Origin of the sequence: Actinoplanes missouriensis 431, assembly GCF_000284295.1 — a bacterium.
Lineage (GTDB): Bacteria > Actinomycetota > Actinomycetes > Mycobacteriales > Micromonosporaceae > Actinoplanes > Actinoplanes missouriensis.
Genome location: NC_017093.1, coordinates 7,569,071 through 7,624,673 on the forward strand (window position 1 = coordinate 7,569,071; position 55,603 = coordinate 7,624,673).

The 55,603-nt window shown below is 71.2% G+C and carries 56 protein-coding genes (2 of these 56 cut by a window edge); 19 read left to right on the forward strand and 37 right to left on the reverse strand.

Going from position 1 to position 55,603, the window contains the following annotated elements; genetic code table 11:
• Window positions 1-1,393: the 5' portion of a YhgE/Pip family protein gene (locus AMIS_RS34445; protein WP_014447091.1), read on the reverse strand. The gene continues 740 nt to the left of window position 1, outside the view; 1,393 of the gene's 2,133 nt are visible here — the first part of the coding sequence; it begins with the start codon at window positions 1,391-1,393; its stop codon lies beyond the left edge, outside the window.
• A complete protein-coding gene (locus tag AMIS_RS34450) occupies window positions 1,390-2,085 on the reverse strand; it encodes an ABC transporter ATP-binding protein (RefSeq protein ID WP_014447092.1) in 696 nt (231 codons plus the stop codon). The genes AMIS_RS34445 and AMIS_RS34450 overlap by 4 nt, the downstream gene beginning before the upstream one ends.
• Window positions 2,086-2,197: 112 nt before the next feature.
• On the opposite strand from AMIS_RS34450, the gene AMIS_RS34455 reads away from it, so the two are divergent.
• The 3 genes from AMIS_RS34455 (at window position 2,198) to AMIS_RS41050 (ending at window position 5,443) form a co-directional block, all read left to right on the forward strand.
• Window positions 2,198-3,184 (forward strand): LLM class F420-dependent oxidoreductase, encoded by a 987-nt coding sequence (locus AMIS_RS34455; RefSeq protein WP_231859154.1) that lies wholly within the window; start codon window positions 2,198-2,200, stop codon window positions 3,182-3,184.
• A gap of 378 nt (window positions 3,185-3,562) precedes the next feature.
• The gene (locus tag AMIS_RS34460) at window positions 3,563-4,294 is read left to right on the forward strand and encodes a GAF and ANTAR domain-containing protein (protein WP_197537987.1); all 732 of its coding nucleotides are present in this window, start codon (window positions 3,563-3,565) and stop codon (window positions 4,292-4,294) included.
• 33 nt (window positions 4,295-4,327) lie between these two features.
• A complete protein-coding gene (locus AMIS_RS41050) occupies window positions 4,328-5,443 on the forward strand; it encodes a GAF domain-containing protein (protein WP_051042264.1) in 1,116 nt (371 codons plus the stop codon).
• Here the strand turns inward: AMIS_RS41050 and AMIS_RS34470 are convergent.
• The 3 genes from AMIS_RS34470 to AMIS_RS34480 form a co-directional block, all read right to left on the reverse strand.
• Window positions 5,401-6,489 (reverse strand): GAF domain-containing protein, encoded by a 1,089-nt coding sequence (locus AMIS_RS34470; RefSeq protein WP_014447096.1) that lies wholly within the window; start codon window positions 6,487-6,489, stop codon window positions 5,401-5,403. The genes AMIS_RS41050 and AMIS_RS34470 overlap by 43 nt on opposite strands.
• Before the next feature lie 89 nt (window positions 6,490-6,578).
• Entirely contained in the window at window positions 6,579-8,558 is a 1,980-nt protein-coding gene (locus AMIS_RS34475; protein WP_014447097.1) for a hybrid sensor histidine kinase/response regulator, read from the reverse strand.
• A gap of 249 nt (window positions 8,559-8,807) precedes the next feature.
• Complete coding sequence (locus AMIS_RS34480) at window positions 8,808-9,443, reverse strand: PadR family transcriptional regulator (RefSeq protein ID WP_014447098.1); 636 nt, start codon at window positions 9,441-9,443, stop codon at window positions 8,808-8,810.
• 141 nt (window positions 9,444-9,584) lie between these two features.
• On the opposite strand from AMIS_RS34480, the gene AMIS_RS34485 reads away from it, so the two are divergent.
• Complete coding sequence (locus AMIS_RS34485) at window positions 9,585-10,424, forward strand: GNAT family N-acetyltransferase (protein ID WP_014447099.1); 840 nt, start codon at window positions 9,585-9,587, stop codon at window positions 10,422-10,424.
• A 54-nt stretch (window positions 10,425-10,478) separates the two neighbouring features.
• Here the strand turns inward: AMIS_RS34485 and ispG are convergent, their stop codons facing one another.
• Genes ispG through dxr form a run of 3 tightly spaced genes read right to left on the reverse strand, consistent with a single transcriptional unit; the run spans window position 10,479 to window position 14,127 of the window.
• Complete coding sequence (gene ispG, locus AMIS_RS34490) at window positions 10,479-11,651, reverse strand: flavodoxin-dependent (E)-4-hydroxy-3-methylbut-2-enyl-diphosphate synthase (RefSeq protein ID WP_014447100.1); 1,173 nt, start codon at window positions 11,649-11,651, stop codon at window positions 10,479-10,481.
• An 8-nt stretch (window positions 11,652-11,659) separates the two neighbouring features.
• Window positions 11,660-12,919, reverse strand: coding sequence for a M50 family metallopeptidase (locus tag AMIS_RS34495; protein ID WP_014447101.1), 1,260 nt, complete (start codon window positions 12,917-12,919; stop codon window positions 11,660-11,662).
• Complete coding sequence (gene dxr, locus AMIS_RS34500) at window positions 12,919-14,127, reverse strand: 1-deoxy-D-xylulose-5-phosphate reductoisomerase (RefSeq protein WP_014447102.1); 1,209 nt, start codon at window positions 14,125-14,127, stop codon at window positions 12,919-12,921. Before dxr ends, AMIS_RS34495 begins: the two co-directional genes overlap by 1 nt.
• A 74-nt stretch (window positions 14,128-14,201) precedes the next feature.
• Between dxr and AMIS_RS34505 the strand changes: the two genes are divergently transcribed.
• Both AMIS_RS34505 and AMIS_RS34510 read left to right on the forward strand, forming a co-directional pair.
• Window positions 14,202-15,017: a YhjD/YihY/BrkB family envelope integrity protein gene (locus tag AMIS_RS34505; protein ID WP_014447103.1), complete on the forward strand. Its 816-nt coding sequence runs from the start codon at window positions 14,202-14,204 to the stop codon at window positions 15,015-15,017.
• A gap of 11 nt (window positions 15,018-15,028) precedes the next feature.
• Window positions 15,029-16,597, forward strand: coding sequence for a phytoene desaturase family protein (locus AMIS_RS34510; RefSeq protein ID WP_041831579.1), 1,569 nt, complete (start codon window positions 15,029-15,031; stop codon window positions 16,595-16,597).
• Here the strand turns inward: AMIS_RS34510 and AMIS_RS34515 are convergent.
• A complete protein-coding gene (locus AMIS_RS34515) occupies window positions 16,594-18,144 on the reverse strand; it encodes a Rieske 2Fe-2S domain-containing protein (protein ID WP_014447105.1) in 1,551 nt (516 codons plus the stop codon). The two genes, AMIS_RS34510 and AMIS_RS34515, sit on opposite strands and share 4 nt — an antisense overlap.
• Before the next feature lie 131 nt (window positions 18,145-18,275).
• On the opposite strand from AMIS_RS34515, the gene AMIS_RS34520 reads away from it, so the two are divergent.
• Window positions 18,276-18,515 carry a DUF2631 domain-containing protein gene (locus tag AMIS_RS34520; RefSeq protein ID WP_014447106.1) on the forward strand — a complete coding sequence of 80 codons (240 nt, stop codon included), beginning with the start codon at window positions 18,276-18,278 and terminating at the stop codon, window positions 18,513-18,515.
• Between the two features lie 51 nt (window positions 18,516-18,566).
• Here AMIS_RS34520 and AMIS_RS34525 read toward each other — a convergent pair whose 3' ends face one another.
• The 8 genes from AMIS_RS34525 to AMIS_RS41055 form a co-directional block, all read right to left on the reverse strand.
• On the reverse strand, window positions 18,567-19,856 hold the full coding sequence (locus tag AMIS_RS34525) for a DivIVA domain-containing protein (protein WP_014447107.1): 1,290 nt from the start codon (window positions 19,854-19,856) through the stop codon (window positions 18,567-18,569).
• 37 nt (window positions 19,857-19,893) lie between these two features.
• Complete coding sequence (gene rlmN / locus AMIS_RS34530) at window positions 19,894-21,072, reverse strand: 23S rRNA (adenine(2503)-C(2))-methyltransferase RlmN (RefSeq protein ID WP_014447108.1); 1,179 nt, start codon at window positions 21,070-21,072, stop codon at window positions 19,894-19,896.
• Between the two features lie 63 nt (window positions 21,073-21,135).
• Entirely contained in the window at window positions 21,136-22,254 is a 1,119-nt protein-coding gene (locus tag AMIS_RS34535) for a phosphatidate cytidylyltransferase (protein WP_014447109.1), read from the reverse strand.
• A 179-nt stretch (window positions 22,255-22,433) separates the two neighbouring features.
• The gene (gene frr, locus AMIS_RS34540; protein WP_014447110.1) at window positions 22,434-22,991 is read right to left on the reverse strand and encodes a ribosome recycling factor; all 558 of its coding nucleotides are present in this window, start codon (window positions 22,989-22,991) and stop codon (window positions 22,434-22,436) included.
• A gap of 61 nt (window positions 22,992-23,052) precedes the next feature.
• A complete protein-coding gene (pyrH, locus tag AMIS_RS34545) occupies window positions 23,053-23,805 on the reverse strand; it encodes a UMP kinase (protein ID WP_172666708.1) in 753 nt (250 codons plus the stop codon).
• Window positions 23,806-23,911: 106 nt separating this feature from the next.
• Window positions 23,912-24,742 (reverse strand): translation elongation factor Ts, encoded by an 831-nt coding sequence (tsf, locus tag AMIS_RS34550; RefSeq protein WP_014447112.1) that lies wholly within the window; start codon window positions 24,740-24,742, stop codon window positions 23,912-23,914.
• An 89-nt stretch (window positions 24,743-24,831) separates the two neighbouring features.
• Window positions 24,832-25,737, reverse strand: coding sequence for a 30S ribosomal protein S2 (gene rpsB, locus AMIS_RS34555; protein ID WP_014447113.1), 906 nt, complete (start codon window positions 25,735-25,737; stop codon window positions 24,832-24,834).
• Window positions 25,738-26,043: 306 nt separating this feature from the next.
• The gene (locus tag AMIS_RS41055; RefSeq protein ID WP_157435174.1) at window positions 26,044-26,715 is read right to left on the reverse strand and encodes a hypothetical protein; all 672 of its coding nucleotides are present in this window, start codon (window positions 26,713-26,715) and stop codon (window positions 26,044-26,046) included.
• Window positions 26,716-26,861: 146 nt separating this feature from the next.
• On the opposite strand from AMIS_RS41055, the gene AMIS_RS34565 reads away from it, so the two are divergent.
• The 3 genes from AMIS_RS34565 (at window position 26,862) to AMIS_RS34575 (ending at window position 30,137) form a co-directional block, all read left to right on the forward strand.
• A complete protein-coding gene (locus tag AMIS_RS34565) occupies window positions 26,862-27,221 on the forward strand; it encodes a YraN family protein (protein WP_014447115.1) in 360 nt (119 codons plus the stop codon).
• Window positions 27,221-28,792 carry a YifB family Mg chelatase-like AAA ATPase gene (locus AMIS_RS34570; protein WP_014447116.1) on the forward strand — a complete coding sequence of 524 codons (1,572 nt, stop codon included), beginning with the start codon at window positions 27,221-27,223 and terminating at the stop codon, window positions 28,790-28,792. Before AMIS_RS34565 ends, AMIS_RS34570 begins: the two co-directional genes overlap by 1 nt.
• Before the next feature lie 127 nt (window positions 28,793-28,919).
• Entirely contained in the window at window positions 28,920-30,137 is a 1,218-nt protein-coding gene (locus tag AMIS_RS34575; protein ID WP_157435175.1) for a DNA-processing protein DprA, read from the forward strand.
• Between the two features lie 150 nt (window positions 30,138-30,287).
• On the opposite strand, the gene AMIS_RS34580 is transcribed toward AMIS_RS34575, so the two are convergent.
• Window positions 30,288-30,473: an AlpA family phage regulatory protein gene (locus AMIS_RS34580; protein ID WP_051042615.1), complete on the reverse strand. Its 186-nt coding sequence runs from the start codon at window positions 30,471-30,473 to the stop codon at window positions 30,288-30,290.
• Between the two features lie 572 nt (window positions 30,474-31,045).
• On the opposite strand from AMIS_RS34580, the gene AMIS_RS34585 reads away from it, so the two are divergent.
• From AMIS_RS34585 to AMIS_RS34595, 3 genes are all read left to right on the forward strand, one after another.
• The gene (locus tag AMIS_RS34585; protein WP_014447119.1) at window positions 31,046-31,294 is read left to right on the forward strand and encodes a hypothetical protein; all 249 of its coding nucleotides are present in this window, start codon (window positions 31,046-31,048) and stop codon (window positions 31,292-31,294) included.
• A gap of 120 nt (window positions 31,295-31,414) precedes the next feature.
• On the forward strand, window positions 31,415-32,350 hold the full coding sequence (locus AMIS_RS34590) for a tyrosine recombinase XerC (RefSeq protein ID WP_014447120.1): 936 nt from the start codon (window positions 31,415-31,417) through the stop codon (window positions 32,348-32,350).
• A gap of 17 nt (window positions 32,351-32,367) precedes the next feature.
• Complete coding sequence (locus tag AMIS_RS34595) at window positions 32,368-33,555, forward strand: aminotransferase class V-fold PLP-dependent enzyme (RefSeq protein ID WP_041830254.1); 1,188 nt, start codon at window positions 32,368-32,370, stop codon at window positions 33,553-33,555.
• 210 nt (window positions 33,556-33,765) lie between these two features.
• On the opposite strand, the gene AMIS_RS34600 is transcribed toward AMIS_RS34595, so the two are convergent.
• The 13 genes from AMIS_RS34600 to proS all read right to left on the reverse strand — a co-directional run bounded on the left by AMIS_RS34600 (window position 33,766) and on the right by proS (window position 42,747).
• On the reverse strand, window positions 33,766-34,422 hold the full coding sequence (locus tag AMIS_RS34600; RefSeq protein WP_014447122.1) for a murein hydrolase activator EnvC family protein: 657 nt from the start codon (window positions 34,420-34,422) through the stop codon (window positions 33,766-33,768).
• A gap of 72 nt (window positions 34,423-34,494) precedes the next feature.
• A complete protein-coding gene (locus AMIS_RS34605; protein WP_014447123.1) occupies window positions 34,495-34,818 on the reverse strand; it encodes a DUF2469 domain-containing protein in 324 nt (107 codons plus the stop codon).
• Between the two features lie 22 nt (window positions 34,819-34,840).
• Complete coding sequence (locus AMIS_RS34610; protein ID WP_014447124.1) at window positions 34,841-35,686, reverse strand: ribonuclease HII; 846 nt, start codon at window positions 35,684-35,686, stop codon at window positions 34,841-34,843.
• Window positions 35,686-36,198 carry an NUDIX hydrolase gene (locus AMIS_RS34615; protein WP_014447125.1) on the reverse strand — a complete coding sequence of 171 codons (513 nt, stop codon included), beginning with the start codon at window positions 36,196-36,198 and terminating at the stop codon, window positions 35,686-35,688. Before AMIS_RS34615 ends, AMIS_RS34610 begins: the two co-directional genes overlap by 1 nt.
• 42 nt (window positions 36,199-36,240) lie before the next feature.
• Window positions 36,241-36,903, reverse strand: coding sequence for a signal peptidase I (gene lepB, locus AMIS_RS34620; RefSeq protein ID WP_014447126.1), 663 nt, complete (start codon window positions 36,901-36,903; stop codon window positions 36,241-36,243).
• Window positions 36,900-37,793 carry a signal peptidase I gene (gene lepB, locus AMIS_RS34625; RefSeq protein WP_014447127.1) on the reverse strand — a complete coding sequence of 298 codons (894 nt, stop codon included), beginning with the start codon at window positions 37,791-37,793 and terminating at the stop codon, window positions 36,900-36,902. Before lepB (AMIS_RS34625) ends, lepB (AMIS_RS34620) begins: the two co-directional genes overlap by 4 nt.
• 167 nt (window positions 37,794-37,960) lie before the next feature.
• Window positions 37,961-38,317: a 50S ribosomal protein L19 gene (rplS, locus tag AMIS_RS34630; RefSeq protein ID WP_014447128.1), complete on the reverse strand. Its 357-nt coding sequence runs from the start codon at window positions 38,315-38,317 to the stop codon at window positions 37,961-37,963.
• A 119-nt stretch (window positions 38,318-38,436) separates the two neighbouring features.
• Window positions 38,437-39,201 (reverse strand): tRNA (guanosine(37)-N1)-methyltransferase TrmD, encoded by a 765-nt coding sequence (gene trmD, locus AMIS_RS34635; protein WP_014447129.1) that lies wholly within the window; start codon window positions 39,199-39,201, stop codon window positions 38,437-38,439.
• Window positions 39,198-39,764, reverse strand: a complete 567-nt coding sequence (gene rimM, locus AMIS_RS34640; protein WP_172666709.1) for a ribosome maturation factor RimM — start codon at window positions 39,762-39,764, stop codon at window positions 39,198-39,200. The genes trmD and rimM overlap by 4 nt, the downstream gene beginning before the upstream one ends.
• 6 nt (window positions 39,765-39,770) lie before the next feature.
• Window positions 39,771-40,028 (reverse strand): RNA-binding protein, encoded by a 258-nt coding sequence (locus AMIS_RS34645; protein WP_014447131.1) that lies wholly within the window; start codon window positions 40,026-40,028, stop codon window positions 39,771-39,773.
• Entirely contained in the window at window positions 40,006-40,518 is a 513-nt protein-coding gene (gene rpsP, locus AMIS_RS34650) for a 30S ribosomal protein S16 (protein ID WP_014447132.1), read from the reverse strand. Before rpsP ends, AMIS_RS34645 begins: the two co-directional genes overlap by 23 nt.
• A gap of 172 nt (window positions 40,519-40,690) precedes the next feature.
• The gene (locus AMIS_RS34655) at window positions 40,691-41,338 is read right to left on the reverse strand and encodes a DUF402 domain-containing protein (protein ID WP_014447133.1); all 648 of its coding nucleotides are present in this window, start codon (window positions 41,336-41,338) and stop codon (window positions 40,691-40,693) included.
• 2 nt (window positions 41,339-41,340) lie between these two features.
• Complete coding sequence (gene proS, locus AMIS_RS34660; RefSeq protein ID WP_014447134.1) at window positions 41,341-42,747, reverse strand: proline--tRNA ligase; 1,407 nt, start codon at window positions 42,745-42,747, stop codon at window positions 41,341-41,343.
• A gap of 81 nt (window positions 42,748-42,828) precedes the next feature.
• On the opposite strand from proS, the gene AMIS_RS34665 reads away from it, so the two are divergent.
• The 4 genes from AMIS_RS34665 (at window position 42,829) to AMIS_RS34680 (ending at window position 46,713) form a co-directional block, all read left to right on the forward strand.
• Window positions 42,829-43,320: a SigE family RNA polymerase sigma factor gene (locus AMIS_RS34665; protein ID WP_014447135.1), complete on the forward strand. Its 492-nt coding sequence runs from the start codon at window positions 42,829-42,831 to the stop codon at window positions 43,318-43,320.
• Entirely contained in the window at window positions 43,310-44,704 is a 1,395-nt protein-coding gene (locus AMIS_RS34670; protein ID WP_014447136.1) for an outer membrane protein assembly factor BamB family protein, read from the forward strand. The genes AMIS_RS34665 and AMIS_RS34670 overlap by 11 nt, the downstream gene beginning before the upstream one ends.
• Window positions 44,705-44,777: 73 nt before the next feature.
• The gene (locus AMIS_RS34675; RefSeq protein ID WP_014447137.1) at window positions 44,778-45,308 is read left to right on the forward strand and encodes a SigE family RNA polymerase sigma factor; all 531 of its coding nucleotides are present in this window, start codon (window positions 44,778-44,780) and stop codon (window positions 45,306-45,308) included.
• A complete protein-coding gene (locus tag AMIS_RS34680; RefSeq protein ID WP_041830255.1) occupies window positions 45,298-46,713 on the forward strand; it encodes an outer membrane protein assembly factor BamB family protein in 1,416 nt (471 codons plus the stop codon). The genes AMIS_RS34675 and AMIS_RS34680 overlap by 11 nt, the downstream gene beginning before the upstream one ends.
• Here the strand turns inward: AMIS_RS34680 and AMIS_RS34685 are convergent, their stop codons facing one another.
• The 4 genes from AMIS_RS34685 to AMIS_RS34700 all read right to left on the reverse strand — a co-directional run bounded on the left by AMIS_RS34685 (window position 46,714) and on the right by AMIS_RS34700 (window position 50,346).
• Window positions 46,714-47,790, reverse strand: coding sequence for an amidohydrolase family protein (locus tag AMIS_RS34685; RefSeq protein ID WP_014447139.1), 1,077 nt, complete (start codon window positions 47,788-47,790; stop codon window positions 46,714-46,716).
• A 25-nt stretch (window positions 47,791-47,815) separates the two neighbouring features.
• Window positions 47,816-48,418, reverse strand: a complete 603-nt coding sequence (locus AMIS_RS34690; RefSeq protein WP_041831584.1) for a Uma2 family endonuclease — start codon at window positions 48,416-48,418, stop codon at window positions 47,816-47,818.
• A gap of 81 nt (window positions 48,419-48,499) precedes the next feature.
• The gene (gene ffh, locus AMIS_RS34695; protein WP_014447141.1) at window positions 48,500-50,053 is read right to left on the reverse strand and encodes a signal recognition particle protein; all 1,554 of its coding nucleotides are present in this window, start codon (window positions 50,051-50,053) and stop codon (window positions 48,500-48,502) included.
• A 62-nt stretch (window positions 50,054-50,115) separates the two neighbouring features.
• Window positions 50,116-50,346 carry a hypothetical protein gene (locus AMIS_RS34700; protein WP_041831585.1) on the reverse strand — a complete coding sequence of 77 codons (231 nt, stop codon included), beginning with the start codon at window positions 50,344-50,346 and terminating at the stop codon, window positions 50,116-50,118.
• A 238-nt stretch (window positions 50,347-50,584) separates the two neighbouring features.
• Between AMIS_RS34700 and AMIS_RS34705 the strand changes: the two genes are divergently transcribed.
• Both AMIS_RS34705 and AMIS_RS34710 read left to right on the forward strand, forming a co-directional pair.
• Window positions 50,585-52,312 carry a stealth family protein gene (locus tag AMIS_RS34705; RefSeq protein ID WP_157435176.1) on the forward strand — a complete coding sequence of 576 codons (1,728 nt, stop codon included), beginning with the start codon at window positions 50,585-50,587 and terminating at the stop codon, window positions 52,310-52,312.
• Between the two features lie 21 nt (window positions 52,313-52,333).
• The gene (locus AMIS_RS34710; RefSeq protein WP_014447144.1) at window positions 52,334-53,596 is read left to right on the forward strand and encodes a nucleotide sugar dehydrogenase; all 1,263 of its coding nucleotides are present in this window, start codon (window positions 52,334-52,336) and stop codon (window positions 53,594-53,596) included.
• Window positions 53,597-54,507: 911 nt separating this feature from the next.
• Here the strand turns inward: AMIS_RS34710 and AMIS_RS34715 are convergent.
• Both AMIS_RS34715 and AMIS_RS34720 read right to left on the reverse strand, forming a co-directional pair.
• Window positions 54,508-54,936: a GtrA family protein gene (locus tag AMIS_RS34715; protein WP_014447145.1), complete on the reverse strand. Its 429-nt coding sequence runs from the start codon at window positions 54,934-54,936 to the stop codon at window positions 54,508-54,510.
• On the reverse strand, window positions 54,923-55,603 hold the 3' portion of the coding sequence (locus AMIS_RS34720; RefSeq protein ID WP_014447146.1) for a glycosyltransferase family 2 protein. The gene runs 297 nt beyond the window's last position; only the last 681 of its 978 coding nucleotides appear in the window; its start codon lies off the right edge, out of view; the stop codon is at window positions 54,923-54,925. Before AMIS_RS34720 ends, AMIS_RS34715 begins: the two co-directional genes overlap by 14 nt.

The window sequence follows — 55,603 nt, forward strand, 5'->3', positions numbered from 1 at the left end:
CGGTCAGCTGAGTGAGCCCTGACGCGACCTGATGCCCGCCGTCGGAGAGCGTCGCGAGCCCGTCGTCGATCTGCCGGGCGCCGCTGGACAACTTGAAGATCCCGCCGCGCAGGTCGGTGGCGCCGTCGTACAGCGTGCCGGTGGCGGTGTCCAGCTTCTTCGCGCCGGTGGCGAGCTCGTCCAGCCCGTTCGCGAGCGCGTCGACCCGGGTGCGCGCCTTCCGCACGTCGCCGGCCAGGTGCGGCGCGGCGTCGGCGACCGCGCGGGCGTCCGCCGCGACGCGGGTGAGGCGGGCGCGCAGCGCGTCGAGGTCGGCCGCGTCGATCCGGGCCTGGATCCGCTCGGCGTCGGTCACCAGGGTGTCGGCGAGTTCCCGCGCGTCGCCGACACCGGGGGTCTCGTCCGGCAGCGAGTCCAGATATCCGCGCAGCTTCCGGGCGTCCGCCACGGCCCGGTCGGCCGCGTCGTCGATCGCGCCGACGTTCTTCGCCAGCGCGGAGGCCCCGGCGGCGACGTCGTCGGCCGCCTCTTCGATGGTCCGCGCGTTCTCCCGCAGCACCGGCTCGATCCGGTCCGCCGCGCCGTCCACCACGTCCGCCAGCTGCCGGGTGCCGCGGGCCGCCTCGGCGGTGCCGGACGCGATCCGGCTCGTCCCCGACTCCAGCTGTTTCAGGCCGTCCGCGAGCCGGTCGGCGCCGGAACCGGCCCGGTCGATGCCGTTCGCGAGCTTCCCGGTCGCGGCCTCGGCGTCGTCGATGCCACCGGCCACCCGGCCGGCGCCGCCCTCCAGCTTGCCGGATCCGTCGCGCACCTTCCCGGCCGCGTCGGCGGCCTGCGACGTCTGTTTCTTCAGGTCGGTGAAGCCGATCAGCATCTGGTCGAAGTAGCGCGCCGAGGCGCTCGACGCCGCGGCCGCCCGCACCTCGTCGAAGGCGGTCCGCGCGAAGACTCCCGAGAGGTAGTTCGTGGCGTCGTCGCTCACCGCGCTCAGCTGAGCGGTCCGCGGCGTGCTGTCCGCGTCCGGCGCGGTCGCCAGGTCCTTCGAGAAGCCGGCCGGGATCAGCAGCTCGATCTGGTACTTCCCGTCCCGCAGCCCGCGTTCGGCGGCGGCCGCGTCCACCACGTGCCAGTCGAAGACCTCCCGGTCGATCAGCTCGTCGGCGAGGTCCTGCCCGGCCCGGACGGTCGTGCCGTCGGCCGCCTCGGCCGGCGAGTCCTGCACGACGAGCGCCGCCGGGATGTGGTCGAGCCGCCCGTAGGGATCCCAGAACGCGTAGAGATAGAGCGCGCCGTAGAGCAGCGGGATCACCGCGAGCACCACCACGGCCGCGGTGGTCAGCCGGCTGCGCAGGAAGCGCCGCAGCTCGTATCCGGCCAGCCTCAGAGTGTTCATGCCGTGACCTCCGCGTCCACCGGCTCGGCCTCCGCGGGCTCGGCCTCCACGTCCACCGGCTCGGCCTCCGCGTTCACCGGCTCGGTCGTGCGGACCACCGTCGCCCGGCCCGGCTCCCCGGTCTGCGGGTCGTCCAGCGTCACCACCTGGTCCACCAGCACGGGATCGGCCTCGCGCCCGGTCACCAGCACCGCCACCCCGCTCGCCGCGATCTCACCGACCAGCCCTCGGAGCGCTTCGCGTTCCGCCGCGTCCAGGCCGGCGTCCACCCCGTCCAGCGCGATCACCGACGGCCGGTTCAGACCCGCGAGAGTCAAACCCAGGACCTGCTTCTGGTACGGGGTCAGATCCCGCCCCCGCAGCGCCGGATCCAGCCCGTGCAGCGGCACGTCGCCGGCGCGCGGCAGGCCCAGCAGGGTGAGCCTCTCGACTATGTGCTCCGCCACCGTGAAGACGGGTTCGGGCTCCTCCACGCCGGGCACATGACCCAGCGCCGCCGTACCGCTGATCTCGACCGTGCCGGCGGAGAGCCGCAGCCGCCTCGCCAGGGCGAGCAGCGCGGAGGTGCGTCCGCTGCCCGGGGGGCCGATGATCGCGACCGTCTCACCTGCCTCGACCCGCAGGTCGAGTCCCTGGACGAGCCAGCGGCGGCGATGCCGGACGCCGGCGCCGGTGGCGGTGAGCACCGTCATGGCGGCCCCCTTTTTAAACTGACTGGTCAGTTCAAAAACATACCCACCCCGGTACGCGTCGCCATCCTCCGGTGGTGGACATCACGCCACATCGACCGGCAGGATCATGGGCATGTCGATGCGATGGGGCATGACCGTGCCGTTCGGCGGAGTTCCGCTCGCCGATCACGCTGCCGTGTACACGGCTCTGGCCGACGCCGGATTCACCGACGTCTGGTCGGCCGAGGTGAACGGCACCGACGCGTTCACACCACTCACGCTCGCCGCGGCGTGGGAGCCCCGGCTGCGTCTGGGCACCGCGATCGCCCCGGTCTTCACCCGCGGCCCCGGGCTGCTCGCGATGACCGCCGCGGCGCTCGCCGAGACCGCCCCGGGCCGTTTCCAGCTCGGCATCGGCGCCTCGTCCCCGGTGGTCGTCGGCGACTGGAACGCGGTGGACTTCAGCCGGCCGTTCGCCCGCAGCCGCGACGTGCTCCGCTTCCTGCGGTCCGCGCTGGCCGGCGAGGTCGTCGACGAGGAGTTCGCGACGTTCACCGTCCGGCGCTTCCGCCTGGAACGCCCGCCGGCCACCCCGCCCGCGCTGATGCTCGCCGCGCTGCGCCCGCAGATGCTCCGGCTCGCCGCCGCCGAGGCCGACGGCGTGATCCTGAACTGGCTCGCCGCCACCGACGTGGCGACCGCGCTCGCCGAGACCAAGGAGGCCGGCCCGGGCTTCGACGTCGCCGCCCGGATCTTCGTGATCCCGACCGAGGACGCCGGCTACGCCCGCACGGTCGGCCGTCGCATGATCACCGCTTACCTGACCGTCCCGGCGTACGCGGCGTTCCACCGCTGGCTCGGCCGCTCCGAGGTCCTGGAGCCGATGTGGCGGGCCTGGGAGTCCGGCGACCGCAAGGGCGCGCTCGCCGCCATCCCGGACTCGCTCGTCGACGAGCTGATCGTGCACGGTTCGCCCGACGAGTGCCGCAGCCGGGTGGAGGCGTACGCCCGCGCCGGCGTGACGGTCCCGGTGATGGCCCTGATGCCCACTCCCGAGCTGGAACGCGGTGGTGCCGCGGCCCTCGCCGAGCTGATCACCGCCCTGGGACGCCCGGCCTGACCGGGCGGCACGGCACCGCGCCCTTACGTCAGCCCGGCGCCGGCCGGCGGCAGCGGGGCCAGACGACCTTCCCGCTGCGCGCCAGGAGTGTCAATTCGCCCCGCTGGTCGGCTCGCGCCGCACCGCCGGAGGCACTCACGACCCCGGCCGGGCGTGCCGCGCTCCGCGCTCCGCTCACGCGGGACACGAAACGCCGTGGAGCCGGGCCCGCCCGCACCGGCGTAAGCTAGGAGGAGATCTGCCGCGACCGGCGGGCTGGCCCGATGGGATGCCGGTGAATCACGACGCCGGATCCGAAGCCGGGCCACCACTCGCGGGGCAGGGCCGGAGGTTTCGTCATGGCGACATCCTGGTGTCTACGTGTGTCCGGAGTCGGCCGTGATCGATGTGGATGACCCCGGACATCGACTGCGCATAGAACAGTTGCTGGCGGCCCACGGCCCGGATATCGACGGCCTGTGCCGCGCGTGCCTGTCGAGCCTTCCCGGCATCGGCGGCGTGGGAGTCACAGTGATGACTCCCCAGACCCAGCAGGTGCGCTATGCCAGTGACGCGGTGAGCGCCCGGGTGGAGCAACTGCAATTCCTTCTCGGCGAAGGACCGTGCCGCGATGCCTACGCCACGGCGAGTCCGGTTCTGGCCGGTGATCTCCACGCGACCCTGTGGCGCGAGCAGTGGCCCGCATTCGCCCCGGCGGCCGTGCTGGCCGGCGCTCAGGCGGTCTTCGCCTTGCCGCTGCAGGTGGGCGAGACCGGGATGGGCGTCATGGATCTGTACCGCGACACGCCGGGCGATCTGGCCGATCGGACTCTGGCTGACGCGCTCGTGCTCGCCGGGGCCGTCGTCGAACTCATCCTGGTCGAGACAGCGGCGCAGGCCGGCAGCGACGACTCCCTGACCGCCGGCGGCAGCGATCATCTGCTGCAGCGAGCGGTCGTGCATCAGGCAACCGGCATGATCAGTGTGCAGGCCGGAGTGCCGGTGGAGGACGCACTGGCTCGACTGCGTGCGCACGCGTTCGCCGCTGGACTCGACCTCGATGCGATCGCTGCCGACGTGGTGGCCCGGCGTCTGAGGTTCGACAACCTGGCCGACGATGAAGACAGGTGACTTTCAGTGAGCGCAGCTCAGGACCCGGCAACCATGGATCTCCTTGTCGAACTGTCCGACACCCTGGTCGCCGATCTCGATGTCGACAAGCTGCTGCAGACGGTGACGAACAGGTGCATCGAGCTGCTTGACGCGCAGGCGGCCGGCGTGATGGTGGCCGACGGCCGTGGCACGCTGCGGCTGCTGGCAGCCGCACCGGAGTACACCACCTGGGTCGACCTCTTCGAGGCTCCCGCAGCCCCGACCGGCTGGTGTTTCGCCACCGGGCTGACGGTGGCCGACGCTGATCTGGACATCCCGGATCCGCGGTGGGCGGCGTTCGCCCGGCAGGCGCGGGAGGGCGGATTCCGGTCGGTCGTCGCCCTCCCGATGCGGGTTCGCGGCGATGTCATCGGGGTGTTCGGCCTGTTCCGGCACCGGCCCGGATGGCTGACCGCCGAGGAGATGCGCCTCGCGCAGGCGCTGGCGAACGTCTCCACCATCGGGCTGCTGATGCAGCGCGACCAGGGTTACCGCACGACCCTGGCGAACCAGGCACAGCGGGTGCTGAGCGGACGCGTCGCCGTGGAGCAGGCTCGGGGCATCCTGGCCGAGCTGCTCGGCGTCGATGTCGACACCGCCCGGGAGGAACTGCGCCGCCACGCGTCCCGGACCGGCCTCAGCCTGGGCGCCGTGGCGGACGAGGTGGTCGCCACCATCCCTCTCAGCCGGGAGTGGCGCGCCGGCACGCCGGTCCTGCTGGCCCATCGCATCACGATGGAAACCCTGGCGGCGCTCCGGACGCTCGTCCGGCAGCGGATGACCGGCGTCGGCCTGTCCGGCTCCGCCGCGGACACGTTCCTGCTCGCCGTCCACGAGGCCGCCACGAACGCCGAAGAACACGCCGACGGTGGCCGGTTGTGGCTGTGGCGTCACGACGGAAGCCTGTGGTGCGAGATCAGCGACGACGGTCCCGGGCTGCCCGTGGACTACCGGATCCGCGCCCACGCTTCCGCCGGCGACATCCGGCACACCGGTCTCTGGCTGATCCGCCGCATCTGCCCCGACGTCGAGATCACGAGCACGTCACAGGGAACCCGGGTGCTGTTGCGCCAGCCGATACCCGATCACTCCGACGGGCCGTTCTCCGCCGCTGAGGCCGGCGAGTAACCGAAAAGCGCCGATGTATCAGTGACCTGCATCAGTAAGCGCACGGCGCTGGAGGCGGCGACGACCCGGACCACACGATCGGCGGCGACGGCTCGCTCCCGCAGATGGAGCAGGCTCCGCAGGCCTGCGAGGTCGCAGAATCGAAGCCCGGTGAGATCCAGGTTCAGCACCCGCGCCGGCTGATCGAGAACGGCCGTCAACCGCTCGGTCACGTCAATCTCCAACGGGACGGCCAGCTCGCCGTCCAGGACGACCAGCACCGCATCGCCGGTGGCCGGAACCGTCGTCACCGTTATCGCCACGCCGTGACTCGGCACCACTTCGGCGAGCACCTGCCTCGCGGTCGCGGACAAGGACGTTCCTCTGGCCGCGGCCCGCTCCGTCAGCATGCGACGGGCCTCCGCGGCATCACTGTCGTCGTGGGCCATCAACACGCCGAGCGCCCGCTGGATCGTGACCCTGATCTCCAACGCCAGCCCGAGCCCGAGCAGCAGCTGGCGCGTACCGGCGTCGGCGCCGGAATCGATGCCGCTCGCCGACAGCCGCTCCACGGCGAACACCGCGCGAACCCCGGTCATCAGATCGGTCAGTGCGGACGGCTCACGCCCGTAGAGATTCAGCACGCCCACCGGGACGCCACCGCCGGCGAACAACGGCACCGACACCGACGCCCGCAGCCCCAGCGCGGTGGCATGGCGGTAGAAGCCGGGCCACGCCATCGTCGCCGCGATGTCCGGCACCCCGACCGGCTCGCCCGTCCGCGCGGCCTGCACACACGGTCCCGATTCCTCGGCGTGCTGAGCGTCGTCGACCGCCCGGGCCAGATCACTGCTGGCCGCCACCGTGGTGTAACCCGCGCCCCGCCAGGCCGTGACGGACGCGTACACCACCCCGGCGATCAGATCGGCCGCCGACACCGCTATCCCGATCAGAAGCTCATCGACGGCAGCCTCGTCGTCCGGCGTATCGGCGAGCGCCACCACTGCCTCGGCCAGGGGACGCCACCGCCCGTCGTCCGACGCGTCTGGTGGCCTGGGGTCCGTCATCCGTCATCGCACCGCCTACTCCAACGGAGTTACCTGCCCACCGTAGCCGGACCCGCGGAGCCGGCCGTCATGACCCGGCGGGCGCGCCCTCAGTTGTCCAGCGCCTCGCGGAGGCGCTGCAACAGATCGGTCTGGGTGAACGGCTTCGTGATCAGGATGGTGCTGGCGTCCAGGGTGCTGCTCCCGGTGATGAAGGGCTGCGCGTAACCGGACATGTACACCACCGGTACGCCGGGCCGCAGGCGGCGGATCCGCTCGGCGAGCTCGTTGCCGTGCAGGAGTGGCATGACCACGTCGGTCAGCAGCAGGTCGAACTCCGACTCCGGGTCCTCCGCGATGTGCAGGGCCTCCGGTCCGCTGCCGGCCGGGATCACCCGGTACCCGTTGCGGGTCAGGATCCGCACGGTCACCGCCCGCAACGCCGCCTCGTCCTCCACCAGCAGGATCGTCTCCCCGCCGTGCTTGAGCTGCTGCGGCGGCGCGGCCGGCGCCGGCGCCGCCGGCTGCTCGTCGGTGACCGGGAGCAGCACGGTGAAGACGGTTCCGGCGCCCACCGTGGACCGCAGGTCGGCCGTGCCGCCGGCCTGGGTGACGATGCCGTAGACCGTCGCCAGCCCGAGGCCGGTCCCCTGCCCCGGCGGCTTCGTCGTGTAGAACGGCTCGAACACCCGCTCCAGCACCTCGGGCGGGATCCCGGTGCCGGTGTCAGCGACCCGCAGTTCGGCATAGCGTCCCGGCGCCACCGCCGGGCGCGCCTCGGTGTCGTCGCCCGCGGTGATCTCGACGTTTCCGGTGTGGAGGGTGAGCGTGCCGCCGCCGGGCATCGCGTCCCGGGCGTTGACCGCCAGGTTCACCAGGACCTGCTCGATCTGGCCGGGGTCGGCCAGCACCGGCCACAGCTCCGGCTCCAGCTCCGCCTGCAGCCGGATGTGCTCGCCCAGCGTGCGCAGGAGCAGCTGCTCGACCTCCCGGATCACCACGTTCAGGTCGAGCACCCGGGGCCGGACGACCTCCCGCCGGCCGAACGCCAGCAGCTGATGCGTCAACTCGGTGGCCCGCTGCCCGGCCCGGAGCACCTGCTGCAGATCACGGCCCGCCTGCGGCCAGGGGCCGCCGGGATCGGCGTCGGCGGCCTCCTGGATCTGCTCGGCCACGAAACCGGTGTAGTTGAGCATGACGGCGAGCAGGTTGTTGAAGTCGTGCGCCACTCCCCCGGCCAGCTGACCCAGGCTCTCCAGCCGCTGCGACTGCTGAAGCTGCGCCTCCAGCCGCTCGCGTTCGGCGGCCGCGACGAGCCGCTCCCCCTCGGCCTCCAGGCGCTGCCGCTCGGCCTGCGCCTCGATCCGCTCGGAGACGTCCCGGATCGCCGCCGAGACGATCACCCCGTCCTCGGTCTCGAACGCGGAGAGGCTGATCTCGGCCGGGAACTCGGAGCCGTCCTTGCGGCACGCGGCGAGCGGCCGGCCGGAGCCCATCGGGCGGGGCTGCGGGTCGGCGAAGTAGCGCTGCCGTTTCTCCGGATGCCCCGGCCGGCCCGCGGGCGGCACCAGCACCTCGATCGACTTGCCGAGCAGCTCGCTGCGCTGATAGCCGAAGAGCCGCTCGGCCTGCGCGTTCACCAGGCTGATCCGGCCGTCGGCGGCGACCCCCACGATCGCGTCCGGGGCGGCTTCGAGCAGACCCTGGAACTTGGCCTCGCGGCGCACCCGGTCGCTCACGTCCCGGACCGCCGCGACCACCATGTTCTGGGCGGGCAGCGCGGAGAGCGAGATCTCGGCGGGGAACTCGGAGCCGTCCTTGCGCCGGGCGGCGAGCGGCGCTCCCGCACCCATCGGGCGCGGACGCAGATCCTGCAGATAGTCCCGGCGGTGCGCGGGGTGATGGCGCCGGAACCGCTCCGGGATCAGCAGCTCGATCGGCTTGCCGATCAACTCGGACCGGTCGAAGCCGAAGAGGCGGACGGTCTGCGCGTTCACCACGGCGATGCACCCGTCACGATGAACGCCGATGATCGCATCAGGTGCCGCCTCGAGCAGGCCGATCGCCACGGCATCGGAAGGATTGCTCATCGCAGCACCTCATCCCCCAACCCAAGGCCTCCTCCAGACTAGGCGGACCCCGGCGCTCCCCGTCCGAAAATCGGCGTTGACGCAAGCATCAGACGGAACCGCTCTGAGGGTGACCACCCGCCGGTAGCGAAAGACGCGCAGCGGCCTTTCGTGGCAGGCAGGTCGCGGTGCCTTCTCGGGGACTGCTGTCCGCCCGTACCGAAAGGAAAAGCGCGCCCAGAGTCTCTGAGCGCGCCCGTCCCGGGGTTTTCACTCGCCGTCGGCGAGGATGGCGTACAGCTTGCGTTTGGTCTCGTTGAGCACCTCGAGCGCCTTCTGACGCTGCTCCGGGGTGCCGGAGAAACCGACCTGCTTGAGCGCTCCCATGATGCCGACCGCCGCGTCGCGGAAGTCCTGCACCTGGGACATGGTCTCGGCGCCGAACTGCGACCACGGCGGGTTCTGCGCGGCGGCCTCGGCCTCGGGGCGGCCGTCGGAGGTGAGCTGGTAGCTCTTGCGGCCGCCGTCGGCCGTCGCCTCGATCAGGCCCTCGTCCTCCAGCAGCTGGAGGGTCGGGTAGACCGAGCCGGGGCTGGGACGCCAGATGCCGTTGGTGCGGGCGTCCAGCTCCTGGATCATCTCGTAGCCGTGCATCGGCCGCTCCAGCAGGAGCGCCAGGATCGCGGGCCGCACGTTCTGCCGGCTGCCGCGTCCGCCGCGCCGGGGCCGGGGACCGCCGCCGAAATCGTGCGGCGGGAAGCCGGGACCACCCGGGCCCCCGCCGAACGGGAATCCGGGCGGGAAGCCGAAGCCGCGCCTGCGGCCCTCGGAGGCCCAGCCGCCGCGGCCGTGACCGCGACCGAATCCCATGCCGTGCCCGCGCTCACCCTCGTTGTCGTACCTCATGATCTTCTCCGTTCAGTCGGCGATAGCCTTTCGATATTTTGACGATATATCGCCGAAAGATCGGCTGCAAGCCTCGGCTCTTTTTCGGATCAGGGGGTTGCGGTAGGTGTCGGCCCCCGGGGATCTGGCAATGTGGTACCTGTGTTGACGGTGCCCATTCGGCAGCTCGGTGAGCCCGAGCGCGCGGCGGTCCAGCGGATCCTGGACGCCGATCCCTACGCGGGCGCCCAGATCGCCGAGCGCGTGGCCTCGCACGGGCTCAACTGGTGGCGTTCCGACGGGCGCATCTACGGGTACGAACCCGCCCGCCGCATCGAGTCCCTGATCTGGTCCGGCGCGCATCTGGTGCCGGTCGGCGCGACCCCGCCGGCGGTCGCCGCGTTCGCCGATCTGCTCGGCGGCGAGCCCCGGATCTGCTCGTCGATCATCGGTCGCTCGGAGGCCGTGCTGGACCTCTGGGACCGGCTCAGCGGCCACTGGGGGCCGGCCCGGGACGTGCGGCCCAACCAGCCGCTGCTGGTCACCGACCGGGACCCGGAGGTGCGTCCCGACCCGGCCGTGCGCCTGGTCCGGCCGAACGAGGTGGATCAGCTCTTCCCGGCCGCGGTCGCGATGTACACCGAGGAGGTCGGCGTCTCGCCGTTGCAGGACGACGGCGGGCGCGGGTACCGGCGGCGGATCGCCGAACTGGTGAAGGGGAAGCGGGCGTACGCACGGTTCGACGGCGATCAAGTGATCTTCAAGGCCGAACTGGCGATCATCACCCGGCGGACCGCGCAGGTGCAGGGCGTCTGGGTGCACCCGGACCATCGGGGGCGCGGGCTCGCGACCGCCGCGATGGCCGCCGTGGTGGCGGACTCGCTGCGGCGGGTGGCGCCGACCGTCAGCCTCTACGTCAACGACTACAACGTGGCAGCGCGGCAGGTCTACGCGCGCTGCGGGTTCGTGTCGGCGGGATCGTTCGCGACGGTGTTGTTCTGACGCCGGTGGGCTCTCAGCGAGCCCACCGACGCCCGCGGATTCCGTGATCGATTGTTAGTGCACCGTCACTGTCGGGCCGGGGAGCAGGTCGCGCAGCTCGTCGGGGAGCTCGGCGCCCATCTCGTCGGCGAGCCGCAGAGCCTCCTCGACCAGGGTCTCCACGATGATCGACTCCGGCACGGTCTTGATGACCTTGCCCTTTACGAAGATCTGGCCCTTGCCGTTGCCGGAGGCCACCCCGAGGTCGGCCTCGCGGGCCTCGCCCGGACCGTTCACCACGCAGCCCATCACGGCGACCCGCAGCGGGACCGGGAAGCCCTCCAGCGCGGCTGTGACCTGCTCGGCCAGGGTGTAGACGTCGACCTGGGCCCGGCCGCAGGACGGGCAGGAGACGATCTCGAGGCCGCGCTCGCGGAGACCGAGCGACTCCAGGATCTGCTGACCGACCTTGATCTCCTCGACCGGCGGGGCGGAGAGCGAGACCCGGATGGTGTCACCGATGCCCTCGGCGAGCAGCGCGCCGAACGCCACAGCGCTCTTGATCGTGCCCTGGAACGCCGGCCCGGCCTCGGTGACGCCGAGGTGCAGCGGGTAGTCGCACTGCTCGGCGAGCTGCCGGTACGCCCGGATCATGACGACCGGGTCGTTGTGCTTCACCGAGATCTTGATGTCCCGGAAGCCGTGCTCCTCGAAGAGCGAGCACTCCCAGAGCGCCGACTCGACAAGCGCCTCGGCGGTGGCCTTGCCGTATTTCTCCAGCAGGCGCTTGTCGAGCGAGCCCGCGTTCACCCCGATCCGGATCGGCACGCCGGCGCCGGAGGCCGCCTTCGCGATCTCCTTGACCTTGTCGTCGAACTGCCGGATGTTGCCCGGGTTGACCCGGACCGCGGCACAGCCGGCGTCGATCGCGGCGAACACGTACTTCGGCTGGAAGTGGATGTCGGCGATCACCGGGATCTGCGATTTCTTGGCGATCGCGGGCAGCGCCTCGACGTCGTCCTGCGAGGGGACGGCGACCCGGACGATCTGGCAGCCGGACGCGGTGAGCTCAGCGATCTGCTGCAGCGTGGCGTTGACGTCGGAGGTGAGCGTGGTCGTCATCGACTGGACGCTGACCGGGGCGCCGCCGCCGACCAGGACACCGCCGACGTTGATCTGGCGGCTGTGGCGGCGCGGAGCCAGCGGCGGAGGGGGTACGGCCGGCATTCCCAGACTGATAGCAGTCACGTCTCAACTCACTTGAAGATGGTGATCGGGTTGATGATGTCAGCGGTCGCGGTCAGCAGGGTGAACGCGCCACCAATCAGAATGACCGCGTAGGTGAGCGGCATGAGCTTGTAGTAGTCGACACGCCCCGGATCGGGTCGCCGCAGCCGCTGGTAGAGCCAGGACCGGGCTCTCTCGAACCAGGCGATCGCGATGTGCCCGCCGTCCAGTGGCAGCAGCGGCAGCAGGTTGAAGAGGCCGATGAAGATGTTCAGCGAGATGAAGACCTGCCAGAAGACCTCCGGTACGCCCTTCTCGATCGCCTCGCCGCCGATCCGGCTCGCGCCGATGACGCTGATCGGGGTGTCCGGGTCACGCTCGTCGCCGGTGATCGAGTTCCACAGGGCGGGGATCTTCTCCGGGATCCGCGCCATCGCCCGGAACGAGTTCTCCACCAGGTACCAGTTGAAGTCACCGGCGGCGGGGATCGCCCCGATCGCACTGTAGGTGAGAACGGCCGGCTGGTCCGTGGTCCAGCTCACGCCGGCCACCGCGACCTGGGTGACCGGGCCGTCGTCCTCACCGATCGGGGTCCGCTCGGCGGTGACCAGATCGACCGTCGCGGTGGCGGTCCGCCCGTCGCGCACATAGGTGAACACGGTCGGTCCGGCGGTCTGCGCGCGGATCGCGTTGGTCAGATCGCCGTAGGTGCTGACCGTCGTGTCACCGACCTTGGTGATCAGGTCGCCGGTCTGCAGCCCGGCCGCCTTGGCCGGGGCTGCCACCGCGCCGTTCTGGCCGGGCACGCACTCGGCGCTGGTGTCGGTGACCGAGGTGCGGATGCAGTCGCCCACGTAGATCATCGCGGGCGCCTTGGCCTGTGCCTCGGCGGTCTGCGCGATGCCCACGTTGGGCAGGCCGACGGAGATCGCCATGAAGTACGCCCCGACGAGCGCCAGCATGAAGTGGGTGATCGAGCCGGCCGACATCACGATGGTCCGTTTCCAGACCGGGAACCGCCACATGGCGCGCGGCTGGTCCTCCGGCAGGACGTCCTCGTCCTGCGGGGTCATGCCGACGATCTTGCAGAAGCCGCCGAGCGGGATGGCTTTCAGGCCGTACTCCGTCTCGCCGCGCTTGAACGAGAAGATCGTCGGGCCGAAGCCCACGAAGTACTGCGTCACCTTCATGCCGAAGCGCTTGCCGGTGATCATGTGACCCAGCTCGTGCAGGCTCACCGAAATGAGGATGGTCAGCGCGAACGCCGCCGCACCCAGCCAGAAAAGCATCAGGCTCCTTCAGCCACAGTCGCGATCGTCCGCTGTGCCTGGGCGCGCGCCCATGCCTCCGCGGCAAGCACGTCATCGACGGTACCCGGTTCAGCGAAATCCGGGGCCTCCGCGAGCACCCGTTCCAGGGTGTCGACGATGCCCAGAAAAGGTAGCCGACCGGAGACGAAGGCGGCCACACACTCCTCGTTCGCGGCGTTGTAGACGGCCGGCAGGCACCGCCCGGCCCGGCCCGCCTCCTTGGCCAGGCGGACCGCCGGGAAGGCCTCGTCGTCGAGCGGCCGCAGCTCCCAGTTGTGCGCCTGCGTCCAGTCCACCGCCGCGGCCGCCTCGGGCACCCGGTCCGGCCAGGCCAGCGCCAGCGCGATCGGCAGCCGCATGTCCGGCGGGCTGGCCTGCGCCAGGGTGGAGCCGTCGGCGAACTCGACCAGGGAGTGCAGCACGGACTGCGGGTGGACCATCACCTCGATGTCGTCGTAGGGCACCCCGAACAGCTCGTGCGCCTCGATCACCTCCAGGGCCTTGTTCACCATGGTGGCCGAGTTGATCGTGACGACCGGGCCCATGTCCCAGGTCGGGTGCTTGAGCGCCTCCTCGGGAGTGACGCCGGTCAGCTCCTCGCGGCGCCGCCCCCGGAACGCTCCCCCGCTCGCGGTCAGGATCAGCCGCCGCACCTCGGACGCGGCGCCGCCGCGCAGGCACTGGGCGAGCGCCGAGTGCTCGGAGTCGACCGGGACGATCTGCCCCGGCTTGGCGATCCGGCGCACCAGCGGCCCACCGGCGACCAGCGACTCCTTGTTCGCGAGGGCGAGGATCCGGCCGGACTCCAGCGCGGCCAGCGTGGGCGCGAGACCGAGGCTGCCGACGACGCCGTTCAGCACGACGTCGCAGCCGACCCGCGCGAGCTCGGTCATCGCGTCCGGTCCCGCGACGATCCGCGGGAGTTTGAAGTCACCGGAGGACCAGCCGCGCTTCTGCGCCTCGGCGTAGAAGGCCAGCTGCAGATCCTGTACGGCCGACGAACGCGCCACGCCCACCACCTCGACGCCCAGCTCCAGGGCCTGAGCGGCGAGCAGTTCGACGTTGCCACCGCCCGCGCCGAGGGCCACCACGCGGAACCTCTCCGGGTTGCGGCGGACGATGTCGATGGCCTGGGTGCCGATGGATCCCGTGGACCCGAGCAGAACGAGGTCGCGCATGGCGTCCATCTTCCCGGACGCCCGCACCCGTCGCGGCGCTGGGCCGCGTGATCCGATGGCCCCGGCGGGGTACCGGAGGGATTGTGCGAAAACTGTTCGCTCCACTGCGGGGCCGGGACGTGTCGCTGCATGCGGCCGCCATCACGTTCTACGCCGGGATCGCGGTGGTGCCGATCGCGCTGCTCGCGGTCTGGCTCACCAGTCTGGTCGTAGGCGCTCAGCGCGTACGGGATCTGACCGGCCGGACCATAGCCGCCCTGCCCGACGAGATCGGAGCGCCGCAGGCGCTCGCGTCCCTGATCGACGCCGGGCTGAACCTGACGCCGATGCTCGCGCTCGCCAGCCTGCTGCCGGCCACCCTCTACGGCGAAGGGCTGCGCCGGGCCTTCGTCTCGCTGCGCCGCCCCGGCGAGTCCCTGGTCGGCTGGCGCGGCCGGCTGCTCTGGCTGCCGCTGCTGGCCGCCGCGCCCGCGCTGCTGCTCGCGCTCTTCCTGGCGCTGCCGACGACGAGCGGCCTGTGGCTGCGCGGCGGCTGGTGGTCGGTGCTCGGCGTGGTGCTCTCGTTCCTCGCCACCTGGATCGTGCTCACCCCTGTGGTGATCTGGGTGTTCCGCTACGTGGCGCCGGGCCGGCCGCCGTGGCTCGCCACGATCCTGATCGGCTCGTTCACCGCGGCGAACCTCTCCGGGTTCCTGCACGGCGCCGTGCTGTTCTGCTCGCTGCCGCTGGATCTCGGCGTCCCGTTCGGCGGTTTCACCGAGATCGGCGCGATGGTCGCGGCCGGACTCTGGCTCTACCTCTTCCATGTCGTGTTACTGACCGGGTTCACGGTGACACACACTGTCAAGACGTATTTAACGGACGAATCGCCGAGGGTGCCCGGGCTGTTCGCGCGGTAGTGTCGCTCGCCATGACCCCCATTCCCGACCGCGCCGATGTGGTGATCATCGGCTCCGGGCACAACGGCCTGGTCTCGGCGATCCTGCTGGCCCGCGCCGGGCTCGACGTCATCGTGCTCGAGGCCGCGAGCGTCCTCGGCGGCGCCACCCGCACCGAGCACCCCTTCGCCAAGGTCCCCGGCCTCGGCCAGTCCACCGGGTCCTACCTGCTCGGCCTGATGCCGCCGGAGCTGCTGCGCACCCTCGACCTGACGATCCCGGTGCTCCGCCGCGACCCGCACTACTTCCTGCCGACGCCCGGGCCGGCCGGCTCGCCCTACCTGCTGTTCGGCCGCGACCCGGCCGACACCCGGGCCCAGCTGGAGAAATTCTTCTCGGCCCGGGACGCCGCGGCCGACGAGGCCCTCGCCGTCGAGATCGGCGCGCTGCGCGCCGATCTCGCGCCGGCCTGGCTGGAGGAGCCGGCGTCCGTCGAGGAGATCGCCGACCGCCACATCCGGCCGCAGCTCCAGAGCACCTTCCTCGATCTGGTACGGGGATCGGTCGCCTCCTACCTCGGCCGGTTCGGGTTCTCCAGTGAGCTGCTGGTCAGCATGTACGCGGTCACCGACGGGCTCTCCGGGCTCAACGCCGGCCCGGACGACCCCGGCACCGGGCACAACTTCCTGGTGCACAACATGTGCCGGCTGCCCGGGGCGGACGGCACCTGGATGATCGCGCAGGGCGGGATGGGAACCGTCTCACGGACCTTCGCGGACGCGGCGCGGGCCGCCGGGGCCCGTCTCTTCACGGACGCCCGGGTCAGCGCGGTGACCGTCGACGGCGGGGCCGCCAGTGGCGTGGTGCTCGCCGACGGGCGTCAGATCGCCGCCCGTGTCGTGGTGGGGAGCTGTGACCCGTACCAATTGATGGGTCTTGTCCCCGACGGGGCTCTGCCCCCGGCGCTGACCGAGCGGATGACCGCGGTGCGGCGGACCGGCACGACACTCAAGGTCAATCTGGCGCTGCGGGACCTGCCGGACTTCTCCTGCCTGCCGGCGGGCAGCCCGTCGCCGTTCGGGGCGACCATCCACCTGCTGCCGCACTCCGGCTCGCCGATGGCGTCGCTGCGCGAGATGTGGGCGGACGTGCAGGCCGGGCGGCTGCCGTCCGAGCCGACCATCGAGTGGTACGTGCACACCACCGTCGACCCGTCGCTGCAGGACCCGGAGGGGCATCACTCGTCGGCGCTGTTCGTGCAGTCGGTGCCGTTCCAGCCGGCCGGGTCGTCCTGGGACGCCGAGATCGACGGTTATGTTCGGAAATTGCTGGAGATCTGCGACAGGTATGCGCCCGGGACCTCAGACCTGGTGGTGGACGCCATGCCGCTCACCCCGCCGGGGATCGAGGAGCACTTCGGGATCACCGGAGGGCACATCCACCACGTCGACAACACCGTGGCGTTCGACAAGCGGATGCCGTATTCCACCGGGCTCGACGGGCTGTACGCGGGATCGGCGGGGGCACACCCGGCCGGCAGCGTGATCGGCGCGGCGGGCCACAACGTGGCCCGCCGCATCCTGAAGGACCTCGCGGTCTAGCTGTTCTTCGACGCCCGGATCTTGTGGCCGACGCCGGTGAGGCAGCGGCCACTGGGCAGGTCGAACTTCCAGCCGTGCAGCTGGCAGGTCAGCACGTTGCCCTCGACGATGCCGAACCGGGACAGGTCGGCCTTCAGGTGGGGGCAGCGGCGCTGCACGGTCCAGTCGCCGAACTGGATGTCCTCGGCGTCGACCGCCTTCTCGTGCTCGTCGTACCAGCCCTCGGCGTACTGCAGGCGCTCCTCGGAGAGGCACTTGAAGAACGCGTAGACGAACTCGTTGTACTGCCCGATCCGGGCGGCCGAGAAGCGGCAGGAGAGGAAGAGCGAGTTCACCCAGTCGCCCTCGTCGATGAAGATGAGGTGCTCGATCAGCTCGCGCTGGGTGCGGAAGCGGTAGCGCACCTTCTCGTCCGCGTACGGCCGGACCTGCTTGCCCGGGAAGTCCACCACGATCGACTCGACCTCGTCGCCGTCGTAGGAGACCAGGTCGAACCGGACCGGGCCGCCGACGCCCTTGGCCAGGTAGATCGACTCCTCGAGCAGCGGCTCGATCCGCTTCTTGAGCTCGCCCAGCACGTCGATCTCCGGGTGCCGCCAGGAGGCCTTCTCCGCCTCGATGATCGGGCGCTTGCGCTCCCGCATCTCCTCGAGGTGCGCCCGCTTGTTGGCGAAGAACTCGTCGACCGGCATCGGGTGCGTCGTCGACTGCTTCGTGCCGCCCTCGGTCAGCTCGGTCACGCTGCCCGGCAGCTGGACGACGGCGTTGGTGCCGCCGACCTTCGCGTACTCGGTCAGGAACACCGACTGGTCCGGGAAGATGTTGCCCTCGTCGCCGTGGATGTCGTTGAACTGCCACAGCTCGTCGTCGAGGAAGCACGGCGGACCGGCGATCGGGAAGACGAAGTCCGCCTTCAGGTCGTCGATGTACCGCCAGGTGCGGTCGAACTGCCGCTCCCGCTTCTGCTTGCCGAACGCGGTCTTCGCGTTCTCCGGCAGCTCGTAGACCATCGGGTACCAGATCGCGCCGGAGAACTGCAGCATGTGCGCGTGCACGTGACCGAGCTCGTTGAAGCGGGACAGGTCGGACGGGCGGGCGTCGTTCTGGTTCAGCACCCGGATCCCGTCGTGCTCCACCCAGAGCGAGGAGTCACCGATCGGGCCGTCGGTCGGGCTGATCAGGGCCTGGATCATGACCTTGAGGCCGCCGTCCAGCTCGTGCACCTCGTCGGACTTCGTCCGCAGGAAGCTGGTGAAACCCAGGTCGCGCAGCTCGTCCTCGAGCTGGCTGGTCGGGTACTCCGGCAGGAGGACCGTGGCCTTCTTGTTGATGAAGCGCTTCAGGTGCTCCGCGTCGAAGTGGTCCCGGTGCAGGTGCGAGACGTACAGGTAGTCGACGTTCCCCAGGGTCTCCCAGTCGAGCAGGGAGTTGTCCGGGAACGGAAACCACGAGGCGAAGTACGCCGGGTTCACCCACGGATCGCACAGAATGCTGCCTGCGGCCGTGTCGATCCGCATGCTCGCGTGTCCGGTGCCGGTGATCCGCACTTGTCGCTCCTTCGCTCGGCGGTGTCGCTCTTTTGCCGCCATCGAAAGTACAGCCGGGTTGCCCGGTCCCGCCCAGCGACCCCGTGACACACTGAGAACGTCTCGACATCGCACGACTTGGAGGAGCCACCGTGGCTGCCGAGGAACACCACGAAGAGGTCTACGCGCCGGACCAGCTCAAGCCGGGCAACCGCAAGCGGGCCACCAAGGGCGCGATCATCTCGGCCGTCGTCCTGCTGATGTTCTTCTGGGGCAACCAGCAGGGCAACACCGAGAAGGTGTGGCTCGTGGTGCTGGCGGTCGGTCTGATCGTCGTCCTCGTCGGCGACGCGGTGCTGCGCAAGATCGGCCTGCGGCCCAACGATCAGTAAGTTCCAGGGCACGAAAAAGAGGGGGCCGGCGGCCCCCTCTTTTGCTGTCCCTCACCGGCGACGCAGCAGGATGTCCTTCACCTCGCGCAGCGCGGCGTCGACCTCGGCCTCGAAGTAACCGTTCGGCACCAGGCCGAACTGCAGCATGTCCAGGTCGTTCTCGTTCACCGGCATCGGGCCGCGGCCGGTCATCGCCTGCAGGATGCCCTCGAACAGCCGGTCCACCTGCATCGGGTCGTAACCGCTGCCGAACCGGCGCGGCTGGAACGTCCGGCGCAGCTGGTCCACCCGGTACAGCTCGCCGCCCGGCTCGCCCACTGGCGGGCCGAACTGCTGCGGGGGCGGGCCGAACTGCTGCTGCGGCGGGCCGCTCATCGGCGCGCCCGCGGGCATCGGGGAGCCCGGCATCGCGTTCGGCATCTGCGGCGCTCCGTAACCGCCGCGCGGGTCGCGCTCGGGCATCCGGATCTCGGCCGTCATGTCGGTCTTGCCGTGCCGGCCCGGCTCGAAGCCGTCGTAGCCGCCCTGGTCGAACCCACCCTGATCGAACCCACCCTGGTCGAACCCGCCCTGGTCGTACCGGGACGGCTGCTCGTAACCGCCCTGGTCGTAGCCACCCTGGTCGTAACCGGGCGGCGGGCCCTGGCGCTGCGGAGGCTGCTGGCCGTAACCGGTGGGCTCGTCGTAGCGCCCGTACGGGTCGGGCTGGGGCATCTGCTGCTGGCGCTGCGGCATCTGCGGGGGCATCTGCGGCGGCATCATGCGGTCGTCACGCACCGGAGCGGGCAGGCGCTCGGTGGGCGGAGCCATCCGGGCCGCGGCCGGGTTCATCGCCGGGTTGCCGCCGGGCATCCCCGGACCCTGCGGACCACCGGGCGGCAGCTGACCCATCCCGCCCGGGCCGGGGCCGAACTGGCCCGGGCCGCCCATGCCCTGCCCTGCCATGCTCTGGCCGCCCATGCCCGGACCGCCGCCCATGCCGGGGGGGCCACCGGCACCCATCATGCCCGGCGGAGGGCCCTGCGGCGGCGCCTGCGGGACGGCGGAGAGGCCACCGCGCATCGAGTCACGCAACGGGTCGGGAGCGGGACGGCCGCCGCGCTCCTCGAACTCGGCGAGCTGGCGCTCCACCCGGTCGAGGTGCAGGTCGACCTGCCACTCGTCGTAGCCGCCGAAGCGCACCCGGAAGACGACGTCGTGCACCTCTTGCGCACCGACCGGCGGGCCCACCTGCTCGCCCGCCAGGGTCGCCTCGACCCGGTCCAGGAAAGCGTCGACCTCGTCGACCTTGTAACCACGCCGTAGCGCACGCCGCCGGAAACGCTGCCCCTGACTCGTCACAACGTCTCCCACTCCGTTTGCTGGGACCTGCGCCCAGTCACTGTGCCACCTCCGCGTCGGCTGCGGCGCCCCCTGCGCTCGCTTGCGTCAGCTCGCCCGCAGCCAGTTGGCCGCATGCGCCGTCGATCTCCTGGCCCCGGGTGTCGCGCACGGTGGTCGACACACCGGCCTCTCGCAGCCGGCGGACGAACTCACGCTCGACCGGTTTGGGGCTGGCATCCCACTTGCTCCCCGGGGTCGGGTTGAGCGGGATGAGATTCACATGGGCCAGCTTGCCGCTCAGAAGCTTGCCGAGCAGGTCGGCACGCCAGGGCTGATCGTTTACGTCCCTGATCAGGGCGTACTCGATGGACACCCGACGGCCGGTCTGTGCCGCGTAATCAAACGCGGCGTCGAGCACCTCGGCCACCTTCCAACGCTGGTTGACGGGCACAAGCTCATCGCGCAGATCATCATCGGGGGCGTGCAGTGACAACGCAAGAGTCACGGAGAGCTGTTCGGCTATCAACCGGCGCATTGCGGGCACCAAACCCACCGTGGACACCGTGATGTGCCGTTGTGACAGGCCCAGGCCCTCCGGCGCGGGCGAGGTGAGGCGCCGGACCGCCTCGATGACCCGCGGGTAATTGGCCAGCGGCTCGCCCATGCCCATGAAGACGACGCGGGACAACCGCGGCGGGGAACCGGTGACCGCTCCGGACGCCGCGACGCCGGCCAGATAGACCACCTGGTCCACGATCTCGGCGATCGACAGGTTGCGGGTGAGGCCCTGCTGGCCGGTCGCGCAGAACGGGCACGCCATGCCGCAGCCGGCCTGGCTGGAGACACACGCCGTCACCCGGTCGGGGTAACCCATCAGAACGCTCTCCACCAGAGCGCCGTCGTGCAGCCGCCACAGCGTCTTGCGGGTCGCGCCGTCGTCGCAGGCCTGCTCCCGGATCGGGGTGAGCAGCTGCGGGAAGAGCTCGGCGGTGAGCCGCTCGCGGGACGCCGCCGGCAGGTCGGTCATCGCCGCGGAGTCACGCACCAGGCGGCCGAAGTAGTGGGTGGAGAGCTGCTTGGCGCGGAAGGCGGGCTCGCCCAGGCTCGCGACCGCGCTCTTGCGGGCGGCGAGGTCCATGTCGGCGAGGTGCTTCGGCGGCATGGTGGGGCGGCGACGGGTGCTCACCGCGTCGGGCTGGTCTGGGCTGATCGGGATGACCGGAAGAATCGTCATGGCGTATCCAGTCTCCCACGCCCGTCGAATCGGTCCCCCATAGCTGGCTCGGCCTTCACCGGGTCAGCTCGGCAAGATGATCGAAAAGAGGAGGTACGCCGTCGGAACGGCGAACAGGATGGAGTCCAACCGGTCCATCAGTCCGCCGTGCCCGGGAAGCAGGTTGCTCATGTCCTTGATGCCGAGGTCGCGCTTGAGCATCGACTCGGCGAGGTCACCGAGCACGGCCACCACCGAGATCGCCGCGCCGAACAGCAGGCCCCAGTAGACCGGCACGTCCAGCAGGAAGAAGAGCAGGGCGCCGCTGCCGATCGCCGCGGCCGTCAGCGAGCCGGCGAAACCCTCCCAGGACTTCTTCGGGCTGATCTTCGGAGCCATCGGGTGCCGGCCGAGGAAGACGCCGGCCGCATATCCCCCGGTGTCCGAGAGCACGACCGCGACCAGGGTGCAGATCACCCGGAAGGCGCCGTCGTCCGGCTGCACCAGCATCGCCGCGAAACTCAGCAGGAACGGCACGTAGACGGCGGTCAGCACGGTGGCGGTGAAGTCACGCCGGACCGCGGAGACGCCGTCGGCGAGGCTCCACAGCGACGCCGCCCCGATCGTCACGAGCAGGCCGATCAGCAGGGCGTCGGGTCCTTCGTACCAGGCCAGGCCGGTCATCAGCGCGGAACCGGCGACCAGGGGGATCAGCGGAACCTTGGCGCCCGAGCCGGTCAGCGCCTTGGTCATCTCCCAGACGCCGACGCCGGCCGCGGCGACCAGCACGGCGAGCAGGGCCCGCCGCTCGATCAGCAGGGAGGCGAGGACCACCAGGCCGAGGCTGACGCCGACCCCGATGGCCGCCGGCAGGTTGCGGCCGGCGCGGCTCTTGCCGCCTTTCTGTCCCCGGCCCGCGCGGCGGCGCCCCTTGGCGCCCCGCGGCGCGACCGGCTGCTCGGTGATGGGCAACTCCTCGATCGCCGCGTCCGTCTGGGCCTCGGGCAGCTGGGCCTCAGGCCGCTGCGGCTCGGGCCGCTGCTCCGGCTGCCAGCCCTGGCTGGTGGCGGGCGGCCAGGTGGGCGGGGTGTGCTCCTGCGGCGGCCACGGCTGAGGGGTCTGCTGGGGGTGGCGCGAGTACGGCGCCGGCACGTTGGTGTCGTCGCCGGGCGCTCGGCCGGCACGCGGATCGAGGTACGACATCAGTGTTCGAACAGCCCTGTCTTCCGTTGCCTTGTGTTCTCCCCCCGGACAGGAGTCGGACCCGAGCCTACTGCACAGCAAAAGGGTTAACAGTGGGGCCGAGCGGTGGTTTGTTCCGTGCATACGAAAGCCCGGTCTGCGCACAAAGGCACAAGACCGGGCAGACGTACGGGTGGAAGTCAGACCTCGAGGAGCTCGGCTTCCTTGTGCTTGAGCAGTTCGTCGACGACCCCGACGTACTTGTGGGTCAGGTCGTCGAGTTCCTTCTCGGCGCGCCGGCCCTCGTCCTCGCCGGTGTCGCCGTCCTTGACCATCTTGTCCAGCTGGTCCTTGGCCTTGCGCCGGATGTTGCGGATCGCGACCCGGCCGTCCTCGGCCTTGCCCCGCGCCACCTTGATCATCTCGCGGCGCCGCTCCTCCGTCATCTGCGGAAGATGGATGCGCAGCTGAGTGCCCTCGTTGTTGGGGTTGACACCGAGGTCGGAGTCGCGGATGGCCCGCTCGATCGGGCCCAGCTGCGACGCGTCGTACGGCTTGACGATCACCATGCGAGGCTCCGGAACGCCGACCGACGCCATCTGGGTGACCGGCGTGGGAGCGCCGTAGTAGTCCACCAGGATCTTCGAGAACATCGCCGGGGTGGCCCGCCCGGTACGGATGGCGGCGAACTCCTCCTTGGCGTGCTCGACCGCGCTGTCCATCTTCTCCTCGGCCTCGAAGAGGGTTTCCTCGATCACCGGCTCTTCTCGCCTCCTCGCTGTCTTCGGTGGTGCGGGATGTGGGGACGTGGGCGCACGTTCACGCGGTGATGAGAGTGCCGATCCGCTCGCCCGCGCACGCGCGCACGATGGTGTCGTCACCCTCGGCGCCGAAGACCAGCATCGGCAGCTTGTTCTCCTCGCAGAGGCTGAAGGCGGCCTGGTCGGCGACCCTCAGACCACGCTGCAGGAGCTCCTGGAACGTGATGTTCTCCAGCTTCTGAGCGGTCGGGTCGACCCGCGGGTCGGCGGTGTAGACACCGTCGACGCCGTTCTTGCTCATCAGCACCATGTCGGCGTGGATCTCCAGCGCGCGCTGGGCGGTCACCGTGTCGGTGGAGAAGTACGGCATGCCGGCGCCGGCGCCGAAGATCACGACCCGGCCCTTCTCCAGGTGCCGGATCGCGCGGAGCGGGATGTACGGCTCGGCGACCTGGGCCATCGTGATCGCGGTCTGCACCCGCGTCTCGATGCCCTCCTTCTCCAGGAAGTCCTGAAGCGCCAGGCAGTTCATCACCGTGCCCAGCATGCCCATGTAGTCGGCCCGGTTCCGGTCCATGCCGCGCTTCTGCAGCTCGGCGCCGCGGAAGAAGTTGCCGCCGCCGACCACCACGGCCACCTGGATGCCACGCCGGTTCACGGTCGCGATCTGCCGCGCCAGCGCCTGAACGACGTCGGGGTCGACACCGACCGCGCCGCCGCCGAACACCTCGCCGGAGAGCTTGAGGACGACCCGCCGCGGCCGCATGGCCGGCGGGTTCTCGTCGACCGTGGCGGACTGCTCGGTCACCATTGTCATGAGACCCGCCTTCCCTTCAGTTTCTGCAAGAGACCTTATGCGACTGGGAGGCCGGTCGCTGAATCGCGTACCCGACCTCCCGTGTCATTGCTGTGGAGCCTTACTCCTGGCCGACCTCGTACCGGACGAACCGGGTGACCTCGATGCCGACCTCGCTGAGGAGCTGCTTGACGGTCTTCTTGTTGTCGGTGACCGACGCCTGCTCGAGCAGGACGAAGTCCTTGAAGAAGGAGTTCACCCGGCCCTCGATGATCTTCGGCAGGGCCTGCTCCGGCTTGCCCTCCTCGCGAGCGGTCTGCTCGGCGACGCGGCGCTCGGTCTCGACGACCTCGGCCGGCACCTCCTCGCGGGTGAGGTACTTCGGGCGCATCGCGGCGATCTGCATGCCGACGCCGCGGGCGTCCGCGTCAGCGGCCTCGTCCGACTTGCCGGTGTACTCCACCAGGACGCCGACCTGCGGCGGGAGGTCCTGCGCCTTGCGGTGCAGGTAGACCGCGACGGTGCCGTCGACGATCGTGAAGCGGTTGAGGACGATCTTCTCGCCGATCTTGGCGGAGTAGTCCTGGATGGTGTCGGCGACGGTCTTGCCGTCCTCGAGGGTCGCCTCGAGGAGGGCGGCCGCGTCGGCCACCTTGTTGGCCTCGCCGAACTGGACCAGGCGGTCGCCCAGGGCGACGAAGTCCGGGGTCTTGGCGACGAAGTCGGTCTCGCAGTTCAGCTCGAGCAGAGCCTTGCCGGAGTGGGCGACGATGCCGTTGGCGGCGGTGCGGCCGGCGCGCTTGCCGACATCCTTGGCACCCTTGATGCGCAGGAACTCGACGGCCTTGTCGAAGTCGCCGTCCGCCTCGTCGAGCGCCTTCTTGCAGTCCATCATGCCGGCACCGGTGAGGTCGCGGAGCTTCTTGACGTCCGCGGCGGTGAAGTTAGCCATGACTCTTCTCTCGATGTCAGTTCGGAACTCGGCCGCCGCCGCTGCTCTCGCGGCGACGGCGGCCGAAACGCACCTGGGACTGAGCCGAATTACTCGGCGGGAACGGCCGCGACGGGCTCGGCCGGCTTCTCAGCCGCCGGGGTCTCAACCGCCGGGGTCTCAGCGGCCGGGGTCTCCGCGGGAGCGTCCGCAGCCTTCTTCTCAGCGCCCTCGTAGAGGTCACGCTCCCACTCGGGCAGCGGCTCGCCGGCGGCGACGGCGCCCGCCTCGGGCTTCTCGTCGGCGTTGTTGTTGCGGCCCCGGCCGGAGCGGGCGATCAGACCGTCGGCAACCGCGGCGGCGATGACCTTGGTCAGCAGCTCGGCGGAGCGGATGGCGTCGTCGTTGCCCGGGATCGGGAAGTCGACCTCGTCCGGGTCGCAGTTGGTGTCCAGCACCGCGATGACCGGGATGCCCAGCTTGCGGGCCTCGTCGACCGCGATGTGCTCCTTCTTGGTGTCCACGACCCAGATCGCCGACGGCGTCTTGGTCATGTCACGCAGACCACCGAGGGTCTTGGTGAGCTTGGTCTTCTCGCGGAAGAGCTGGAGGGTCTCCTTCTTGGTGTAACCGGCGGCCGTGCCGGTCAGGTCACCGAGAGCCTCGAGCTCCTTCATGCGCTGCAGGCGCTTGTACACCGTCTGGAAGTTGGTCAGCATGCCGCCGAGCCAGCGGTGGTTCACGTACGGCTGGCCGACGCGGGTCGCCTGCTCGGCGATGGCCTCCTGCGCCTGCTTCTTGGTGCCGACGAAGAGGATGTGGCCACCCTCGGCGACGGTGTCCCGAACGTACGCGTAGGCCTTCTCGATGTAGTCGAGGGTCTGGCGCAGGTCGATGATGTAGATACCGTTGCGCTCGGTGAAGATGAAGCGCTTCATCTTCGGGTTCCAGCGCCGGGTCTGGTGCCCGAAGTGGACACCGCTCTCCAGCAGCTGGCGCATGGTCACGACGGCCATGGTGTTACTCCCTGGTCTCCCTGGTTGTCACGCTCGCCGGCGGCAAGCGTCCTGGCGCCCGGTCGGCGGCCACAGTCGGACCCGGGATGATCGGGACCAGGGAGGGCCGTCGCCGGCGGCCGTCATCACCGGGAACCAGATCACTGGGAACAGCTCACTGGAAACCAGGCGAACGACACGGCCGGAGGGCGCGCGAGGTCGACCGCACGAGGCGGTCGCCGTCGACAAGCATACGCCAACCCGTGGGACGACCTGGGCCACCCTCGATCAGGGGATCGCGCGGGCCCCGATCGGGCCGGCCGGCCCTCACGCCACCGCCAGACCGGCCGCCAGAAGCAGGATCAAACCCGCCGGGAGGTACGCCAGCGGGGCGCGCAACCAGGCGTCCCGGCTCGGCGCGCCGCCGCCCGCGGCGAACAGTCCGACCGCGCTGAGCGCCAGTCCCAGCGTGAGCAGCGCCGCCGGCACGATCCCGCGGGCGTCCGGGTCCGAGGCGAAGGTCACGCTCAGTAGTAGCCGCAGGGCCGGCAGGAGCAGCACGACGGCCACCGCGGTCAGCACGACCGACGAGATCGGGCGGCGGGTGCGATAGACCCCGTCGGCCGGTCGGGCCGCCACCGGCGGGACCAGGGCGGTCGGCTCGGCGATCGGCGGGGGCGGTGCGGCCGGCGCCGAAGCGGGAGCCGCGGCCGGAGCCGGGCTCGGCGTCGGGGCCGGAGCCGGCACCGGGACCTGCAGCGACGGCGACGCCGGGGCGGCGGGCGTCGCCGAGGCCGGCCGCACCGGCGGGTACTCCGGGCCGCGGATCGGGATGCTCGGCGCCTCCCGGTCCCGCTGCTCGGGCACGGCCCGGTTGCGTACCCCGGTGTCGTAGGGGTTGTCAGCGAGCGAATGCGAGCCGGACGTCTCCGGATCGGCGGCGTACCGGCGCCCGCTGTACCAGCCGGGCTCGGATTCGTCGGCGTAACGATGTTCCACGTCATCGCACGGTAGGTGACCGACCGGACCGCGGGCCATCCCCCGGCGCATAACACACCGGTTCGGGTATCGGCCGGCAATCCACATCGGCGCCCCGTCCACAGCGCCCCGGACGGCCCGCCGGCCGCCGTGCCACGGTCCGCCGCATGACGACTCAGCGACGAGCGGTCGGCGCCTACGGCGAGCGACTCGCGGCCCGGCACCTGCAGGACAGCGGCCTCGTGCTGCTGGACCGCAACTGGCGCTGCCCGGACGGCGAGGTCGACCTGATCCTGCGGGACGGCGACGACGTGGTCTTCTGCGAGGTGAAGACGCGGCGCACGGCGACCTTCGGTCCGCCGGCCGCCGCGGTCAGCGGACGCAAGGTTCGCAAGCTGCGGCTTCTGGCCGCGCGATGGCTGGCCGAGACAGGGGTACGCCCGAAGCAGGTCCGCTTCGACGTGGTGGAGGTCCTCCCGCAGCCACGGGGCGCCACCCGTGTCGTACACATCAGGTCGGCGTTCTGATGAGCTACGCACGCGTGCTCTGCGCCGGTCTGGTCGGCGTGACCGGCCATCTGGTCGAGGTGGAGGCGGACCTCTCCAACGGGCTGCCCGCCCTGGTGCTCACCGGCCTGCCGGACACCGCGCTGCACGAGGCCCGCGACCGGGTCCGAGCCGCCGTGCTGAACTCCGGCCGGGAGTGGCCCAACCGGCGCATCACGGTGAACCTGCTCCCGGCCGGCCTGCCCAAACACGGCAGCGGCTTCGATCTGGCGATCGCCGCGGCACTGCTCGCCGGCGCCGGCGAGCTCCCACCGGCCCGGCTGGCCGGCGTCGCGCTCCTCGGCGAGCTCGGCCTGGACGGCACGGTCCGCCCGGTCCGCGGCGTCCTGCCGATGGTGGCCGCCGCCGCCCGGGCCGGCGTGACCCGGGTGATCGTGCCGCTGGACAACGCCCACGAGGCGTCGGTGGTCCCGGGCGTGACGGTCCGCGCGGTCGAGTCACTGCACCGCCTGGTCGACTTCGTACAGGGGAACGCACCCCTGCTCGACCCACCACCCGCGGTGCCCTCGCCGCCGCAGCGCCAGCCGGACCTGGCCGACGTGTCCGGCATGCAGACCGCTCGGTATGCGCTGGAGATAGCGGCAGCCGGCGGCCACCACCTGGCATTGATCGGTCCACCCGGAGCCGGCAAGACCATGCTCGCGGAACGCCTGCCGTCGATCCTGCCGGAACTGGACGACGACGCGGCACTCGAAGTCACCGCCCTGCAGTCGATCGCCGGAATACTGCCGGTCGGCGGCGGGCTCGTCCGCAGGCCACCGTTCCAGGCGCCCCACCACAGCGCCAGCATGGCTTCCCTGATCGGCGGCGGCCCCGGCCTGGCCCGTCCCGGCGCGATGTCCCTCGCCCATCAGGGCGTCCTGTTTCTCGACGAGGTTCCGGAGATCGCTCGCAGCACGCTGCAAGCCCTTCGCCAGCCACTGGAGAGCGGAAGGGTCGTTCTGGCCCGGACGCGAGGCACCACCGAGTACCCGGCACGGGTCCAACTCGTCGCCGCCGCGAATCCCTGCCCGTGTGCGACCGCCGCCGGCGATCAGCACTGCATCTGCCCGGCCACCGCGAGACGGCGTTACCTGGGAAAACTGTCCGGCCCGTTGCTCGACCGGATCGACATCAAGGTGACGGTTCAGCCGCTGCGGGCGGTTCAACTCACCGATCTGTCCGTGCCGGCCGAGTCGTCGGCCGTCGTCGCCGACCGGGTGGTCCGGGCACGCGAGAACGCCCGGGCTCGCTGGGCTCAAGCCGGATGGCGGCTCAACACCGAGGTGCCGGGACCCGCGCTCCGACGCCGGCCGTGGGGGCTGCCGCCGCCCGACACCGCGTTGCTGAGGGCGGCCCTCGACCGCGGGGCGCTGTCGGCACGCGGCTTCGACCGGGTGTTGCGCCTGGCCTGGACGATCGCCGACCTGGACGGCCGTGACCGCCCCGCGAAGAGCGACGTTGCGGAGGCGTTCCAGATGCGCATGGGCGACATCTCCGACTCAGACCGACCGGCGACCCCGAACGGAGACCACGATGACGACGAACCCTGAACCCGAGCTGGGCCCCGCGCCCGGGGCAGAGAAGCACGCCCATGCCGGCTCGGCCGGCACAAACGACAAATCCGGCGAACCTCGTGCTGAGGACCGTTCGCGCGCAGGTCGGCCCGGCGCGATCGGTATGGGCGAGGGTGACGCCGGCGTGGGAGGGGGCGGCCTTCCGAGGACCTCGACCGACCGGGATGAGGATCGGCTTGCGCGGGTGGCTCTCACCTGGCTGGTGGAGCCGGGGAACCGGACCGTCTGGGGACTGGTTCAGCAGGGTGGCGCGGCGGCGACGCTGGACCTGCTGCTTCGCGGGGATCTGCCGGACGGGCGGCTTCGGGCCGCCGCCGCCGCGCGGGCTGCGGTCGGGGACGCGCGACGGTTCGCCGAGGCGGCATTGCGGCGCGGGGAGAAGCTCGGCGCCCGGGTCGTGGTGCCGTCGGATCCGGAGTGGCCGGGGCGGGTGGCGGACCTGGCGCGGCTGGAGTTGCGCACCGGCGGGCGGGTCAATCAGGACACCCGGCCACCGCTCTGCTTCTGGGTGCGTGGCGGACTGCCGCTGGACGAGGCGTTCGAGCGGTCGGTGGCGGTCGTCGGGGCGCGGGCGGCCACCGGGTACGGAACCCATGTTGCCGGCGAGATGGCGTACGCGCTCGCGGACCGGGGCTGGACCGTGGTGTCGGGTGGCGCGTTCGGCATCGACGCGGCGGCTCATCGTGGTGCGCTGGCGGCCGGGGGCCGTACCGTCACGGTCCTCGCGTGCGGGGTGGAACGGCCCTATCCGGCCGGCAACGTGGCGTTGTTCGAGCGGATCGTGGAATGCGGGCTGATCGTGAGCGAGTGGCCGCTCGGCGCGGAGCCGCTGCGCCACCGGTTCCTGATCCGCAACCGGGTGATCGCGGCGGCGACCGCCGGGACCGTGGTGGTGGAGGCGGCGGCCCGCAGCGGCGCCACCCAGACGATGAGCCGGGTGCTGGCGCTGAGCCGGCCGGCGCTGGTGGTGCCGGGACCGGTGACCTCGGCGATGTCGGTGGGCTGCCACGCGATCCTGCGCGGCAATCCGTACGCCCGGCTGGTCACGTCCGCCGACGACGTGCTCGAGGAGGTGGGGCGGATCGGCGAGTACCTGAGCGAGCGGCCACGCGGCCCGGATCGCCGGCGGGACGCGCTGGACGAGGAGTCGGCACTCGTCCTGGAGGCGGTGCCCCGGCGCGGGACGTCCACTCCGGAGGAGCTCGCGGCGGCCGCCGGGCTGGACCTGCGGACGGTGCTACGGCGGCTCTCGCTTCTCGAGCTGGCCGGCCTGGTGGTCCGGAGGGAGGATGGCATCGCGCTAGCCCTTGACGCGCTGTAAAGCCCCGCAGGAGTGAATTTCCGGAGCTGTTCCGACGCTTCGCCGCACGACTTCGGCCGGCCTCGCCCCGTGCCGGCGGTCACTTCTCGACCGTACGCCGGCGGGGTGGCCGGTGGATCACACGCCGCGGAAAAGGCGGCGCGGGCGGGGTCAGTCCTCGGAGTCGTCCAGGTCGCGGCGATGGACCTTCATCCATGCTTCGACGTCCTCTGTCAGCCAAACCTTGCCCTGAGCGAGGTCTGCGACAGGCTTCGGAAAGTCAGCGCGACTGGTGATCTGGTAGGCCCGCTGCCGGCTGACTCCGCCCAGCCGGATGCGAATCTCGTGTGCGCCCATGAGGCGGATCGGCTTCACTCCCACATGATCGACCGTAGGCGCGAGACTATTAGTCGATAATCAAGTTGTTCTGAGACAGCTAGTCCCGGAGCAACCTAAAGTGGCTCCATGCCTAGTCGCTTCACGCCTACCACCCCGGTGCCGGATTCTCCCAGGCACCGCCGCGATTGGCGCACGCTCTGGCGGCGCTGCATCTGCGGCCTCCGCGCCCCGTGCATCGACGCCCGGCTGACATTACGCCCGCCGCCGCGCCCGCCCGCAGCCGCCGCGCCGCTCCCGCCCCCGCCTCCGCCTCCGGTCCCCCGGGCCGCCGCCGCACCGACTCCGCTCCCCCGGCCACGCCGTGCCACTCCACAGCAGCCGGTCCCGCCACCACCGCCTCCGCCACCACCCGACGCCCGCACCGGCGAGGACGCCGAACCGGCCGGCGGTGGCGCGGCTCCCCGGTCGCCGCGCCACGAGTCGAACGTGGGGCGCGCCGGCCATCTGACACCGGCGCAGCGTCATCGCGCCAATCAGGGTTCGCCCGCGAAGTACCGGCGGGACATCCCAGGACAACCCGGAGGGACGCCATGACGCCGAGCGACCACATGCACGAGCGACCACAGTGGGACTGCCGCGCCTGCGGCCTCCCCTGGCCGTGCCCGACCGCCCGCGCCGGTCTGCTGGAGGAGTACCGCGGTTTCCCGTCGCTGCTCAAGGTCTATCTGTCCACGCAGATGTACGACGCTCTGGACGACATGATGGCGGACGGCGGAGCGCCACCCGATCTCTACGACAGGTTCCTCGCGTGGGCCCGCAACCGCCCGCAAACCCCCTGACCGCCCGGAAGAAGCCCGCGCCCCCGTGGCGTGTCGGCCCGCGCTGATCCGGGGTGAGCCGTCCTTGCGCAGCGAGCCATGGGGGTGAAGCTAGGCCCGGGGTACGACGAGAATGGGCGCATGCGTATCCGCCTGCTGCACGAAGCCCTCCCGCCGCAGCTGCGCGAGGCGGTGGACGACTTCGGGCACCACCTGGCCGGCGTGGAGAACCGTTCCGAGCACACCGTGCGCGCCTATCTCGGCGACGTCGTCTCGCTGCTCGATCACGCCGTGCGCGAGGGCCGGACCACGCTCGCCGAGCTCGACATCACGGTGCTCCGTGGCTGGCTGGCGGCTCGATGGGGCAGTGGCGCCGCCCGTACCTCGCAGGCGCGCCGGGCAGCGGCGGCACGCGCGTTCACCGGCTGGGCCCACCGCAGCGGCCGCGCCCCCGCCGACCCGGGCACCCAGCTCGCCAGCCCGCGCGCCCACCGGGACCTGCCCTCGGTGCTCCGCGCCGACCAGGCCGAGGCGCTGATGAGCCCGCCCCCGAGAAATCCGGCGAAGCCCGGTCCCGAGGAGGTACGCGACCGAGCCGTCCTCGAACTCCTCTACGCCACCGGCATCCGGGTCTCCGAGCTCTGCGGCCTGGACCGCGCCGACGTCGACCACGGAAGGCAGGTCGTCCGCGTCTTCGGCAAGGGCGCCAAGGAACGGGCCGTCCCCTACGGGCATCCGGCCCGGGACGCGCTCGACGAGTGGCTGCGGGCGGGCCGGCCGGAACTCGCCGGACGACAGAGCCGGGACGCCCTCTTCCTCGGTGTGAAGGGCGGCCGCCTGCAGCCGACGGTGGTGCGCCGGATCGTGGCCGACGCGGCACGGTCGGCCGGCCTGCCGCACACCAGTCCGCACGATCTGCGGCACTCGGCCGCCACCCACCTGCTGGACGGCGGCGCGGACCTGCGCGCGGTGCAGGAGCTGCTCGGCCACAGCTCACTGTCGAGCACACAGATCTACACCCATGTGTCGACCGAGCGTCTGCGCGCGGCGTTCAAACAGGCACACCCGCGCGCCTGAGGACGTACGATCCGTTCATGAGCGCCGATGATCCGCCCCGGTCCATTCCGGGCGCTCGCTTGATGTTCTCGCTGGACCCGTCGGTGTCCTATCTGAACCACGGCTCGTTCGGCGCCGTCCCGATCACCGTGCAGCGCGCCCAGCAACGGCTGCGCGACGAGATGGAGGCGAACCCGCTCCGGTTCTACGGCACCGGCCTGCTCGACCGGGTGGTCCACACCCGACGGCATCTGGCCGCCTTCCTCGGCGCCGACCCGGACGGCAGCGCGCTGATGCCGAACACCACCGCCGCGATCTCACTGGTCCTGCAGTCGGTCCGCTTCGAGCCGGCCGAGGAGGTGCTGCTCACCGATCACGGGTACGGGTCGGTGGCGCTGGCGGTCCGGCGGGAGTGCCGGCGCACAGGTGCCACCGCGCGCACCGTGGCGATTCCGCTCGGCGCCACGAACGCCGAGGTGGTGAGCCGGATCCGGTCCGCTCTGCGGCCCGGCCGGACCCGCCTGCTGGTGGTCGATCAGATCGCTTCGGCGACAGCCACCACCTTTCCGGTACGGGACATCGTGGCGGCCGCCCGCGAACATGACATCCCGGTGCTAGTCGACGCAGCGCACGTGCCCGGGATGCTGCCCGTCGACGTCGCCGCGATCGGGGCCGACTTCTGGGTGGGCAACCTGCACAAGTGGGGCTGGGCGCCGCGCGGGACGGCCCTGCTGAGCGTCTCAGCGCCGTGGCGGCGGCGGATCGATCCGCTGGTGGTCTCCTGGGAGCAGGAACAGGGTTATCCGCTCTCCGTCGAATTCCAGGGGACGATCGACTACACGCCGTGGCTGGCGGCGCCCACGGGCGTCTTCACGCTCCGGACACTCGGATGGGAGTCGGTCCGGGAGCACAATGCGGCTCTGGCCGCGTACGGGCAGAGGGTCGTCGGTGCGGCCCTCGGCCTCGCGCCCTCCGATTTGCCGGTCCCCGGCGGACCGGGGATCGCGATGCGGGTGGTGCCGCTGCCCGCGGGACTCGCGACGACCACGCCGGAGGCGATCGCCCTGCGCCAGCGGATCTCGGACAAACTGGCGACGGAGACCGCGATCAACGCGTGGGGCGGTCGTGGGTTGCTGCGGCTGAGCGCGCAGGTCTACAACCGCCCGGAGGAGTACCTCCATCTGGCCGAGCATCTCCCCGCCCTGCTGGCCGAACACCAGCGCTAGCGCGCCCGCCCGGCCCGGCCCGGGGCAGCCGGTATCGGCGGCAGCACGACGGCCGGACGACCGCGATGGCATCACCGGCAACGCGACAGCCGAACGGCCGGGATGGCATCACCGGCAACGCGACAGCCGGACGACCGCGATGGCATCACCGGCAGCGCGACGGCCGAACGACCGGGGTGGCATCGGCGGCAGGCGGGCGGACGGCCGGGTTCAGAGGGGCAGGAGCCGGACCCGGCCGAGGCCGAGCAGGGCGAGCGGGTCGAGGTAGTCGCCGCCGCGGCGCAGGCCCCAATGCAGGCAGACCGGCTCGGGGCAGCCAGGGTGACCGATTTCGATCGTGCCGAGCGGATCACCGGCCGCGACCCGGTCGCCGGCTGAGACGGTAGCGGTGACCGGCTCGTAGGTGGTGCGCAGGCCGCCCGCGTGCGCCACGCTGACCACCCCGCGCCCGGCCACCCGGCCCGCGAAGACGACCACGCCGGGGCCTGCTGAGCGGATCGTGGCGCCCGGCGACGCTCCGAGATCGACGCCGCGGTGGCCGGGGAGCCAGCGCTCCGGCGGCGGGTCGAAGCGCCGCAGCACGCTCGGCGGCGCCAGCGGCCACCGATAGGCGGCCGCTCGCAGGCGAGCCACCGGGCCGAGGCCGACGGCCGGACGCCGACCCGCGACCGGATGCACAAGGCCGACCGGATGCACCAGGACGACCGGATCAGGCACGGCGGCCCGATGCGCTGAGGCGACCGGATGCGACGAGACGATCTGACGCGACGAGACGACCGGATCAGGCGAGGCGGCCGGACGCTCGGGAGCGACCGCACGCGCCGGCCCGAGCGGCAGCATCAGCAGAACAGCGAGGAGAAGCGCCATGCCGGCCAGCGTGCCCGGCTGCCACCCCGCCCGCGACCGGCCCTGTGGACGGGCCGGCGCTGTGGAAAACCGCTATCCGCCGAAACCGGCGTCGTCCGGCAGCGAGATGTCCGGCTTCTCCAGCTCCTCGACGTTCACGTCCTTGAACGTCATCACCCGCACGTTCTTCACGAAACGGGCCGGACGGTACATGTCCCAGACCCAGGCGTCGTGCATCTCGACCTCGAAATACACCTCGCCGTCGGAGTTGCGCACGTGCAGGTCGACCTGGTTGGCCAGGTAGAACCGGCGCTCGGTCTCCACCACGTAGGAGAACTGGCGGACGATGTCGCGGTACTCCCGGTAGAGCTGCAGCTCCATCTCGGTCTCGTACTTCTCGAGATCCTCTGCGCTCATCGTTTCTCGCCCTCCATGGCCCTTATCTTCCCCCACCGACGCCGGTGGCTGAGGCTTGTCCGCCCGACGCCACGCCGACGGTACCCTCAGCCGCTTCCGGAAGCAGCAGCGGCTCGGTAACGGCTGCGTCGAAATTGGCGGCCGTGCTCGCGTCAGCGGTGTCGAAGAGCGTCGCCGCGGCCGGTCCGGCGGGACGGCGCGCGCGGGGCGGCCGGTTGCCGCGCCCGGATGCGGCGGCCACATTGACGTACGAGAACCGGTGCTCCGCGCACGGCCCGTGCTCGCGCAGCGCGGCGGTGTGGTCGTCGGTGATGTAGCCCTTGTGCACGGCGAAACCGTACGCCGGGTACCTGTCGTGCAGCTCCACCATCAGGCGGTCCCGGGTGACCTTGGCGAGCACGCTGGCCGCCGCGACGCAGGCGGCGACCCGGTCGCCTTTCCACACCGCGAGGCCCGGCCCGCCGAGGCCGTCCACCGGGAAGCCGTCGGTCAGAACGTAATCCGGGCGGACCGTCAGCGACGCGAGCGCGCGGCGCATCGCGGCCAGGTTGCAGACGTGCAGCCCACGCGCGTCGACCTCGGTCGGCGGGATGATCATCACGGACCAGGCGAGCGCGCGCGCCACCACCTGGTCGTAGACCCTCTCCCGGGCGGCGGCGGTGAGCAGTTTCGAATCGGCCAGCTCGGGGATCTCGCCACGCTTGCCCTCGGGCAGGATCGCGGCGGCCGCCACGAGCGGACCGGCGCAGGCGCCCCGGCCGGCCTCGTCGGCGCCGGCCACGTGCCGGAAGCCGCGGCGCTGCAGCGCCTGCTCGAGCGCGTAGAGCCCGGCCTCACGCCGGATCACCGTGCGCGGAGGAGCCAGCATCAAGAATCCTTCCCGGCGGCGTCACCAGCGACATCAGCGGCAGCGCCCGAAGCGCCGGCGGCGCCCGAAGCGGCAGCGCGCACGAGGCCGGCCAGGCCGACCGGGAAGATCTGCTCGCTGCTCGCCTCGATCTCGGCAGTCGACCACCAGCGGTGCTCGGTGATGGTGAGCTGCTCGGTCACGTCCATCCCGGCCGTGTCGACCTGCCACTCGGCCACCCGCAGGACGAAGAACTCCTGATCCTGCCGGTACTGACTGCCGTCGAACTCGAACTCGGTGACCTCGCTCCAGACCGGCTCGCCGAGGTCGCCGGCCGCCGCGCGCAACCCGGTCTCCTCGAAGAGCTCGCGGGCCGCCGCCTCAGCGACCGTCTCGCCGGGCTCCAGGCCCCCACCGGGAGTGAACCACCAGTGCAGGCCGGGACGGGCCGGGTCGCCGCCGTGCAGCAGCAGAACACGCCCCGCCCGGTCGAGCAGCAGGACGCGCCCGGCACGGCGGTCGATCACGGTCACGGAACCAAGCCTATTGCGCTCCGGGGCACCTCGGCGAATCGGTCACTTGCCGGCGGCGTTCGGAATCGCGTCGTACTCGTCCGGCACGGAGAGCCAGGTGGCCCGCCCGGCCGGCCAGAAGATGGTGAACGCGCGGCCGACCACCGAGTCGATCGGCACCGTCGCGTCCTGCAGCTTGCCGGCCTCATCGGTCGCGGTGCTCTGCTCGTAGTGCTCCAGGGAGTCGCCGGACGCCTCGCGGTGGTCGCCCATCACCCAGAGCCGGCCCGCCGGGACGGTGATGTCGAAGTTCTGATCGGCGACCTGGTTGCGGGTGCCGTCGGACTCGGTGTAGATGTACGGCTCGTCGAGCGAGACGCCGTTGATCATCAGGCGCTGCTCGTTGTCGCAGCAGACGACGTTGTCGCCGGGGGTGCCGATGACCCGCTTGATGAAGTCCTCGCCCTCGGTGCCGGACTGCCACTCGGTGGGCGCCTTGAAGACGAGGATCTCGCCGCGGCGCGGGTCGCGGAAGTCGTAGACGAGCTTGTTGACCAGGACCCGGTCCCACACGTTGAGGGTGTGCTCCATCGACGGGGACGGGATGTAGAACGTCTGCAGGACGAAGGCGCGCACCAGGACCGCGACGAGGATCGCCACACCCAGCAGAATGGGGAGTTCGCGCCAGAACGAGCCGCGGCGCTTTTCGGTCTGCTCGTCAATCACGCTCGGAGCCTACGTCGTCGAGTCACGAACGACATGCCGGAACGCGCGGATAAAACAACACCGAGCAGAAGCGGCAGCACCTCGGTGGCGACCATCGGGCCCTCCGCGCGCGGCCGGACAGCCGGGCCCGCGGCCGCCGTCGGATGGTCCGCCGCGAACTGTTTCCACACGTCAGGAACGGTGAGGTTGGTGAACCGGTCACTCGGCCAGACCACCACGAAGGCGCGGCCGATGACGTTCTCGATCGGCACCGGACCCTGGCACCGGGCATCCTGCGAGACCGACCGGTGGTCGCCCATCACGAACATCTGCCCGGCCGGCACGGTCACCTCGGTGAACCGGCGGCTGGTGCACTGGCCGGCGATCGGAGGCTGGTTCAGGTCCGAGTTGAAACCCTCCGCGATGTACGGCTCGTCGATGCCGATCCCGTTCACCGTGATCCGGCCCTGATCGTCGCAGCAGGCGACCTTGTCACCCGGAAGACCGATCACCCGTTTGATGAAGTCGCGCTCGCCGGGTCGGCTGACGCCGACCAGGTCACCGATCGTGCGGCCGAGTTTCGCGAGGAAGGTGTTGCTGACCGTCTCGGTCACCTCGGGGGCCCAGTCGTCGGTCCCCCGGAACACCACGATCTCGCCGCGGAGCGGGTCACGCATGTCGTAGACGACCTTGTTGACCAGGACCCGGTCCTGGATCAGCAGCGTGTTCTCCATCGAACCGGACGGGATGTAGAACGCCTGGACCAGGAAGGTGCGGATGAGCACGGCCAGGCAGAACGCCACCACGAGCAGCAGCGGCAGCTCCTGCCAGAGCGGCATCTCCTTGCGCCGGATCACGCCCCGGCGCCGTCGGGACGGCCGATAGCCTTCCATCGGTTCCACGCTTCGCATCTCCTGCCGTCGACCCGGCCGAACCGCCCCCGGATACAGCACTACCGCCCGAGTTTCCCGGCTAGGGAAAGTTACGGGCGGTAGGACTGGAAAGGTTCACCAGAACCGTCCGGCACGAGCGCAAGCGTAGTTCGCCCGCGCCCATCCGTGCCGGACCGTCTCGGTCGTCAGACGGACTGCTTCTCCCGAAGCTCCTTGATCTTGGCCTTCTTGCCACGGAGCTCACGCAGGTAGTAGAGCTTCGCCCGGCGCACGTCACCGCGGGTGATGACCTCGATCCGGTCGATCGCCGGGCTGTTGAGCGGGTAGGTCCGCTCGACGCCGACACCGAAGCTGATCTTGCGGATCTTGAAGGTCTCGCGCAGGCCGGCACCCTGGCGGCCGATCACGACGCCCTGGAAGACCTGGACACGGGAACGGTTACCTTCGACGACCCGGGCGTGCACCTTGAGCGTGTCACCGGCGCGGAAGTCGGGAAGGTCGGTGCGCTGCGACTGGGCGTCGAGAGCGTCCAGCGTGTTCATCGCTGCATCCTCGTACTAGAGGCGCACCGGAAGTCGGTGCGCGGCGGGTGATTCTGATCTTCTGCAACTCCGGAAGATCCTCGTCTCGCCCCGCGGCGCGGGTGGAGACGGCAACCTCACTACTCTGCCACATCCTGGCCGGGGATCTGAAATCCGCCCTCGACCAGCGCCTTCCGGTCCTTCTTGTCCAGTTTTTCCGGAGGGTAGGCGGCCCACATGTCCGGCCGCCGGGACGCGGTCCGCACCAGGCTCTGCTCACGCCGCCAGCGGGCGATCCGGCCGTGGTCGCCGGAGCGCAGCACGTCCGGCACCTCGCGGTCGCGCCAGGACTGCGGTTTGGTGTAGACCGGGGCCTCCAGCAGGCCGGCCGCGTGCGACTCCTCGGTCAGCGACTCGGCGTTGCCGAGCACGCCGGGCAGCAGCCGGGTGATCGCTTCCATGATCACGATGACCGCGACCTCGCCGCCGAACAGCACGTAGTCACCGAGGGAGACCTCGCGCACCGGCATCCGGTCCGCCGCGTCGTCGATCACCCGCTGGTCGATGCCCTCGTACCGCCCGCAGGCGAAGACCAGGTGGTCCAGCTCGGCCAGCTCGTGCGCGTCGGCCTGGGTGAACGGCTTGCCGACCGGGGAGGGGATCACCAGGGTCGCGCCCGGAGCGGCGACCGCGTCCAGGGCCTCGCCCCACGGCTCGGGGCGCATCACCATGCCGGGACCGCCGCCGTACGGGCTGTCGTCCACCGTCCGGTGCACGTCATAGGTCCAGGTGCGCAGATCGTGCACGGAGAGGTCGAGCGTCCCGGTCGTCCGCGCCTTGCCGATCAGCGAGAGGTCCAGCGGTGCGAAATAGTCCGGGAAGATCGAGATGATGTCGACCTTCACAGATCCAGCAGGCCTTCCGGGAGATCGACGATCACACGGCCGCCCGCCAGGTCGACGGTCGGCACGATCGCGGTGACGAACGGGATGAGCGCCGTCCCGCCCTCGGCCTTCTTCAGCACGATCAGGTCGGAGGAGGGCGCGTGGTCGATCCGCGACACGGTGCCGTGCAGCGTGCCGTCGGCAGACTCGACCCGCAGCCCGACCAGCTGGTGGTCGTGGAACTCCTCGGGGTCCTCCGGCGGCGCCAGATCGGCGCTGTCCACCTGGAGGAAGACTCCGCGCAGCGCTTCGGCGACGTTGCGGTCGGAGATGCCCTCGAAGACGGCGATGCCGCGGCCCTGATGCCAGCGGATCGACTCGAGGGTGAGTTGTTTCGGAACTTCGAACGGGACGCCAGGAGCCGGAGCGCCCGCCGGGCCGGCGTTCACCCGGCGGTCCCGGGGGACCTCCGTGATGAACACCGACCCGGCGGTGAAGCGTTCCTCGGGCTCGTCGGTCCGCACGACCACCGAGACCTCGCCCCGGATGCCGTGCGGTTTACCGATCTGGCCTACGACGAGCAGCATCGATTAATACGCGTCGACGATGTCTACGCGAATGCCGCGACCGCCGATCGACCCGATCACCTGACGCAGGGCCTTGGCCGTCCGGCCGCCGCGCCCGATGACCGTTCCCAGGTCCTCCGGGTGCACGCGAACCTCGAGCCGCTTGCCGCGGCGCGAGTCGACCAGCCGGACCCGGACGTCGTCCGGGTTGTCGACGATGCCCTTGACGAGGTGCTCCAGCGCGGGCCGGAGCGCCCCGTCAGCTCGCGTCGGCGCCGGCACCGGCCGGGTCCTGTGCAGTCTCGGCGACAGCCTCGCGGTTCGGCTCGGCCGGGTCGGCGGCCTTGGTGTCGGCCGGGCGAGCCTCGGCGACCTCCGGAGCAGCGGCCTTCTTCGACTTCGGCGTGGTGGCCGGCTTGGTGTCGGCGACACCGGCAGCGGCCTTCGCCTCTTCCTGGTAGATCTCGGTCCGGCTCTGCTTGCTCGGCGCGACGAGCAGGGGCGGCGGGGCCGGCAGACCCTTGAACTGCTGCCAGTCGCCGGTCTTCTCGAGAATGCGCTGCACGGCCTCGCTCGGCTGCGCGCCGACGCCCAGCCAGTACTGAACGCGGTCGGACTTGACCTCGATGACCGAGGGGTGTTCCTTCGGCTGGTAGATGCCGACGTACTCGATGGCGCGGCCGTCGCGCTTGGTGCGCGAGTCGGCGACGACGATGCGGTACTGCGGGTTGCGGATCTTGCCCATCCGCAGGAGCCGGATCTTAACGGCCACGGTGTTTTCGCTCCTGATGACTGCGTGGGTGAGCCGACCGGAACCCACGTGGGGATGCGGGACCGATGCCTCGTGGACTGGCGGTGCGATCAGGGGTTAGAGGGCGCCTGACGCATGCCGGATACCAACAAGCCATTCTGCCAGATGAACCCGGCCGGATCCCAACCGGGTCTCACCGCGCCGCCGGGCGGTCCCACCCCGGCGGGACCTCGCGTGGCACGGGCCAGTCCGGGCCGGGCTGGAAATCGGTCCAGGTGCCGTCGAACGGGAACTCGCCGGCCTCGATCTTCTCGATCACGCGGCGACCCTCCGCCCGGACCGCGTCCGGGTCCGGCACCCAGTAGTGCTCGGGCAGCGCCAGGCGCTCGGCGAACTCGTCCTCGTCCTTCCAGCGCCAGGTGCGGTCCGGCGCGGCCACCACGTCCAGGTCCTGGTCCATCACGTCGACGCCGGCCACGTCACCGTCGTCCCAGCGGACACCGTGCTCCTCGAGGTTGACGTACCACTCGCGGAACACGCCCTCGTCGGTGCGGAAGAACCAGACCGAGTGCTCGCCCTCGGCCGGCAGGAACATCAGGATCCCCGGCCCGGACCAGGTCGTCGGGACCAGGCGGCGGGCACAGACGGACCAGTCGGCGAACGACATGTCCCGCACGCCGCGGCCGTCCACCGCCGTCTCGTTGAGGACGGCCGAGCCGCGGGCCAGCCAGAGGAGCAGCCCGCGGTCGTCGTCGGAGATCACCCGGCAGGGCCGGACGTGGACCAGCCGGGACCCCGAGAAGTTTCGGTAGAGGACCGGCCGGCCCGCGTGGAAGACCATGCTCAGTACGAGCGGCCCAGGTACGCGATCAGGTCCGGTTCGTCGTCCGACTCCGGCATCGAGCCGTCCTCGCGGGTCAGGCAGCGGACGGTCACCGCCTTGCCGTTCGCCTCCTTCTCACCCGCCTCGCCGACCGCCGACCACGGCACCCGGGCGAACCCGGTCTGCGCCGCCTCGAGCGCCTCGGCCAGCGTCTTCACGTCGAACGTGCGCTCCTCGCGGAACGCCAGCGCGTCGTCGTACAGGCGCTGCTGGTCGGCCTTGAGAGCGCTGGTGACCGCGCCGGTCACGTCGGCGAGCGCGATCGGGGACTTGGAGCCGTCGATCCGGCGGGCCACTGTCACGTTGCCGGTCGCGAGGTCCCGCGGGCCGACCTCGACGCGGATCGGGATGCCCTGCAGTTCGGCGTCGACAGCGCGCCGGCCGAACGGGATGTCCGCACGGTCGTCGAGCTTCACCCGTACCCCCGCGGTGGTGAGCTCGTCGCGGAGCTTGCCCGCCGCTTCCGCGACGCCCTCGCCGGCCTTGACCACCATGATCTGCACCTGGATCGGCGCGGCACGCGGCGGAAGCCGCAGGCCGTTGTCGTCACCGTGGACCATGATCAGACCGCCGACCATCCGGGTCGAGGTGCCCCACGAGGTGGTCCAGGCGTGCTCGACGGTGCGCTCGGCCGACGAGTACGTGATGTCGAACGCCTTCGCGAAGTTCTGCCCGAGCTCGTGCGACGTGCCCATCTGCAGCGCCTTGCCGTCGCCCATCATGGCCTCGACGGTCATCGTGTTCGTCGCGCCGGCGAACCGCTCGCCCTTCGTCTTGCGGCCGGGGATCACCGGGATCGCCAGGAACTCCTCCATGAACGCCTGGTAGACGTTGCGGTGGATGTCACGGGCGTGCTCACGGGCGTCCGCCTCGGTCGCGTGCGCGGTGTGGCCCTCCTGCCAGAGGAACTCGGTGGTCCGCAGGAACGTGCGCGGCCGCAGCTCCCAGCGCACCACGTTGGCCCACTGGTTCAAGAGCAACGGCAGATCACGGTACGAGTCGACCCACTTCGCCATGAACTCGCCGATCACGGTCTCGCTGGTGGGACGCACCACCAGCGGCTCGGCGAGCTCCTTGCCACCGGCGTGGGTGACCACGGCCAGCTCCGGCGAGAAGCCCTCCACGTGATCGGCCTCGCGGCGCAGGTAGTTCTCCGGGATGAAGAGCGGGAAGTACGCGTTCTGTACGCCGGCCGCCTTGATCCGGGCGTCCATGTCCGCCTGCATCCGCTCCCAGACGGCGTACGCCACCGGACGGATCACCATCGTCCCGCGCACCGGGCCGTTGTCGGCGAGCTGCGCCTTGGCGATCAGGTCCTGGTACCAGCGGGGAAAGTCCTCCGCACGGGGAGTGAGCACGCGAGCCATGAGGAGACATCCTAGTCTCGGCCGGCATGCAACCCGGCGGGTGGGCGTCCCGTGTCCCTTTACGTCAAGGACGGGGGACGGATGGACTTCGACGCGTTCTACCGGGACACCTCCCGGCGGCTCATGCGTTACGCGTACGGCCTGACCGGTGATCCGGGTGAAGCGCAGGACCTGGTTCAGGAGGCGTACGCGCGGGCGTGGCAGCGCTGGCGGCGGGTCTCCGCCTACGAGGACCCGGAGGCCTGGCTGCGACTCGTGGTGAACCGGCTCTCCGCGGACCGCTGGCGGCGGCTCTTCGTGCGCCGCCACCACGCCGCGTCCGCGCCACCGGCCCCGGCCGTCCCGCCACCCTCCGACGACGTGGTCCTGCTGGTCCGGGCCATGCGGACGCTGCCGGCCGCGCATCGCCGGGCGCTGGCCCTGCACTACCTGCTGGACCGGTCCGTCGCCGAGATCGCGGCCGAGACCGGCGCGTCCACCGGCACCGTCAAGTCCTGGCTGTCCCGCGGCCGGGCCGGCCTGGCCGCCGCCCTCGGCCACGATTCACCGGAAGGAGCCCGCCGTGTCCGCTGATCTCGACGACCTGTTCACGGCACTGGGCCGGCACTGCGACGCGCTGCCCCCGCCCGGGGTCGCGGACGCGCGCCGCCGGGGCGCCGCCCGCCGGCGGAACCGTGCCCTGGCCGCGGCCGCCGCGGTGCTGCTGGTGCTGGCCGGCGCCGGGGTGGTGACCTGGCAGCGGCGGCACGCCGAACCGATCCTGCCGGCGACGACCCCGGCCCGGATCCGCGGGATGGCGCCGGTCGGCGAGCCACTGCGCCTGCCGGCCGGGTCCACGTGGACGAGCGCCCGGATCTCCGGGACCCATGTGTACGGTCTGGCCGGCGCCCCGGACAGCCGGGTGCAGGCGCTGGACGCGGCGACCGGCGTGACCACCTGGACCGCCGCCACGCCACCGTCCGCGGCCGCGCTGACCGTGACACCCCGCGCCGTCCTGCTCCGTGGCGACGACGGCTGGCGGTTCCACGACCCGGACACCGGCGCGGTCCTGTGGACGCCAGCCATCGGCGACCGCTGGCGTGTGCTGTCACACACCGACGTGGCGCTGCTCGTGGACCTCCGCAGCGGCGATCTCGCCGGACACGACATCGTGACCGGCCGGAAGCTCTGGACGGCGTCCGGCGGCGGCCACCCGCTCCAGGGCCTGAACGTGATGCGGACCGCGGCGGACGGCGCGGACTTCGCGCCCTACGGCACCGGTGATCGGGACACCCCGTTCACCGACGACCGGCTGATCCTGGTCACCGAGAAGGGCGACGTGGTGATCAGGGACATCCGGACCGGCAGGGTGCGCACGACCGTGCCGGCCGCGCGGCCGGACGTCGGCGGCGTGACCGGGTACGAGGGCATCGTCTACACCACCGACCGGGTCGACGGCCGGATCAGCATCCGTGCCACCGACACGGACGCCGGCACCTCCGCGATCGTCTACCGTCGCGGCGCGGCGCAGACCTTCTTCCCGTGCGGGCCGCGGCGCCTCTGCGTCTACGAGGAGCAGCAGTCCGGCATGGTCCTGCTGCTGATCGACGTGACCGACGGGCGGATCCTCCGGGAGACTCCGGCACCGCGCGGGGCGGGAGCCGGCGCGGCCCGCAACGGGCGTGTCGCGACCTCGATCACGGTCGGATCGGATTCCTGGACGGTGGTGCTCGACGAGAACGGCGGTCAGCTGGCCGAGGCGCCCGGCGCGGGCGGCTTCATCGACGACGGCAACGTGCTGGCGCTGGTCCGCGATCCGGCGACCGGCCGGTTCACCGCACGGGCGATCTCCGGTGTCGACGGCCGCACGATCGACCTCGGCGAGATGCCGGAGATCTCCGGCGGGTGCGACTGGAACGCCGACTACCTGACCTGCCCGACCGGCTCCGAGCTGTGGACCTGGAAATTCGAGCGCTGACCCCGCAACCGATCGGCGCGGCCCGTCGTGTCTGATCCCCGGAGAGGGCGGACCCTCCGGAGGGTGCGGTGAGATGACGGGGACCGATGACTTCGACGCGTTCTACCGGGACACGTCGCGGCGGCTGACGCGGTACGCGTTCGGGCTGACCGGTGACGCCGGGGCCGCTCAGGACCTGGTCCAGGAGGCGTACGCGCGGGCCTGGCAACGCTGGCGGCGGGTCTCCGGATACGAGGACCCGGAGGCCTGGCTGCGGCTGGTCGTGAACCGGCTCTCCACCGACCGGTGGCGGCGGGTGTTCCGGCGTCGCGCCCACGACGCGGCGCAGGCGCCCCTGCCGCCGGCCCCGCCCCCGTCCGAGAACACCGTGCTGCTGGTCCGCGCGATGCGGGACCTGCCGCCGGCGCATCGGCAGGCGCTGGTCCTGCACTACCTGATGGACCGGACGATCGCCGAGATCGCCGCCGAGACCGGCGCGTCCACCGGCACCGTCAAGTCCTGGCTGTCCCGCGGGCGCGCCGGCCTCGCCGTCGCGCTCGGCGCCTCCCCAGGAGAGACCGAGACAGCCGGGACGAACAGGGAAGGAGCTCGCCGTGCCCGCTGATCTGGACGAGATGTTCGCCGACCTGAGCCGGGACGGCGACACGGTCCCGGTGGCGCCGGCCGAGGTGGCGCGGCGGCGCGGCGCCCGGCGCAGCCGCAACCGGGCCGTGGCCGCGGCACTCGCCACGCTACTGGTGATCACCGGTGTGGGCGCCGCCGCCTGGCAGCGCGGCCATCGGACCGAGCCGATCCTGCCGGCCACGCCGAACTCCCCGATCCGGGGCCTGGAACCCCTGGGAGAGCCGCTCGACCTCGGTGCCGACCGATACTGGAACCACCCGGTCCTCTCGCAGGGCCGGCTGTTCGCCGTCTCCGTGCCGGCCGGCGCGGGCGTCGACGGCCGCGCGAACCGTGGCGTGGCGGCCGACGAGCGGACCGGTGACATCCTCTGGAGCACCCCGGACGAACTGGGCGGCACCGACATCCCGGTCCCGATCGCGGGCACCGTGCTCCTGCGCGAGGCCGCGACCCGGCCCGTCATGCACCTGCTCGACCCGGCCACCGGCGCGGAACACTGGTCGCTGGTCCACGAGCTCGACGACGATCTGGTCGTCCACCCCGATGTGCTGGTGCGGGTGCACGCCGCCGACGGACTCACCGAGGGCCTCGACATGCGCACCGGCGAGCGGCTCTGGTCGGCGCCGGGCGGCGCCGACCGTCCCAGGTTCACCGCGGGCATTGACGCCGGGTCCGGGAGACAGAGCTGGGGCCTGAGCAACAACCAGCCGTTCAGCGACGGATACATGTTCCAGCAGTTGACGAGCGGCCGGATGCTGATCCGGGACGTCCGTACCGGGGAGGTGCGCAACCGCATCGCCAAGGTCCTCAACAGCCAGAGCGGGCTCACCACGGTGCACGACGGGATGGTGGTCTGGCCGGTCGGCGACGAGATCCGGACGGCCGTGCTCGGCGACGACGGCACGTCCCGGGTGATCCACACTCTCGAACCCGGCCGGGAGCCGCAGGACATCTTCGGGTGCGGGCCGGGCCGGATCTGTGTGAGCGACACCGAGTCCGCGCTGGTGGCGGTCGACGTCGCCTCGGCACGGGTGCTCTGGACGGCACCGGGAGGCAACACTTTCGGCGGCGGCAGTGCCCGGGCCGGCCGGACGCTCACCACCGGCACCCGGGGATCGGCACTGCGCGACGAGACCGGCCGTGTGCTCTTCCAGGGGTCGGAACTCGGCTGGGTCGACGACGGGAACCTGCTCGTCTTCCAAGTGGAACGGGACAGCCCCCGGGTGACGGCCGTCGCGGTGTCGGCCGTGGACGGCACGCGGACCGTCCTGGGCGAGGTCCCCGGCGGCGCGGTGCGGCCCGGCGCCGGCGCCAACTGCGCGTGGAGCACCACGACGCTGGTCTGTGTCGACGAGTCCCGGCTGATCCGTTACCGGTTCACCCGCTGATCATTTGATGACGGCGCCGCGCAGGACGATCCGGCGCGGCGCCTTCACCACGCGCAGGTCGGCGCGGGGGTCGGCGTCGTAGACCACCAGGTCGGCCAGGCCACCCTCGACCAGCCCGGGGAAGCCCAGCCACTCCCGGGCCTTCCAGGACGCCGAGGCCAGCACGTCCGCCGCCGGGATGCCGGCCTCGTGCAGGTAGAGCATCTCGTCGGCGGCCAGCCCGTGCCGGATGCCACCACCGGCGTCGGTGCCCACGTAGATCGGGACGCCGGCCTCGTGCGCGGCCAGCACCACGGACGGGAACCGGTCCCGTAGGTGGATCATGTGGTCCGCGTACCCGTCGAACTTGCCCCGCGCCGAGTCGGCGATCTTGCCGAAGGTCCGAATGTTGATCATCGTGGGCACCAGGGCGGTCCCCCGCCGGGCCATCTCGTCGATCAGATCGAGGCTGAGACCGGTGCCGTGCTCGACCGAGTCCACCCCGGCCCGCACCATGATCTCCACGCCCTCCTCGGAGAACGTGTGCACCGCCGCCCGGGCGCCGGCCGCGTGCGCCGCCTCCACCGCTGCCGCCATGGTCGCTGCGTCCCAGCTCGGCGCCAGGTCACCGACCTCCCGGTCGATCCAGTCGCCGACCAGCTTCACCCAGCCGGTGCCGGCCTTGGCCTGCGCGGTCACCACGGCGGCCACCTCGTCACCGGCCACCTCGACACCGATGTCCCGCAGGTACCGCCGGGGCGCGGCCACGTGCCGCCCGGCCCGCGCGAGGCGCGGCACGCCCGGTTCGTCATCCAATTCCGGGTACGGGTACGGCGAACCCGCGTCCCGCAGCGCCAGAACTCCCGCGTCCCGGTCGATCACCGCCAGTTCACGGGCCTGGTCGACGCTCTCGATCGGCTTCGCGCCGTACGCGATCCCGAGATGGCAGTGCGCATCGACCAGACCGGGCACGACGAACCCGCCGTCACTGATCGTCTCGGCCCCGGCCACCGGCTCGTAGGTGACCCGATCCCCCACCAGCCACAGATCCCGGACCTCACCGTCGGGCAGAACCGTCCCGCGCACATGCAACGCCATAGGACAGTCCTACCTGATCAACCGTTCAGTTGTCCGGCCGGGCCACCGCACGAATCCGGTCCCGCCGTCGCGTCCATGCCGGAAGGTCGAGCGTGATCCGCCACGGCCGATCGACCGTGACCAGCTCATCGGTCTCAAGCAGCTGCTGGTAGTCCCCGCCGGGACCGAGCGCGAACTGCGTGAGCGTCACGCGCTCGGCCAGCGGGTCGACGATCCAGTAGTTCCGGATGCCGACGTAGGCGTACTTCTTGAGCTTGCCGTCGCGGTCGTACTTCTTCGACGACTCCGAGACAACCTCGACGACGAGCGGCACGTCGCCCGGCTTGACCGGCGACTTGCCCGCGCCCTCTTCGCGGATCAGCACCACGTCGGGGTGAAGCTCATTGCGCCGGTCCAGCAGAACCGCCTGTTCGCCGTTGACAAGCACGTCCTCCGGACAGTGCTCCTCTGCCGCAACAGTGATCCTGTGCGCGATGAACTGATGGATGGGCAGGGCGAGGGGGGACAAAACGAGCCTTCCGTCGATCAACTCGTAGCGGAGATCCTCGGGAAGGTCCGCGATGTCGTCGACGGTCAGGTCGTCTCGCTTCAGCAACTCCTCGACATCGGCGTGCAGGGCGATGCTCATCGACGCCTCCTCCATGGGATTCACCCCCACAGTACTAGTCGCTGAGCACCTAGCGCCATGCCACCATTGAGCGATTACCGCCTAGCGATTGTCGTCCTTCGGCTTGTTCAGCTTGTTGAAGTCGAGTTTCGGCAGCTTGAAGCCGGGCGGCATGCCGCCTCCGCCCAGCGCGTTCGGGTCCAGGCCCGGCGGCAGCTGGGGCATCCCGCCCGGGAAGCCGGCCGGCATCCCGCCGCCGGCGCCGCCCACGCGGGGACGGTTGCCGCCCTTGGTGCCCTTGCGCTTGTTCTTCGGGCTCTTCGTCGCTTTCCGGCGGGTGCCGGGCAGGCCCATCATGCCGCTCATCTGCTTCATCATCTTCTGCGCGTCGGCGAAGCGGTTGAGCAGCTGGTTCACGTCCATCACGGTGACGCCGGAGCCGTTCGCGATGCGCACGCGGCGCGACGCGTTGATGATTTTCGGCGTGGTGCGCTCCTGCGGCGTCATCGAGCGGATGATCGCGGTCACCCGGTCGAAGTGGCTGTCGTCGAGCTCGGCCAGTTGATCCTTCATCTGGCCCATGCCCGGCATCATGCCGAGGATGTTGGCGATCGGGCCCATCCGCCGGACCGCGATCAGCTGGTCCAGGAAGTCCTCCAGCGTGAACTGCTCGCCACCGAGCAGCTTGCTGGTCATCTTCTCCTTCTGATCCTCGTCGAACGCCGCCTCTGCGGTCTCGATGAGGGTCAGAACGTCACCCATGCCGAGGATCCGGCTGGCCATCCGGTCCGGGTGGAAGACGTCGAAGTCCTCCAGTTTCTCACCGGTGGAGGCGAACAGGATGGGCTGGCCGGTGACGTGCCGGACGGAGAGCGCGGCGCCACCCCGGGCGTCGCCGTCGAGCTTGGAGAGAACCACGCCGGTGATGCCGACGCCGTCGCGGAACGCCTCGGCGGTCTGCACCGCGTCCTGGCCGACCATCGCGTCGATGACGAAGATGACCTCGTCCGGGTCGACCGCGGCGCGGATGTCGGCGGCCTGCTGCATCATCTCGGCGTCGATGCCGAGGCGGCCGGCGGTGTCGACGATGACGATGTCCTTCGCCGTCCGCCGGGCGTGCTCGATCGAGTCCTTGGCGACCTGCACCGGGTCGCCGACGCCGTTGCCGGGCTGCGGAGCGTAGACGTCCACCCCGGCACGGCCGGCCAGGACCTGGAGCTGGTTCACCGCGTTCGGCCGCTGGAGGTCGGCGGCGACGAGCAGCGGCTGGTGGCCCTGCGACTTGAGCCAGCGGGACAGCTTGCCGGCCAGCGTCGTCTTACCGGAACCCTGGAGACCGGCCAGCATGATCACGGTAGGCGGCTGTTTCGCCAGCTGCAGGCGCCGGCCCTCGCCACCGAGGATGGTGATGAGCTCCTCGTGGACGATCTTGATGATCTGCTGCGCGGGGTTGAGCGCCTGGGAGACCTCGGCGCCGCGCGCCCGCTCCTTGAGGCTGGCGATGAACGCCTTGACCACCGGCAGCGCGACGTCCGCCTCCAGCAGCGCGAGACGGATCTCGCGCGCGGTGGCGTCGATGTCGGCGTCGGTGAGCCGGCCCTTGCCGCGGAGCTTGGTGAAGATCCCGGACAGGCGGTCACTCAAGGTGTCAAACACGGATCGACTTCCCGTTGGCTAGGTGTTGGCGTTGCCGCAAGCCTAACCGCACCGCTCACCGCTCACCGGTTCCGCATGCGGTACGTCCGCGCCGCCGCCTCGATCCGCCGCTGGGTGCGGGTGCCGGGCGCCAGCGAACGCTTGAGCCGGCTGTAGAGGAACGCCCCGCCGCCGACCACGAGAGCGCCCACGATCAGGTAGTACAGGAAGCCGCCGAGCAGTGAGCTGACCACCCAGCCCACCACGATCACCCCGGCGATCAGCGCTGCCAGAAACGCCACTGCCTTACCCATCTCGGCCTCCTGCCGTAGTCGGATCGCGCCCTCCACGATGCAACCCCGAGGCAACCGCCCGCATCGGCCGTGACCCCGATCCGTTCCCCTAAGGGTGGGACCGCTCGCAAACGGTCACCCGGCACCCGCGAAAGGCGTATACCGCAGTTAAAGGGTGCAACTCCTGATATAGACCGCAACTTCCGTCTCGTTCGGTGCGTTAAGCGCGTCGGCGGACATGCGGCGAAAGGACCACGGCGTGACCCTGCGGCAGATCCTGCGGCTGACCCCCTGGTCGGTCCGGCGACGGATCTTCACGTCGGCCGAGCGACACCTGTTGCCCCGTGTCGCACCGGAACGGCGGCTGCGCGTAGCCCGTACCCTGATGCCTCTCGACGCCGCACCCGTGGCGGGCCACAGGCGCGGCACCCGGGCGCGAGTGAGCACCGACGCCGCGCCCGTCGCCGTCCGCCGGGAAAACCTGGACCGGGTCGTCCGGGCGTTCGACGCGGCCGGGATCGACTGGTTCCGGCTGCCGGCCTCCACACCCCTGCGCACCGCCGTCGCGGTGACCGAGAACGATCGCGACAGGGCACTCGCCCTGCTGCGCGAGCTGGCCCGCCGCGACCACGGCCGGCTCCGGACCGTGCTGCGGCCCGGCCGGCGCGCCGAACCCCGCGTCGTTGAGGTCTGCTGGCCGGTCACCGATCCGGGTGCGAGCATGCTGCTCGGCGACGACTACGCGTGCGAGATCGAGTTCTGGCGGGCGAAGGGCGACCAGCTGATCGCGCCGCGCGGCAACCCGGTGGCCGACACGGTGCCGGCCGGCGAACCCGCGGTGATCGCACCCGAGACGGCCTTCGGACCGTTCAGCTCCCCCGACGACGTGACCGGTTACCGCACCCGCGCGGTCTTCACCGCCGTCGACCCGGACCGGATCGACTTCCCGATCGACGTGGTCTACACCTGGGTCGACGGCGACGACCCGGCCTGGCAGCGCCGCAAGGCCCGCGCCCTGGACGCCAACCCGTGGGTCGCCGGGGTCAACCCGCAGGCCACCAACGACTCCCGGTACACCAGCCGCGACGAGCTGCGCTACTCGCTGCGCTCGCTGCACTGCTTCGCGCCCTGGGTACGCCGGATCTTCCTGGTCACCGACGACCAGGCACCGGACTGGCTGGACCGCGACCACCCGCGGATCACGCTGGTCAGCCACCGGGAGATCTTCGGCGACACCGGCACGCTGCCGACGTTCAACTCGCAGGCGATCGAGTCCCGGCTGCACCGGATCCCCGGGCTCGCCGAGCATTTCCTCTACCTCAACGACGACGTGATCCTGGGCCGGCCGGTCACGCCCGACCTGTTCTTCACGCCGGGCGGGCTGACCAAGTTCTTCCCGTCCAAGGCCCAGGTCGACCTCACCCCGCACGCGCCCGGCGACCGGCCCGCCGACTCGGCCGCCAAGAACAACCGGCGGCTCATCGAGGAGGCCTTCGGCCGGGTGCTGACCCGCAAGATGAAGCACACCCCGCACCCGTCCCGGCGCAGCGTGATCGCCGAGATCGAGCAGCGGTTCGCCGGTCACGTGGCGTCGACCGCGGCACACCAGTTCCGGCACCCGGACGACGTGTCGCTGCTCTCCTCGCTCCAGCAGTACTACGCGTACCTGACCGGGCGGGCCGCCAAGGGCCGGATCCGCTACCTCTACACCGACCTGGCCGAGCCGGTCACGCCGCTGCGGCTGGCCCGGCTGCTGCGCGAGCGCGACACCGACGCGTTCTGCCTGAACGACGTGGACACCGACAGCGCCGCGGTGGCCGACCAGGAAGCGCTGCTCGCCGACTTCCTTCCGCTGTACCTGCCGTTCGTCTCGCCTTTCGAGTCGCGCGGGCCACGCGCCGGGACGGCTCCGGCCGCGCCGGCCATCGCCGCGCCGCGCCAACCGCTTCCGGGCCGCGACGACGTGGCGCTGCCGCCCGTCGCCTGAGCTTTTCTCAAGGAGATCCGCATGAGCTACGACGTCGTCATCCTCGGACTCGGGTACGTCGGGCTGCCGCTCGCGCAGCAGGCCACCCGGGCCGGCCTCTCCGTCCTCGGCTTCGACGTCGACGAGACGGTGGTGCGCGCGCTCGGCGACGGCCGGTCCCACGTGGACGACCTCAGCGACGACGACGTGGCCGCGATGATCGCCGACGGCTTCCTGCCGACCACCGACGAGACGCTCATCGCGCAGGCGCGGACCGCGGTGATCTGCGTGCCCACCCCGCTCTCCGAGGGCGACGGGCCGGACCTGCGGGCGGTCCTCGGCGCGACCTCGGCGGTCGGGCGCAACCTGCGGCCCGGCATGCTGGTGGTGCTGGAGTCGACGACGTACCCGGGCACCACCGACGACGAGGTCCGCCCGCGGCTGGAGCAGCTCTCCGGGCTCACCGCCGGCATCGACTTCCACCTGGCGTTCTCCCCGGAGCGGATCGACCCGGGCAACGAGGTGTTCGGCGCGCACAACACCCCGAAGGTGGTCGGCGGGTACACGCGGGGATGCACGGCGGCCGCGGCCGGCTTCTACGGCCGGTTCGTCGAGACGGTGGTCCAGACCCGCGGCACCCGTGAGGCGGAGACCGCGAAGCTGCTGGAGAACACGTACCGGCACGTCAACATCGCGCTGGTCAACGAGATGGCCCGGTTCTGCCACGAACTCGACATCGACCTCTGGGACGTGATCCACGCGGCGTCCACGAAGCCCTTCGGCTTCCAGGCGTTCTATCCCGGCCCCGGCGTCGGCGGCCACTGCATCCCGATCGACCCGAACTACCTCTCCCACAACGTGCGCAGCAAGCTCGGCTATCCGTTCCGCTTCGTCGAGCTGGCGCAGGAGATCAACACCACCATGCCGGCCTATGTCGCCCGGCGAGCCCAGAATCTGCTCAACGCGGACGGCCAGGCGGTGCGCGGCGCGACGGTCCTGCTGCTCGGCATCACCTACAAGGCCAACATCGCCGACCAGCGCGAGTCCCCGGCCGCACCGCTCGCCCGCCAGCTGGCCGCCCTCGGCGCCACCGTCGCCTACCACGACCCGCACGTCCGCACCTGGGACATCAGCGGCGTCCCGGTCTCCCGCACCGACGACCTGGAGGGCGCGGCCGCCTCAGCCGACCTGGTGATCCTGGTCCAGAACCACCGCGAATACGACGCCGACCACCTGGCCCGCATCGCAAAACGCTTCTTCGACACCCGCGGCGTCACGACAGCACGCGAGGCCCACCGCCTCTGAGCTTTCCCGGGTACGCCTCGGCACCTCCCACAGCCGCACCCACCCCGTCCCGGGGAGTCCGGACGCGGCGCGCTGCCACGCCATCTCTCCGGCGCGCCGCCGGCCCCGTGCCCTCCCGAGCGCCCGAGCGCCCGAGTTCCCGAGCTCCCGAGTTCCCGAGTTCCCGAGCGCCGACGTGCGGCCGCGCCGACACTGTGGACCGGCCGGTCCGGCCGGCTCTCAGCGTTGTCCGAGCACGCCGCCGACAGCACTGTTAACCAGCTCGTGCCGCCCGGCTGGTCAACAGTGCTGTCGCGCACCCGTTTTGTCCGCGCTGAGCGCCAGCCGCCATCGGCGTTTCCAACATCTGCCGTCGGCGTTTCCAAGATCTGCGAACCCGGGGCTCGCAAGTCGCAACTCGGGACGCAAGACGCAACCCGGGACCGCAAGTCGCAACCCGGGACCGTAAGACGCAACCCGGGACCGTAAGACGCACGCCAGTTCCGCACGCAACGTGGTCGCCGGGCGGGCGTGTCGATTTCTACCGCCGTGGCCGCTGGTTTCGCCTGTGAAGGGGCGATCACCGCACACGTTGGCCGTTCGTGTGCTCTCACCACTCCTATAGCGGTGACCAGCGCACACAATCGCATTGTGTGTGCGCTCATCCCCCTGCGGCCACGAAGGGCGCCGGGCCTTACTCGGCTAGTCACGGTGGGTCGCCACAACAACGGAGCGTCGAGGGTTTGCGGCATTTGCGGGGCCAGGACGTCCACGAGCTTCCGCAAAGCGAGCCTGTTGGGTTCGAGCTTGCTGCGCGCCACAAGTCTGCGCGCGGCGTGGCGCCCCGGCTCGTGTGAGGGGCGAGGGCGGGACGGGGGTGAAGCGGGACGGGGCGCCGGGGGCGGCGGCGGGAAGCGCCGGCGGAAGGGGCGTCAGTCGCCCGGCGGGCTGGGGGACGGGGTGGGGGCGGTTGGGGACGGGTCGGGCCGTACCCCCGTGAAGGTCCAGCGGGAGTTGATGGCGTAGTTCAGCAGCGGGATCAGCACGAGCGCCACGGCCTGGACCGCCGGGTAGGGGCCGCCGATCACGTCCGCGCCGAGCCAGAGCACCGCGGCGTTCAGGGTGAACGCGGCGGCCGTCACCGCGAGGAAGCGTGGGGCGGCTACCCGGTGGCCGGTTCCGGAGCGGAACACCCAGCTGTGCTGAAGCAGGTAGGAGACCACCACACTCGCCGCGAAGCCCGCGCTCGACGCCGGGACCGGGGGGAGCACGCGGGTTCCGGCGAGGCCCACCCCGAAGTGGGTGAGCGCGCTCAGGCCGCCGCTGACGCCGTAGCGCAGGAGACGGTCAGCGTTCGGCATGCTGTTCGGCCACCCACTGCTCGGGCACGCCCGGCGCGGTGGTGTCCGAGCGCTCCTGGATCAGGTAGCGCGGCCGTCCGCGGACCTCCTCGTGGATGCGGGCCAGGTACTCCCCGATCACCCCGAGGCCGAGCAGCACGAACGTGCCGGTGACCAGGAGCAGCAGGATGACCGTGGTGAAACCGGCCACCGATCCCCCGCTGATCCAGCGCACCAGGGTCTGCACGCCGAGCACCAGGGAGAAGAGCGCGAAGCCGATCCCGGCGAGGGTGACCAGGTGCAGCGGGGCGGAGGTGAACGAGGTGAGACCGTTCACGGCGAGGCGGAACAGGCCGCGCAGCGTCCACCGGGACGCCCCGCCGGCGCGGTGGTCGATGTCCACCTCGACGGTGGCCCGGGTGAAGCCGATCCAGCTGCTGGTGCCGCGGAAGAACGACGAGTGCTCGGGCATCCGCAGCAGCGCGTCGAGCGCGGGCCGGCCGAGCAGCCGGAAGTCGGTGGCGTCGACCAGGTCGACCCGGGTGAGACCGGTGAACGCGGAGTTGAACAGGCGGGAACTGAGCCGGTTGCCGAGCGACTGGCCGGCCCGGTTGCGTTTCACGGCCTCGACCACGTGGGCGCCGTCCTGCCAGCGGCGGACCAGGGCGGGGATCGCCGACGGCGGGTG

Coding starts and splice junctions, on each gene's coding strand:
- tsf (WP_014447112.1), bottom strand. CDS start 24,742: ATGGCTAACTTCACCGCCGCGGACGTCAAGAAGCTCCGCGACCTCACC.
- AMIS_RS34535 (WP_014447109.1), bottom strand. CDS start 22,254: ATGTCGTACCTCGATCCGCGTGCCGGCCGAGCGCCCGGCGACGACACC.
- AMIS_RS34470 (WP_014447096.1), bottom strand. CDS start 6,489: ATGACGGACCCCAGGCCACCAGACGCGTCGGACGACGGGCGGTGGCGT.
- AMIS_RS34675 (WP_014447137.1), top strand. CDS start 44,778: ATGACGGGGACCGATGACTTCGACGCGTTCTACCGGGACACGTCGCGG.
- AMIS_RS34710 (WP_014447144.1), top strand. CDS start 52,334: ATGAGCTACGACGTCGTCATCCTCGGACTCGGGTACGTCGGGCTGCCG.
- AMIS_RS34690 (WP_041831584.1), bottom strand. CDS start 48,418: ATGAGCATCGCCCTGCACGCCGATGTCGAGGAGTTGCTGAAGCGAGAC.
- rplS (WP_014447128.1), bottom strand. CDS start 38,317: ATGAACACGCTGGACGCTCTCGACGCCCAGTCGCAGCGCACCGACCTT.
- AMIS_RS34605 (WP_014447123.1), bottom strand. CDS start 34,818: ATGAGCGCAGAGGATCTCGAGAAGTACGAGACCGAGATGGAGCTGCAG.
- AMIS_RS34585 (WP_014447119.1), top strand. CDS start 31,046: ATGACGCCGAGCGACCACATGCACGAGCGACCACAGTGGGACTGCCGC.
- AMIS_RS34655 (WP_014447133.1), bottom strand. CDS start 41,338: ATGGTCTTCCACGCGGGCCGGCCGGTCCTCTACCGAAACTTCTCGGGG.
- AMIS_RS34565 (WP_014447115.1), top strand. CDS start 26,862: ATGACGACTCAGCGACGAGCGGTCGGCGCCTACGGCGAGCGACTCGCG.
- AMIS_RS34700 (WP_041831585.1), bottom strand. CDS start 50,346: ATGGGTAAGGCAGTGGCGTTTCTGGCAGCGCTGATCGCCGGGGTGATC.
- dxr (WP_014447102.1), bottom strand. CDS start 14,127: ATGGACGCCATGCGCGACCTCGTTCTGCTCGGGTCCACGGGATCCATC.
- AMIS_RS34590 (WP_014447120.1), top strand. CDS start 31,415: ATGCGTATCCGCCTGCTGCACGAAGCCCTCCCGCCGCAGCTGCGCGAG.
- proS (WP_014447134.1), bottom strand. CDS start 42,747: ATGGCTCGCGTGCTCACTCCCCGTGCGGAGGACTTTCCCCGCTGGTAC.
- AMIS_RS34595 (WP_041830254.1), top strand. CDS start 32,368: ATGAGCGCCGATGATCCGCCCCGGTCCATTCCGGGCGCTCGCTTGATG.
- AMIS_RS34495 (WP_014447101.1), bottom strand. CDS start 12,919: ATGCTTTTCTGGCTGGGTGCGGCGGCGTTCGCGCTGACCATCCTCATT.
- AMIS_RS34475 (WP_014447097.1), bottom strand. CDS start 8,558: ATGAGCAATCCTTCCGATGCCGTGGCGATCGGCCTGCTCGAGGCGGCA.
- AMIS_RS34455 (WP_231859154.1), top strand. CDS start 2,198: ATGTCGATGCGATGGGGCATGACCGTGCCGTTCGGCGGAGTTCCGCTC.
- AMIS_RS34450 (WP_014447092.1), bottom strand. CDS start 2,085: ATGACGGTGCTCACCGCCACCGGCGCCGGCGTCCGGCATCGCCGCCGC.
- AMIS_RS34570 (WP_014447116.1), top strand. CDS start 27,221: ATGAGCTACGCACGCGTGCTCTGCGCCGGTCTGGTCGGCGTGACCGGC.
- rpsB (WP_014447113.1), bottom strand. CDS start 25,737: ATGGCCGTCGTGACCATGCGCCAGCTGCTGGAGAGCGGTGTCCACTTC.
- AMIS_RS34580 (WP_051042615.1), bottom strand. CDS start 30,473: ATGGGCGCACACGAGATTCGCATCCGGCTGGGCGGAGTCAGCCGGCAG.
- AMIS_RS34610 (WP_014447124.1), bottom strand. CDS start 35,686: ATGCTGGCTCCTCCGCGCACGGTGATCCGGCGTGAGGCCGGGCTCTAC.
- AMIS_RS34575 (WP_157435175.1), top strand. CDS start 28,920: ATGGGCGAGGGTGACGCCGGCGTGGGAGGGGGCGGCCTTCCGAGGACC.
- AMIS_RS34715 (WP_014447145.1), bottom strand. CDS start 54,936: ATGCCGAACGCTGACCGTCTCCTGCGCTACGGCGTCAGCGGCGGCCTG.
- AMIS_RS34600 (WP_014447122.1), bottom strand. CDS start 34,422: ATGGCGCTTCTCCTCGCTGTTCTGCTGATGCTGCCGCTCGGGCCGGCG.
- rlmN (WP_014447108.1), bottom strand. CDS start 21,072: ATGACGATTCTTCCGGTCATCCCGATCAGCCCAGACCAGCCCGACGCG.
- AMIS_RS34480 (WP_014447098.1), bottom strand. CDS start 9,443: ATGAGGTACGACAACGAGGGTGAGCGCGGGCACGGCATGGGATTCGGT.
- AMIS_RS34685 (WP_014447139.1), bottom strand. CDS start 47,790: ATGGCGTTGCATGTGCGCGGGACGGTTCTGCCCGACGGTGAGGTCCGG.
- lepB (WP_014447127.1), bottom strand. CDS start 37,793: ATGCGAAGCGTGGAACCGATGGAAGGCTATCGGCCGTCCCGACGGCGC.
- pyrH (WP_172666708.1), bottom strand. CDS start 23,805: ATGGTGACCGAGCAGTCCGCCACGGTCGACGAGAACCCGCCGGCCATG.
- AMIS_RS34510 (WP_041831579.1), top strand. CDS start 15,029: ATGACCCCCATTCCCGACCGCGCCGATGTGGTGATCATCGGCTCCGGG.
- AMIS_RS34665 (WP_014447135.1), top strand. CDS start 42,829: ATGGACTTCGACGCGTTCTACCGGGACACCTCCCGGCGGCTCATGCGT.
- AMIS_RS41050 (WP_051042264.1), top strand. CDS start 4,328: ATGGATCTCCTTGTCGAACTGTCCGACACCCTGGTCGCCGATCTCGAT.